We start from the raw sequence: 54,804 nt of genomic DNA, 5'->3' as shown, positions 1-54,804 counted from the left end.
GGAATGACCTTGCCGTGCACGTACGTCGTGAACAGGTGCCGGTAGCGGCGCAGATGACGGTCGAGTTCGAGGTAGGTCGAGGAGCCCTCGGTCTTGATGTCGACGAGCAGCTGGAGAGGCCGACGGTGACCGCGGTACACGGAACCGTGGTTGGCCCTGACGATCCTGGCCAGCGGGTCGAGGTAGAGGGACTCCAGGGTGCGCGTCGGGTCGAGGTCGTCCGGGGTGTGGCCGATGAGGAGCTGGTCGCCGACGAGGAAGATGTCGGCCTCGACGCTGCCGAATCGGTGGTCGAGGGCGTCGAGGAGGGGGCGCGGATGCTCGTAGTCGTTGTGGGCGTGGGCCCGCCACAACGGACGAGGACGGCGCCGGCGGCCGTCGGCCCATGCGTTGGCGACGGGCGGGGCGAGGGTCGCCGCGGCCGCGGCGCCGAGGGTGGTGAGGGCTCTGCGGCGGGTGATGAGGGCCATGTTCTGCCTCCCTGTGGGGCGGGTCGCAACCACAGGGAGTATGGGGCCCTTCGGCCGTCAATGGACCTGTACGTGCCAGGAGTTGGCCGGACTGCCGCCGCCCGTTCATTCCTTCCGCGCAGGCGCACGGAAAAGCCCGCCCCAGGTGGGGCGGGCTTCACCGGCGGTCACCGGGTGACGCTCAGGGCGCCTGGAGGTCGACGAGTTCGGCCAACCGGGCGCGGTGGGTCCCCGCTGTGCCGTAGGCGATCGAGTCGGCCTTGGCCCGCTTGAGGTACAGATGGATCGGGTGCTCCCACGTCATGCCGATCCCCGCGTGCAACTGGAGTGCCTCCTCGGCGGCGTGCACGGCGACGGACGCCGCGTATGCCTGCGCGACGGCGACCGCCACGTCGGTGTCCTCACCGGTGGCCAGCGCGTCGGCGGCGTTGCGGGCGGCGGCGCGGAGGTTGACGACCTCCAGCCACAGCTGGGCGAGCCGGTGCTTGAGCGCCTGGAAGCCGCCGACGGGCCGGTTGAACTGCTTGCGCTCCTTGAGGTAGCGCACCGTCTCGGTCAACGTCCACTCGGCGAGGCCGAGTTGCTCGGAGGCGAGCAGTCCAGCACCGGCCCGCAACGCCCGGTGCACGGCGACTTCGGCATCGCCCAGCAGGCGGCCCTGCGCCCCGTCGAGGGCGACGGTCGCGAGCGGGCGGGTCAGGTCGAAGGTGACCTGCGGGGTGACGGTCGCGGCGGAGGCGTCCACCGCGTAGAGCCCGCCGTCGTCCGCGGGTACGAGCAGCACGTCGGCCGCCCGAGCGTCAGCGATCGCCGTCAACTCCCCGTGCAGCGCCCCGCCTTCATGGCGTACGACCTTGTAGGCGCCGCCCGGAGCGACGTTCAGGGCGACGGCGAGGGCGCCGATCCTGCGCCCCGACGCGAGCTCGGTGAGGAGGTCGTCGGCGTCGCAGGCGAGCAAGGCCTCGGTGGCGACGACCGCACTGGTGAGATAGGGCACGGGAGCGACCGCGCGACCCAACTCCTCCAGAACGACGGCGACTTCGCGGTGCGAGGCACCCTGACCGCCCTTGCCCTCCGGGACCAGGAGTCCTGCGAGGCCCATGCCGTCCGCGAGGGCCTTCCAGGCCGCGAGGTCGTGCGGGGTGTCCGACTCGGTGCGGGCGATCACGCCCGGCGCGTCGCAGTGGTCGGCGAGCAGGTCCCGCACGGCGGCCCGCAGCGCCTCTTCCTCCTCCGAGTACAGCAGGTCCGTCATCGAGCGAGGTCCTTCCAGGCGACGTCCTTGTCGGTGCGCGGCTCGGCCGGCAGGCCCAGGACGCGCTCGGCGACGATGTTCAGCAGGACCTCGCTGGTCCCGCCCTCGATGCTGTTGCCCTTGGAGCGCAGGTAGCGGTAACCGGCGTCGCGGCCGGTGAAGTCCACCAGTTCGGGGCGGCGCAGGGTCCAGTCGTCGTACAACAAGCCCTCCTCACCGCGCAGTTCGACCTCCAGGCCGCTGATCTCCTGGTTGAGGCGGGCGAAGGCGAGCTTCATGCCGGCGCCCTCGGGTCCGGGCTGTCCGGCGACGAGCTGCTGGCGCAGGCGCTCGGCGGTGAGGCGGGCGACCTCGGAGTCCACCCAGAGCTTCAGCAGCCGCTGGTGCAGGTCCTGGGTGCGCAGTTCGGGGCGCTCGCGCCAGGTCTTGGAGACCGGGCCGATCATGCCGCCCTCGCGGGGCAGCCGCATGCCGCCGATGGCGACGCGTTCGTTGTTCAGCGTGGTCTGCGCGACCCGCCAGCCGTCGCCGACCTCGCCGAGGCGGCGGGAATCGGGGATGCGGACGTCGGTGAGGAAGACCTCGTTGAACTCGGCCTCGCCGGTGATCTGCCGCAGCGGGCGGACGTCGACGCCGGGGTCGGTCATGTCGCAGATGAAGTAGGTGATGCCCGCGTGCTTGGGCACGTCCGGGTCGGTGCGTGCGATGAGGATGGCCCAGCGGGAGTTGTGGGCGCCGGACGTCCACACCTTCTGCCCGTTGACCACCCAATCGTCGCCCTCACGGACGGCCCGGGTACCGAGCGCGGCGAGGTCGGATCCGGCGCCGGGCTCGCTGAACAGCTGGCACCAGATCTCCTCCCCCACCCACAGGGGCCGCAGATAGCGCTGCTTCTGCTCCTCGGTGCCGTACTTGAGGATCGTCGGCGCGGCCATGCCGAGGCCGATGCCGTTGCGCCGGGGGTCGTTGTCGGGGGCGCCCGCGGCCTCCAACTCGGCGTCCACGACGGCCTGGAGGGAGCGGGGCGCGCCCAGGCCGCCGAGCCCCTCCGGATAGTGCACCCAGGCGAGCCCCGCGTCGAAGCGGGCCTTGAGGAAGTCGAGCCGGTCCGTGCTCGCAGACGAGGCGGGCGGGCCCGCAGGGCCCTCGGTTGAGGGTGGTGGTGGGAGACGGGTGGGCGGGTGTGCGGCCAGCAGCTCGGCCGTGCGGCGCCCCAGTTCTGCTGCGTCGGTCATGCCTGTGCTCCCGTGGGTACGACGGCGATGCGGCCCGTGGTCACCCCGTCACCGAGGCGCTGCACGGCGTCCGCGGCCCCGGCCAGCGGCACCCGCTCGCTCACCAGCGGCTTGATGGCACCCCGGGCGGCCAGTTCGGTGAGCTGCTCGTGGCAGTGCTGGACCAGCTTGGGGTTCTTGGTGTTGTACAGGCCCCAGTGCAGGCCCAGGATCGCGTAGTTCTTCACCAGCGCGTGGTTGAGCGAGGGGCTGGGGATCGTGCCGCTGGCGAAGCCGACCACGACGATCCGCCCCTCGAAGGCGACGACCTTGGTCGACTGCGTGTAGGCCTCGCCGCCGACCGGGTCGTAGATCACGTCGGCGCCCCGGCCGCCAGTGGCCTCCTTGACGGCGCCGATGACGTCCTCGCTCCGCCGGTCGATCACCACGTCACAGCCCAGCTCCCGGGCCACGGCGGCCTTTTCGGCACCGCCGACGACACCGATGACGGTGGCCCCGGCCGCCTTGCCGAGCTGCACGGCCGCGCTGCCGACCCCTCCGGCGGCAGCGTGGACGAGCAGCGTCTCACCGGCTTCCAGGTGGGCCCGGCGGTGCAGACCGAACCAGCCCGTCTGGTAGCCGATGTGCAGCGCGGCGGCCTCGGCGTCGTCCAGCGAGTCCGGCGCGGACAGCAGGGCGGCGGCGTCCGCGACGGCGTACTCGGCGAAACCGCCGTGCGGCAGCGCGGGGTTGGCGATCACGCGCCGCCCGTCCTCGGTCTCGCCGCAGATCTCCACGCCCGGGGTGAAGGGCAGCGGCGGGCGGACCTGGTAGTGGCCGCGGCACATCAGCACGTCCGGGAAGTTGATGTTCGCGGCGCGCACCTTCAGCAGGACCTGGCCGTCGCCGGGCACGGGCTGCGCCACCTCCGCGAGGCGCATCACCTCGCTCGGCTCACCGTTCTCGTGCACTTGCCAAGCCTGCATGGGGGGCCTCCACGGGACTGCGTCGTCATGCCGGGGTCTGACCGGGGTCCTCCGCATACTAAGCGGTCGCTTGCCGATCAGGGAACAGTCGGCCGGGGAAAGTGTCGGCATCCACACAACGGGCCTGAGTGGCCCCGGCAAGGAGGTCCCCTGGGGCAGGCGCCACCCACCCGCGGCGAACGGCACGCGTGCCGCGGCCACCGCACGGCCGACCGCCGGCTGATCGTGGATCTGAGGGATGTCGAAGGGTTCCGGGTCGGAACTGCTCGGCGACGCCCTGCGTTGCACGATCGCATCCGTCGTCATGCCCACGGTCGGCGTGATCCCGGGCGACCGTCGTCACCGAGGACGGCTGCCCGGCGTACCGCTAACCGGCGCCTCGCTTCCGGGAGGACCTGCTCACCGACGACTCGGTGCACGCGCGCCGTGACGCCGCATCGCCGCATCGCCGCAGTCGAACGCCCCCGACGCGCCACCGGCGTGTCCTGTCGCCGCGACCGTGTTCAGTGCTCCAGTCGGTGCGGATGGGCCGGGTACACGCCCAGGATGCGCACCTCGGTGGAGAAGAACCGCAGTTCGTGCAGGGCGAGGGCGATGCGCTCCTCGTCGGGGTGGCCCTCGATCTCGACGTAGAAGCGGCTGGCGTTCAGGCCCGCGCCGATCTGGTAGCTCTCGATCTTCGTGAGGTTCACCCCGCTGGTGGCGAACCCGCCGAGCGCCTTGAACAGGGCGCTGGGGATGTTGCGCACGGAGAAGAACAGGCTCGTCATCGTCGGCAGCCCCGTGTCCGGGGCCACGGCGGCCTCGCGGGACAGGACGACGAACCGGGTGGTGTTGTCGGGGTCGTCCTCGACCCCGGAGCGCAGCACGTCCAGGCCGTACAGCCCGGCCGCCGCGGGCGGGGCGAGCGCCGCGTGCCGCGGATCCCCCAGCTCGGCCACCTCACGCGCCGCTCCGGCCGTGTCGTCGGTGACCAGGGTGCGCCAGCCGCCTTCCCGCAGCACCTTGCGGCACTGTCCGAGGGCGTGCACATGGCTGCGTACGCACTCCACCTGATCCGCGGTCGCCCCGGGCACGCCCATGAGGTCGAAGCGGATGGCGAGGAAGTGCTCGGCGATGATGAAGAGCCCCGACTCGGGCAGCAGATGGTGTACGTCCGCCACCCGTCCCGCCGCGGAGTTGTCCACCGGGATCACGGCGACGTCGGCCGTGCCGAGCGTCACCGCGTCCAGCGCCTGCTCGAACCCGCTGCAGGGCTGCTCGGCGCACCCGGGGTACAGGGTGTGCGCGGCGGTCGCCGAGTTGGATCCGGGTTCACCTTGGTAAGCGACGGTCGTCACGGGGCTCGGTCTCTTGTCGTCCGGTGGCAGAAGCTCCGTAACGTATCAGGGCGGCTCCGCCCTCAGATCCAGGTGTCCAGCCACATCCGGGAATGCCAGTCGGCGTACGGGATCGTCTCCCCGGTGTAGAGCGGGAAGAAGTACACGAAGTTCCAGGCGATGAGCAGGACGAGGGCGCCCGCGGCCACCGCGCCTCGTGTGCGCCGTCTGCGGTCCGCCCCCGGTGGCCCCAGGATCGCGCCCACCGTCATCGCCACGGCCAGGCACAGGTACGGCACGAAGACGACGGCGTAGAAGGAGTAGACCGTGCGGTCCTGGTAGAGGAACCAGGGCAGATAACCGGCGCCCACCGCGCACAGGACGGCCCCGGCCCGCCAGTCACGGCGCAGCGCCCAGCGGAAGAGCAGATAGAGCAGGGCGCCGCACGCCGACCACCACAGGAGCGGGGTGCCGAGGGCGAGGACCGTCCGGGAGCAGTCGACCGCCGTGGTGCAGCCGTCCTGTCCGGGTTTCGCGGACTGGTAGTCGAACAGCACGGGGCGGCCCTGGACGAGCCAGCTCCAGGGATTGGACTGGTACTTGTGCGGGGTGTGCAGGCCCACGTTGAAGTCGTACACGGCGGACTCGTAGTGCCACAGGCTGCGCAGCGGGGCGGGGATCCAGGACCAGGTGCCGCCGCGGCCGTCGGCCCAGTGGCGGTCGTAGCCGTCGTCGGACAGGAACCAGCCGGTCCAGGTCGCCAGATAGGTCGTCACCGCGACCGGGACCAGGGACAGGAGGGACCAGCTGAGATCCCTGTTCAGCACCGCCAGGTAGGGGCGGGGGGAACCGGCCACGCGGCGGGAGCCGACGTCCCACAGCACTGTCAGGACCACGAAGAAGACCAGGACGTACAGGCCGTTCCACTTGGTGGCGGCCGCCAGCCCCAGGAAGACGCCGGCGGCGAGCCGCCAGGGACGCCATCCGGTCCCGGTGTGGTCGCCGGTGTGCTCGTCCGGGCGCGCGCGGCCGTCCTCGCCGACCGGCAGGGCGGCCGCGAGCCGGGCGCGCGCGTGGTCCCGGTCGGCCAGCAGGCAGCCGAACGCGGCCAGGACGAAGAACATGACGACGAGGTCGAGCAGGGCGGTACGGCTCATCACCACATGCAGGCCGTCCACCGCGAGGAGCGCGCCGGCCAGGCAGCCCAGCCAGGTCGAACGGAACAGCCGGCGTCCGATGCGGCACAGCATGAGCACCGACAGGGTGCCGAGGACCGCCGTCATGAAGCGCCAGCCGAACGGCGTGAGGCCGAACATCCACTCACCGAGGGCGATCACCCACTTACCCGTCGGCGGGTGCGCGACGAACGCCCCCGTGTCGGAGAGGGAGACGACCTGCGGGTGGGCGAGGACCTGCGGGTCGGCGATCTTGCGGTCCGGCCACGTGCCCTCGTAGCCGAGCCGCAGCAGCGACCAGGCGTCCTTGGCATAGTAGGTCTCGTCGAAGATCACGGCCCGCGGCCGGCCGAGGTGCCAAAAACGGATCGCCCCGGCCAGGACGGCGACGAGCACCGGACCCAGCCAATCCCACACCGACGGCTTCGGAAAACGCGGAACGAGACGCTCACGGAGGTCCGGCCCCGGACGGGCCGCGTACCCGAACCGTCGAAGGCGCGCCTCCCAGTCCCGGGGCGCTGTCGTCGGACGGCCGTCCACGACGGGGGAACGGCTCGTCACGTCGCTGCTCGTCACCGGGCGACCTGCCGTGCCGTCAGGTGTGCCCGGGTCGGTATTTCGTCCATCCGGTGAACCTACCTGCCGGCAGGCGGAGTTCCTCACCCCTTCCGGGGACGGGCCCGTACGTGCATCCGCTCGCCCTGCGGCCCGAAGAGACTGAGGAACTCCGCGGGCCCCTCCCCGGTCGACCCGAACCAGTGCGGCACCCGGGTGTCGAACTCGGCCGCCTCCCCCGCGCTCATCACCACGTCGTGGTCCCCCAGCACTACCCGCAGCCGCCCCGCCAGCACGTACAGCCACTCGTAGCCCTCGTGGGTGCGCGGCTCCGGCTCCTCGTCGCGGCGCGGCACCAGCACCTTGAACGCCTGGAGGCCGCCGGGCTGCCGGGTGAGGGGCCAGAAGGTGCGCCCGTGCCGTTCCAGCGGCGCCGACCGCACCCGGGGGTCCCCGACGGGCGGGGCGCCGACCAGTTCGTCCAGCGGCACCTGGTGGGCCTGGGCGATCGGCAGCAGCAGCTCCAGGCTGGGCTTGCGCAGACCGGACTCCAGACGGGAGAGCGTGCTCACGGAAATGCCGGTCGTCTCCGAGAGGGCCGCGAGGGTCACTTCCCGGTCCTTGCGCAGTCGTCTGAGCCTGGGTCCCACTTCGGCGAGAACGTCGTCGGTACTCATACCCGTATTGCAGAATCGGCAAAGTTGTTTGTCAATCCCGCGTCCGCGGAGCGACCGTGGCGGCATGACCGAGACATACGACGAGACCTACGAAGTGATCGTGATCGGTGGCGGCGCGGCGGGCCTGTCCGCGGCCCTGGTCCTGGGCCGGGCCCGGCGCCGCACCCTGGTCGTCGACGCGGGCGAACCACGCAACGCGCCCGCCGCCCACATGCAGGGCTTCCTCACCCGGGACGGCATGCCGCCCGCCGAGTTCCTGGCCATCGGCCGCGAGGAGATCAAGGGGTACGGCGTCGAGCTGGTCCAGGACCTGGTGGTCGAGGTCGCCCCGGGCTTCGCCGTGACCCTGGCGAGCGGACGCGTGATCCGGGCCCGTCGCCTGGTCGTCGCGACCGGCCTCAAGGACGAGCTCCCCGACGTGCCCGGCGTCGCCGAGCGCTTCGGCAAGGACGTCCTGCACTGTCCCTACTGTCACGGCTGGGAGGTCCGAGACCGGGCCTTCGGCGTGCTCGCCACCACCCCGCTGAGCGTGCACCAGGCGCTGATGGTCTCCCAGTGGTCGAAGGACGTGACCCTGTTCCTTCACAAGGTCACCAAGGACGCTCTGACGGACGACGACCTGCGCAGGCTGGCCGCGGCCGGCGTCCGGGTGGTGCCGGGCGAGGTCGCCGAGCTGGTGGTGACCGACGACCGGCTCACCGCCGTGCGCCTCGCCGACGGCACGACGCACGCGCGTGAGGTCGTCTTCACCGCGCCCCGGGCCGTCCCTCGGAACGGCCTGCTGGAGCGGCTCGGAGCCGAGCTCCAGGAGACGCCCTTCGGCAGCTACCCCCTGGTCGACGGGAACTGGCAGACAACCGCGCCCGGCGTGTACGCCGTGGGCAACGCGGCCGGCTTCGCCGAGCAGGTGATCAACGCGGCGAGCGCGGGATACCAGGCGGCGGCCACGATCAACGGGGAGTTGCTGATGAGCGACCTCGACGCGGCCGTCGGGGTGTAGACCCGCCCTCTCCGGTGCACCCTGGATTCATGCTGCTTGCCCGGCTGGCCCATGTGTCCCAGGAGGTCGCCGCCACCTCGGCGCGGTCCCGGAAGATCGCGCTCCTCGCCGAGCTGTTCCGGGACGCCGAGGCGGACGACGTACCGATCGTCATCCCCTACCTGGCGGGACGGCTCCCGCAGGGCCGGCTCGGCGTCGGCTGGAAGGTGCTGAGCCGGCCGGTCTCCCCGGCCGCGGAGCCGACCCTGACCGTGCGCGAGGTGAACGCCCTGCTGAGCGAACTGGGCAAGGTCGCTGGCGCCGGTTCACAGGCCGAACGCGCCCGGCTGGTGGGTGAGTTGCTGGGCGCGGCCACCGAGGACGAGCAGCGGTTCCTGTTCGGGCTGATCAGCGGGGAGGTACGGCAGGGGGCGCTGGACGCGGTCGCCACGGAGGGGCTCGCCCAGGCCACGGGGGCGCCTCCCGCCGACGTCCGCCGTGCCGTGATGCTCGCGGGCTCGCTCCAGACGGTGGCCGAGGCCCTGCTCACCGACGGGCCGTCCGCCCTGGACCGCTTCCGCCTCACCGTCGGCCGCCCGGTCCTGCCGATGCTGGCGCACAGCGCCTCCTCGGTGGCCGAGGCGGTCGAGAAGCTCGGCACCTGCGCGGTCGAGGAGAAGCTGGACGGCATCCGCGTGCAGATCCACCGGGACGGCGACGTCGTACGGCTGTACACGCGCACCCTCGACGACATCACCGACCGGCTGCCCGAACTGACGGCTGCCGCACGGGAGTTGCGGGGTGATCGGTTCATCCTGGACGGTGAGGTGATCGCCTTCGACGAGGACGGGCGGCCGCGTTCCTTCCAGGAGACCGCGGGCCGGGTCGGCTCCCGCGTGGACGTGACGACGGCCGCCGAGGCGGTCCCCGTCTCCCCCGTCTTCTTCGACGCCCTGTCCGTCGACGACCGCGACCTCCTCGACCTGCCCTTCGCCGAACGGCACGCGGAGCTGGCCCGGCTGGTGCCCGAGCCGATGCGGGTGCGGCGCACCCTGGTGTCAGGACCGCAGGACATCCCGGCGGCCGAGGAGTTCCTCGCCGAGACCCTGAAGCGCGGCCACGAGGGCGTCGTCGTGAAGTCCCTGGACGCCCCCTACAGCGCGGGCCGGCGCGGCGCGTCCTGGCTGAAGGTCAAGCCCGTGCACACCCTGGACCTGGTGGTGCTGGCCGCCGAGTGGGGCCACGGCCGCCGTACCGGCAAGCTCTCCAACCTGCACCTCGGCGCCCGCACGGCCGACGGCGGCTTCGCCATGCTCGGCAAGACCTTCAAGGGCATGACCGACGCGATGCTCACCTGGCAGACCGAGCGGCTCCAGGAGCTGGCCGTCGACAGCAGCGGTTACGTGGTGACCGTACGACCCGAGCTCGTCGTCGAGATCGCCTACGACGGCCTTCAGCGGTCGACCCGCTACCCGGCCGGCGTCACCCTCCGCTTCGCCCGTGTGGTCCGCTACCGCGAGGACAAACGGCCCGAGGACGCCGACACGGTGGAGACGCTGCTGGCCGCCCACCCCGAGGTGAGGCCGTGAGGACGAGCGCGGGCCTGCTGTTGTTCCGGCACACCGGCGACGGCCTGGAGGTGTTGCTGGGCCATATGGGCGGCCCGTTCTTCGCCCGGCGGGACTCCGGGGCGTGGACGGTCCCGAAGGGCGAGTACGAGCCGGACTCGGAGTCGGCCTGGGACGCGGCCCGCCGCGAGTTCCAGGAGGAGCTCGGGCTGCCGCCGCCCGACGGGGAGGCCGTACCCCTGGGAGAGGTCCGGCAGACGAACGGGAAGGTCGTCACGGCGTGGGCGATCGAGGCGGACCTCGATCCGGCGACCATGGTGCCGGGGGTGTTCGCCATGGAGTGGCCGCCGAAATCCGGGCGGACACAGGAGTTCCCGGAGCTGGACCGGGTGGAGTGGTTCGGGCTCGACCGGGCCCGGGAGGTGATCGTGAAGGCGCAGGCCGCGTTTCTCGACCGGCTGGCTGAGCACTCGGCCTGACGTCCACGCGTTGCGGTCGCCCCCGCCGCGCGGGAAGGTCGAAGCACAGTCAGCTCTTCAGGAGGTCGGTCATGCCCATCGCGACGGTGAACCCGGCGAACGGCGAGACGCTCAAGACGTACGAGGCCATGGGCGAGGAGGAGATCGAGCGCAGGCTCCAGCTCGCCCAGGCCACGTTCCGCACCTATCGCACCACGTCCTTCGCCGAGCGTGCCGGTCTGCTGAACCGGGCCGCCGAGCTCCTCGACGACGCCACGCAGGACATCGCCCGGGTCATGACCACCGAGATGGGCAAGCCGGTCAAGCAGGCCCGCGCGGAGGCCGCCAAGTGCGCCAAGGCGATGCGCTGGTACGCCGAGCACGCTCAGTCGCTGCTGGCCGACGAGGAGCCCGCCGCGTACGACGTCAAGGACTCCGGCGCCTCCCGCGCCCTGGTCCGCTACCGGCCGCTCGGGCCCGTGCTCGCGGTGATGCCGTGGAACTTCCCGCTGTGGCAGGTGATCCGCTTCGCCGCGCCCGCGCTGATGGCGGGCAACGTCGGCCTGCTCAAGCACGCCTCGAACGTGCCGCAGACCGCCCTGTTCCTGGAGGACCTCTTCCATCAGGCGGGCTTCCCGGAGGGCTGTTTCCAGACACTGCTCGTCGGGTCCGGGGCCATCGACGACATCCTGCGCGACGAACGCGTCAAGGCGGCCACGCTCACCGGGAGCGAGCCCGCGGGCCGGGCGGTCGCCTCCACCGCCGGGGACATGGTGAAGAAGACCGTGCTGGAGCTGGGCGGCAGCGACCCGTACATCGTGATGCCGTCGGCGGACGTCGACCGGGCCGCCGAGATCGCGGTGACCGCGCGTGTGCAGAACAACGGGCAGTCCTGTATCGCCGCCAAGCGGTTCATCGTGCACACGGACGTCTACGACCGGTTCGCCGAGCGGTTCGTCGAGGGCATGAAGGCCCTCAAGGTCGGCGACCCGCTGGAAGAGGACACCGAGGTCGGGCCGCTCTCCAGCGAGCAGGGACGGACCGATCTGGAGGAACTCGTCGACGACGCCAGGCGCAGTGGGGCGAGTGTGCTGTGCGGCGGGGAACGGCCCGAGGGGCCCGGCTGGTACTACCCGCCGACCGTCGTCGCCGACGTGAGCCGCGAGATGCGCATCCACCGCGAGGAGACCTTCGGCCCGGTGGCCACGCTGTACCGGGCGGCCGACCTCGACGAGGCGGTGCTGATCGCCAACGACTCGACGTTCGGGCTGAGTTCCAACGTCTGGACCCGGGACGAGGCCGAGGTCGACCGGTTCGTACGGGACCTGGAGGCCGGCGGCGTCTTCGTCAACGGGATGACCGCCTCGCATCCGGCGTTCCCGTTCGGCGGGGTGAAGCGGTCCGGGTACGGGCGTGAGCTGTCCGGGCACGGAATCAGGGAGTTCTGCAACATCACGACGGTTTGGCACGGAGCGTGACACTTGCGCGGTTACCATCCCCGGTGTGAACCGCGAAGTGACTCTGCCTCTGATCGTCGACGACCGCGGGACCCTGCAGGTGGCCGCGGCCGATGTGAGCAAGCTGCTCCGCAGTCTCGGCGGGCGGTGGCTGCACCTGGTCGAGGCCGGCGCCGACGGGCTCGACGAGGACACGGTCGCCGCCCTGACGATCGAACTCGCGAAGCTCGCCGACCGGATCGACGTGGCCTGCATCGCGCACAGCAGCGGCGGGGCGCCGTAGGAGCTGTCGGCTCGGCTTCGGCCCGCACTGCGGCCGGGGCGCACAGGCCCCGGCCCAGCGCCGTCAGCGGATGGACATGCCGGACAGGGTCCGGGCGATGACCAGGCGCTGGATCTCGCTCGTGCCCTCGAAGATCGTGTAGATAGCGGCGTCGCGGTGCATGCGCTCCACCGGGTACTCCCGGGTGTAGCCGTTGCCGCCGAGGATCTGGACCGCCTGCGCCGTGACCTTCTTCGCCGTCTCGCTGGCGAAGAGCTTCGACATCGAGCCCTCGGCGGCGGTGAACTGCTTGCCGTTGATCGCCATCCAGGAGGCACGCCAGACCAGGAGCCGGGCCGCGTCGATGGAGGTGCGCATGTCGGCGAGCTGGAAGGCCACGCCCTGGTTGTCGATGATCGGCCGACCGAACTGCTCACGCGTCTTGGCGTAGTCGAGGGCGACCTCGTACGCGGCCCGTGCGGTGCCCACGGCCATGGCGCCGACGGCTGGACGGGACGCCTCGAACGTGGCCATCGCCGCGTTCTTCACGCGCTCGCCGCCGCTCTTCGCCCGCTCCCGGGCCCGGGCGAGGCGCTGGTCGAGCTTCTCCTTGCCGCCGAGGAGGCAGGAGCCGGGCACCCGGACGTTGTCCAGCACGACCTCGGCGGTGTGCGAGGCGCGGATGCCGTGCTTCTTGAACTTCTGGCCCTGGGACAGGCCCGGCGTGTTCGGCGGCACGATGAAGGAGGCGTGGCCCTTGGAGCCGAGCTCCGGGTCGACGACCGCGACGACGACGTGGACGTTGGCGATACCGCCGTTGGTCGCCCAGGTCTTCGTGCCGTTGAGCACCCACTCGTCCTTGGCCTCGTCGTACACGGCACGCGTGCGCATGGAGGCCACGTCGGAACCGGCGTCCGGCTCGGACGAGCAGAACGCGGCAACCTTGACGTCGTTCGCGTCGCCGTACATCTGGGGGATCCAGGTGCCGATCTGCTCCTCGGTGCCGTTGGCGAGGACGCCGACCGCGGCGAGACCGGTGCCCACGATCGACAGGGCGATGCCCGCGTCGCCCCAGAACAGCTCCTCCATCGCCATCGGGATACCGAGCCCGGTGGGGTCGAAGTACTGCTGGGCGTAGAAGTCGAGGGAGTAGATGCCCACCTTCGCGGCCTCCTGGATGACCGGCCAGGGAGTCTCCTCACGCTCGTCCCATTCGGCGGCCGCGGGGCGGATGACATCGGCGGCGAAGCCGTGCAGCCAGTCCCGGACCTCCTTCTGTTCGTCGTTGAGCTCCATGGTGAACTCGGCCATGTCCCCTCCAGCGGCGACGCACGTGCATGTTACTTGCGGTAACCCGAGTCTGTTACCCACGGGTAGTAAAAGTCAACTCCCCATGACCAGTCAGCAACCTGTTCGATGCCGAGCACCGGTCGAGTGTTACTTTGCGCAGGCGTTACCGATTCAGTACGGGTGGGGAGAGCTCATGGACACCACACAGCGGACCGATCAGCAGCGGTCCGCCGACCGCCGTCGGCGCGAGCTGCTGGAGGCCGCGGACAGAGTGGTGCTGCGCGACGGCCCGCATGCCTCCATGAACGCCATCGCCGCGGAAGCCGGCATCACCAAGCCGATTCTGTATCGGCACTTCGGCGACAAGGGAGGACTTTACGCTGCGCTTGCCAAGCGGCACACCGACGCCCTGCTGGACTCGCTGCGGGCGGCGCTGGACGCTCCGGCGGAGCGGCGTGAGCGGGTCGAGGCCACGCTGGACACGTACCTGGCCGCGATCGAGGCCCGGCCCCAGGTGTACCGGTTCCTGATGCACCCCGCCGAGGGGGGCCAGACCGGGGACCAGGGGTTCGACGTCGGTCAGCATTCCGCGCCCCTGCTGCGGAGGATGGGTGAAGAGTTGGGGCAGGTCATCGAGGACCGGCTCGATCTCGGGCCCGGGAGTCAGCTGCTGGCCCGGGTGTGGGGGCACGGGATCGTCGGGATGATGTATGCGGCGGGTGACTGGTGGCTGGGTGAACGGCCCTGCCCGCGGGCGGAATTGGTGCGGAGTCTGGCGGATCTGTTGTGGGGGCGGCTGGCTGGGGCGGGGGACAAGGTGGGGGGGCCGGGGTTCTGACGGTCGCATGTTTGGTGCGGCCCGCCGGGGGCTGGTCGCGCCAACGCGGCGGAGCCGCAGATTGATACAGCCCCGCGCCCCTGGGTGGGTCAGCTGGGCCTGTGCCAAGAGGATCTGGTCACTTGTCGCATCAGTCTGCGATGACGCCGGCCCGTCAAGTGGTCCGCATAGACCCGGCCCTCCAAGTGGTCCATCTCGTGCTGTAGGCACCTTGCGAAGAAGCCCGTGCCGTCGATCGTCACGGGCTCGCCCCTCATCGTGAAACCCTCCACGACAGCGTGATCGTGACGCTCTGTTCCCGCCTCCAGGCCAGGCAACGACAGACACCCCTCGGGCCCCCTCAGCACCACACCGTCCGTCTCAACCAGGCGTGGGTTCACCACATGTCCCAGGTGGCGGATCTCCTCGTCGTCCGGGCAGTCGTAGACGAAGACGCGCAACGGCACCCCGATCTGGTTGGCGGCGAGGCCCACGCCCTCGGCCGCGTACATCGTCGCGAACAAGTCCTCCACCAGCGTCGCCAGTTCGGGGCCGAAGTCCGTGACGTCCTCGCAGGGTGTGTGCAACACCGGGGTGCCGAGCAGGGTGACCGCGCGGACGCGTCCCCGCGTGCCCGGAATGGAGCCGTTTCGCATGGCCGCAAGGGTACGGCGATTCGGGAGTGCCTACGGATCTCGAATAGGCTGAGGTCCACACCACGTGGCCGGAGGCTGAGGCGCGGCGCGTACGCAAGGAGGATCGAGATCTGATGACAGGCAACTCGGACCCGCTCTCGCCGCGGGCCAAGCTGGCCGTGACGGCGGGCAAGGCCGTCGCGGCGGCATCCCGGGCCGCGGGTCGCGGCAGCGGTTCGGTCATCGGCGGCAAGGTGGCCCTCAAACTCGACCCCGACCTCCTTGCCCGGCTCGCCCAGCACCTGGACGTCGTCCTCGTCTCGGCGACCAACGGAAAGACGACCACGACTCGTCTGATCGCGGAGGCTCTGGGCGCCGCCGGGCCCGTCGTCTCCAACGCCCTCGGCGCCAACATGCCCGCCGGCATCACCTCGGCGCTCGCCGGCGGCTCGGACGCCCGGTACGGCGTCATCGAGGTCGACGAGAAGTACCTCGCGGGCGTGGCCCGGGACACCGACCCCAAGTGCATCGCCCTGCTGAACCTCTCCCGCGACCAGCTCGACCGCGCCGCCGAGACCCGCATGCTCGCCGAGAACTGGCGCGAGGGCCTCGCGGGTTCGAAGGCCGTCGTCGTCGCCAACGCCGACGACCCGCTCGTCGTATGGGCGGCCTCCTCCTCCCCCAACGTCATCTGGGTCGCCGCCGGGCAGATGTGGAAGGACGACGCCTGGTCCTGCCCGTCCTGCGGTGGCGTGATGCAGCGGCCGGGCGACGACTGGTTCTGCGGCGAGTGCGGGTTCCGGCGGCCGACGCCCAGTTGGGCCCTGTCCGGTGACCATGTGCTCGACCCGCACGGCTCCGCCTGGCCGATCCACCTCCAGCTGCCCGGCCGCGCCAACAAGGCCAACGCCGCCTCCTCCGCGGCCGTCGCCGCCGTCTTCGGTGTGCCGCCGCAGGTCGCCCTGGAACGCATGTACCAGGTGCAGGCGGTGGCCGGCCGCTACGACGTGGTCCAGTTCCAGCAGCGCGACCTGCGGCTGCTGCTCGCGAAGAACCCGGCCGGCTGGCTCGAGACGTTCAGCCTGATCGACCCGCCGCCCACCCCGGTGATCCTCTCCGTCAACGCCCGCGGCGCCGACGGCACCGACACCTCCTGGCTGTGGGACGTCGACTACACCCGGCTCACCGGCCACCCGATCTGCGTGATCGGCGACCGGAAGCTGGATCTCGCGGTGCGCCTGGAGGTCGCGAACCAGAACTTCCAGGTCTGCGACAACCTCGACCAGGCCGTGTCGATGAGCCCGCCGGGCCGCATCGAGGTCATCGCGAACTACACCGCCTTCCAGGACCTGCGCCGCCGCGTCGGCAACTGACTCAGGGGACTTTTGTGAGCGACAACCAACTGCGGATCGTCTGGATCTACCCCGACCTGCTCAGCACGTACGGCGACCAGGGCAACGCCCTCGTCATCGAGCGCCGGGCCCGTCAGCGGGGCCTCGACGTGGCCCGTCTGGACGTGCGCAGCGACCAGCCCATCCCGACCTCCGGCGACATCTACCTGATCGGCGGCGGCGAGGACCGACCCCAGCGGCTGGCGGCCGAGCGGCTGCGCCGGGACGGCGGTCTGCACCGGGCCGTCGGCAACGGGGCGATCGTCTTCTCGGTGTGCGCCGGCTACCAGATCCTCGGCCACGAGTTCATCAACGACCTCGGCCAGCGCGAGCCCGGCCTCGGCCTGCTCGACGTGGTCTCGGTGCGCGGTGAGGGCGAGCGCTGCGTCGGTGACGTGCTCGCCGACATCGACCCGCGCCTCGGCCTGCCCCCGTTGACCGGCTTCGAGAACCACCAGGGCGTCACCCACCTCGGCCCCACCGCCCGTCCGTTCGCCAACGTCAAGCTGGGCAAGGGCAACGGCACCGGGGACGGTACGGAGGGGGCGTACAACGACACGGTCTTCGGTACGTACATGCACGGACCCGTCCTCGCGCGCAACCCGCTCATCGCCGACCTGCTGCTGAAGCTGGCCCTCGACGTGAACGCGCTGCCGCCGACCGACGACCGCTGGTACGAGGCCCTGCGCAACGAACGCATCACGGCCGCTCAACAGCCCGCCTGAGAGGAAGTTCACCTGGGTTCCAGGCGTTTGTCACCAGCCCGTCTGACGACGAGTCCGCACAGGTGAGCGGGGCCGTCCAGCAGGCGGACGCGTTCTTCGGCCCCGCCCCCTCCTGCCGCTAGGGTGGCGGGGTTCGAGCCGGACAGCGTGGTCCGGACCCGTGCCACGTCCCCTCGCTGAGAAGGTTCCTGCGGCTATGCGCATTGGTGTCCTCACGTCCGGCGGCGACTGCCCCGGCCTGAACGCCGTCATCCGGTCCGTCGTGCACCGTGCCGTCGCCGACCACGGCGACGAGGTCATCGGCTTCCGGGACGGCTGGAAGGGCCTCCTGGAGTGCGACTACCTCAAGCTCGACCTCGACGCGGTGGGCGGCATCCTGGCCCGCGGCGGCACGATCCTCGGCTCCTCCCGCGTCCAGCCCTCGCATCTGCGGGACGGCGTGGAGCGGGCCAGGGGGCATGTCGAGGAGCTCGGGCTCGACGCGATCATTCCCATCGGCGGTGAGGGCACGCTCAAGGCGGCCCGGCTGATGTCGGACGCCGGGCTGCCGATCGTGGGCGTGCCCAAGACGATCGACAACGACATCGCGGTCACGGACGTCACCTTCGGGTTCGACACGGCCGTCGGTGTCGCGACCGAGGCGCTCGACCGGCTGAAGACCACCGCCGAGTCCCACCAGCGGGTGCTCGTCGTCGAGGTCATGGGGCGGCACACCGGCTGGATAGCGCTGCACTCCGGGATGGCGGCCGGCGCGCACGCCATCGTCGTACCGGAGCGTCCCTTCGACATCGAGGAGCTGGCCCGGCGGGTCGGCGAGCGGTTCGAGGCCGGGAAGCGGTTCGCGATCGTCGTCGCCGCGGAGGGCGCCAAGCCGGCGCCCGGCTCCATGGCCTTCGACGAGGGCGCCAAGGACATCTACGGGCACGAGCGCTTCGCCGGGATCGCCCGCCAGCTGTCGATCGAGCTGGAGGAGCGGCTGGGGAAGGAAGCCCGGCCGGTCATCCTCGGGCATGTGCAGCGCGGCGGCACGCCGACCGCGTACGACAGGGTGCTGGCCACCCGGTTCGGCTGGCACGCGGTGGAGGCCGTGCACCGCGGGGAGTTCGGTCACATGACCGCTCTACGGGGGACCGACATCGTGATGGTGTCGCTCGCGGAGGCGGTCGAGACGTTGAAGACGGTGCCGGAGGACCGGTACGCCGAGGCGGAGTGCGTGCTGTAGGCCGCAGCACGGTGGTGGGCCCCGGTCCCGGAGGCGACCGGGGCCAGTCTTAGTCTGGGTGCGGACAGACTTGCACAACCCCCACGAATCAGGAGCCGCCGCGATGGACCACAGCGGGCACGGCATGACGCACGACCTGCCGCCGTTCACGCTGGGACGAGGGCTTCAGTGGTCGGCCGACCCCTTCTTCCTCGTCGCCTGCCTCCTCGCGCTCGGCCTGTACGCGTGGGGAGTCGTGCGGCTGCGCCGGCGGGGCGACGCGTGGTCCGTGGGGCGGACCGTTTCCTATGTGGTCGGTGTGCTCACCATCGGGGTGATGATGTGCACCGAGCTGAACGACTACGGGATGGTCATGTTCAGCGTGCACATGGTGCAGCACATGGTGATCAGCATGCTGTCGCCGATCCTCATCCTGCTCGGCGCCCCGGTCACCCTGGCCCTGCGGGCACTGCCCGTCGCGGGCAGGGGGCACAAGGGGCCCCGTGAGCTGCTGCTCGCGCTGCTGCACAGCCGGTACATGCGGATCATCACGCACCCGGCGTTCACCATCCCGCTGTTCATCGCGAGTCTGTACGGCCTCTATTTCACGCCGATCTTCGACTTCCTGATGGGGTCGAAGACCGGGCACGTCGCGATGATGGTGCACTTCCTCGCCGTCGGTGTCGTCTTCTTCTGGCCGATCATCGGCGTGGACCCGGGGCCGCAGCGGCCGGGGTATCTGATGCGGATGCTGGAGCTGTTCGCGGGGATGCCGTTCCACGCGTTCTTCGGCATCGCGCTGATGATGGCGTCCGAGCCCATGGTGGAGACGTTCAAGAACCCGCCCGCCTCGCTCGGCATCGACGCGCTCTCCGACCAGAACTACGCCGGCGGTATCGCCTGGGCGTTCAGTGAGATTCCCTCCGTACTCGTACTGATCGCCCTGCTGTTCCAGTGGTACGGCTCCGAACAGCGGCAGGCCAAACGGTCGGACCGGGCCGCCGACCGGGACGGCGACAAGGAACTCGAGGCATACAACGCGTATTTGGCCTCATTGAGCACCCGCGAGCACTGAAGGGCTTCGCCTTTCCGGAGCATTCAGTAGCATGAAGCGCGTTGGGGGGAACCGCCGGGGGGAGCGGTCATGACACTTCGCGCATTTATGCACAGGATCGCCTTGCCGGCGATTTCCTTGCTGCTGCTGAGCGGCTGCGACAAGGGAAATCCACTGACAGTGGTCAAGGCGGCCGCCGTAGGTGTGCCCTCTCTCGCGCCGTTCTTCGAGGGGAACAGCGGACTGGGCAAGGACGCTGCGACCGTACGGTCGCAGCCCGTCCAGGGAAGTCTCCAGCAGGGGGACACGCCCGGCCTGTACGGCGGCAGCAAACAACCGACCATCTGTGACGTCGACATCGGCACGGACGGGATACCGGAATATCTGGATCGGCTCACACCGGTTCTGTTGCGTCACGACACTCTCGTCAAGAACCACGACTACAAGAAGGAAAAGGCCGTCCCGTACAACTCCTTGCTCCAGGCGGGAATCGCGATTCTCGTCGATGAACACGGGCTTCCGGCTGTGAAGTGCTCGTGTGGAAATCCACTGCGGCCCTTCGAGAGTGACACCGGCCGGATTTCCGTCCAGTTCGAGGACGGCAACAAGAAGTGGGCGGGATACGAGCGCGATTCGGTGGTGGCCGTGAAGCCCGCGCCGCGGAAACTGGCACGGGTCGCTCTCGTGGACGTCCAGGAACCCGCCCGCGGCATCGACCGTCCGGTCGGCACCACCGGTGAGAGGGACACCGCCTTCAACGCCGAGAAGCGGCGCACGGTGCCGCACCTCGCCGGGAGGAACTTCGCCCAGGCCCGTCTGGAGCTGATCCGCGTCGGGCTGGCGGCCGGGTACGCCGGGCAGGGGGCGCCGCCCGAGGGAGCGAAGGTCACGGCGACCGATCCGCCCGCGGGGACGGAGCTGCCGTTCGGGCGGTACGTGATGCTGTCCGTGGCCGGGGGCGGCACGAGTGGGTTCGACGGGACGAGCGGACCCACGACACCCACGACCACTCCCCCGCCGACGTCCTCCGGGCCGAGGACTCCGCCCACGAGCACACCACCGTCGTCGGGTTCGTCCAGCGGCCGGCCCGGGGCGTCCTCCTCCTCACCACCGCGGTCGTCACCGCCGTCGTCGAGTACGGCTCCCGGCTCGCCGTCGCCCGAGAAGTCGAGCAGGCGGCCGAGCCCACCGCCCTTGACCGGCTCGCCCTCGACCGGCGCCCCGGTCACCAGCAGCGCGCCCCCTCCGCCGCCACCGCCGCCTCCGTCGACGACCAGTGCGCCCGCGACATCGGGGCCGGCCACCAGTCAGTCGGCACCGAGCGGGCCCGCCTCCAGTGAGCCCGCCGATGACGGACCCAGCACCGCCGTCGCCACGTAGCGTCCCGCAGAACCGGGGAGTCACCGGATGCCTTCAGGATCACCGACGTCGGGAGTGGGCCGGGTCATCGCCGGCCGGTATCTGCTGCTGAACCCGCTCGGCAGCGGTGGCATGGGCCATGTGTGGCTCGCCCACGACCAGAGGCTCGCCTGCGAGGTCGCGCTCAAGGAGATCGTGTTCCGGGACCCGCTGGAGGCGGGCGAGCGGGAGGCCCGGGTGGCGCGGGCCCGCGCGGAGGCCCGGCACGCGGCGGGGCTGCGCGGCCACCCGCACGTGGTGACCGTGCACGACGTGCTGGAGCACGAGGGGCTGCCCTGGATCGTCATGGAGTACGTGGCGGACGCGGTGGACCTGCGTGACCTGGTCGACTCCGGGGGACCGCTCGCCCCGGCGGAGTGCGCCCGCGTCGGCCTCGCCGTGCTGGACGCGCTGACCGCGGGGCACCAACGGGGCGTGCTGCACCGGGACGTGAAGCCGGCGAACATCCTGCTGGCGCCGGACCGCGCGGGATCGCCGTACGGACGCGTCCTGCTCACGGACTACGGCATCTCCCTGCAGCCGGACGCCGGGGAGACCCGGTACACGCTGGCGTCGGTGCTGGTGGGCACGGCGGGCTATCTGGCGCCGGAGCGGGCCACGGGCGGCACGCCCACCCCGGCCGCCGACCTGTTCTCACTGGGCTGCACGCTCTACCACGCGGTGGAGGGCGTGGGTCCCTTCGAGCGGGACTCGCATCTGGCCGAGGTGACCGCGGTGGTCATGGAGGAGCCGCGGCCCGCGGTGCGCGCCGGTGCGCTGGGTCCCGTACTGCAGGCGCTGCTCGCGAAGGACCCCGGGCGGCGGCTGTCGGCGGCGCAGGCGGAGGCCGCGCTGTCGCGGATCGTGACACCGCAGCCCGAGCCGTACGTCCGGACGCAGACCGACCTCGGTGCCCAGCCACCCTGGGCGGAGGCGCGGGTGCCGCCGCCCGGGCCGCCTCCGAACGGACACCGGCCGCCTCCGGGCGGCCGCAGGCGACGGGAGCGCTCGCACGCCCTGCGGGCTGTCCTCGCCGGTGGTCTCGGGCTGCTGCTGGCCCTGGGCGGTGTGTGGTACGCCATGGCCGACCGGTCCCCGGACGGCGAGGGCGGTCACCAGGGCTCGCGGCAGCCGTACGGCGAGACGGTCGGGCTGGCGAAGCCGCTGCGGGACAGCGACTGTGTGATCGCCGACTGGCCGGGGTCGAAGCGGTTCCGGGGGGGCACCCCGGCTGCGGCTGGACCCCACCTGCGGCACGGCCCCGGACGGCCAGGTGGTGGCGTTCGCCGCGGCCGACTCGGCCGACGAGGCGCGGCGGACGGGGCCGGCGAAGTGCGAGGAGCGGACGCGGGAGGTGCGGGAGCGGCTCGCGGACGTCCGCAGCCAGGCCGTCGTACCGGCCGACGGGGGGTTCGAGGCCGCGGGACGGCGTACCGCGTGTCTGGTGCTGGGCGGGAACGGGCCGGTGTACGGGCCGATCGGCACCCGTCGCAGGCCGGGCTCGGGGTTCACGGACACGGCGACCATGCAACGGCGGGACTGCCTGGACGTACGCACCAACCGGGACGCCCGGCTGGTCTCCTGCGGGGGCTCCCACGACGAGGAAGTGCTCGGATTCACCCGACTGGCCGTCGACGTCACGCTGTCCGAGGCGCGGACCGAGTCGGACACGGCGTGCGCGCGTGACGTGCCGCCGGCCGACTACGGCTTCGATCCGTCCGTGTACACGGCGGGCTCCTGGACCAGCGAGGGCCCTTGGAAGAACGGCACACATTTCGTCGTCTGCACTGTGCGCAGGCAGAACGGGGGCACCATGGAGGGGGACGAATCCTGAGGAGGGTGTCGCGATGCCCGGTAGCGGTTCCACGGATGGCTCGACCCGGACGATGGGGGTGCTCACCGTCGGCGGTCTCGTGGCGGTGACCGCCTACACGGTGGCGCTCGGCAGCAACGGCTGGCTGTGGTTCGGCTGGGTCGTGCTGGGCCTGATCACCCTCGGCATGGTGGCCACCAGCAGCCCCTGACCTTCAGCCGTCGGTGAGACGGCCCGCCGAGTGCACGCCCGGCTGGTACTTGGGCAGCCGGGCGGTGATCTTCATGCCCGCGCCGACGGCCGTCTCGATGACGAGGCCGTAGGAGTCGCCGTACACCTGGCGGAGCCGGTCGTCGACGTTGGACAGGCCGATGCCGCCCGAGGGGCTGACCTCGCCGGCGAGGATACGGCGGAGCAGGGCCGGGTCCATTCCGGCGCCGTCGTCCTCGATGACGACCAGGGCCTCGGCGCCGGTGTCCTGCGCGGTGATCTGGAGCCGGCACTTGTCGGTCTTGCCCTCCAGGCCGTGCTTGATGGCGTTCTCGACGAGCGGCTGCAGGCACAGGAACGGCAGAGTGACCGGCAGTACCTCCGGGGCGATCTGCAGGGTGACGGAGAGGCGGTCGCCGAAGCGTGCCCTGACGAGCGCCAAGTAGTGGTCGATGGCGTGGAGTTCGTCGGCGAGGGTGGTGAAGTCGCCGTGCCTGCGGAACGAGTAGCGGGTGAAGTCGGCGAATTCGAGGAGCAGTTCGCGGGCGCGCTCGGGGTCGGTGCGGACGAACGAGGCGATCACCGCCAGCGAGTTGAAGATGAAGTGCGGGGAGATCTGGGCCCGAAGTGCCTTGATCTCGGCCTCGATCAGCCGGGTGCGGGACTGGTCCAGGTCCGCCAACTCCAGTTGGACGCTCACCCACCGGGCGACCTCTCCGGCCGCGCGGACCAGGACGGCCGACTCACGGGGCGCGCAGGCGACCAGGGTGCCGTGGACGCGGTCGTCGACGGTGAGCGGGGCGACGACCGCCCAGCGGACCGGGCAGTCGGGTGTGTCGCAGGTGAGCGGGAAGGCCTCACCGCGGCCGGTCTCCAGCGGGCCGGCGAGGCGTTCCATGATCTCGGTGCGGTGGTGGCCGCCCACGCCGTCCCAGACCAGGACCTGTTTCTGGTCGGTGAGGCACAGCGCGTCCGTACCGAGCAGTGAGCGCAGTCTGCGGGCCGACTTGCGGGCGGTCTCCTCCGTGAGGCCCGCCCGGAGCGGGGGCGCGGCCAGGGAGGCGGTGTGCAGGGTCTCGAAGGTGGCGTGTTCGACGGGGGTGCCGAGGCCGCCCAGGTTCTGCGGGCGGGCCGTGCGCCGGCCGAGCCAGAAGCCGGCGGCCAGCAGCGGGAGGATCGCCACGCACAGCCCGGCCAGGAATCCGCTCATGTCTTCACCAGCCTCATGCCTTTGCCTCCGCCCGCAGTTCCTCCGGCAGGTGGAAGCGGGCCAGGATCGCCGCCGTGCCGGCCGGTACCCGGCCCGCGGTTGCCAGGGACACCAGCACCATGGTGAGGAAGCCGAGCGGCACCGACCAGAGCGCGGGCCAGGCGAGCAGGGCGTGCAGCGGGCCGCCGGCCGGGAAGCCGGCCATGGTCGCGGCCACGGCGAGGAAGGCGGAGCCGCCGCCGACCAGCATGCCCGCGGCGGCGCCGGGCGGGGTCAGCCGCCGCCACCAGATGCCGAGCACGAGCAGCGGGCAGAAGGAGGACGCGGAGACGGCGAAGGCGAGCCCGACCGCGTCGGCGACGGGCAGCCCGCCGACCAGGACGCTCGCCGCGAGCGGCACGCACATCGCGAGGACGGTGCCGAGCCGGAAGTGCCGTACGCCGCGTGAGGGCAGGACGTCCTGGGTGAGCACGCCGGCCACCGCCATGGTGAGTCCGGAGGCCGTCGACAGGAACGCGGCGAAGGCGCCGCCCGCCACCAGGGCGCCCAGCAGGTCGCCGCCGAGGCCGCCGATCATCCGCTCGGGAAGCAGCAGGACGGCCGCGTCGGCGTCGCCGGTGAGGGTGAGTTCGGGGGCGTACAGGCGGCCCAGGGCGCCGTAGACCGGGGGCAGAAGGTAGAAGCAGCCGATCAGTCCGAGGACGGCGACCGTGGTGCGGCGGGCGGCGACGCCGTGCGGGCTGGTGTAGAAGCGGACGACGACGTGCGGCAGGCCCATGGTGCCGAGGAAGGTGGCGAGGATCAGTCCGTACGTGGCGTACAGGGGCCGGTCCTCGCGGCCCGCGGCGAGGGAGGTCGACATGCCGTCGCTGGTGCCGCGGTCGGCGGTGGGGACCGTGGTGCCCTTGGCGAAGGTGAGGCGGGTGCCCCGCTCGACGTGGTGGGTGCCGGTGGGGAGTCGGAGCCTCTGGTCGTCATGCGGGCGGCCGTCGACCGTGCCGGTGACCATGACGGTCAGGGGGCTGTCCAGTGTGAGGTCGAGGGTGGAGTCGACGCGGACGACCCGTTGTTCGCGGAAGGCCGCCGGTTCCTCGAAGGCGTGGCTGGGGGCGCCGTCGCCCTGCCAGGCGAGGATGAGGAAGAGGGCGGGGACGAGCAGGGCGGTGAGTTTGAGCCAGTACTGGAAGGCCTGGACGAAGGTGATGCTGCGCATGCCGCCCGCGGCGACGGTGGCGACCACGACGGCCGCGACGATCACTCCGCCGAGCCACTGGGGTGCCCCGGTGAGCACGGTCAACGTCAGCCCGGCGCCCTGGAGTTGGGGTAGCAGGTAGAGCCAGCCGACGCCGACGACGAAGGCGCCCGCGAGCCGTCGTACGGCCTGCGAGGCGAGCCGGGCCTCGGCGAAGTCGGGCAGCGTGTAGGCGCCGGAGCGGCGCAGCGGGGCGGCGACGAACAGGAGCAGGACGAGATAGCCGGCCGTGTAGCCGACCGGGTACCAGAGCATGTCGGGGCCCTGGACGAGGACCAGGCCGGCGATGCCGAGGAAGGACGCGGCGGAGAGGTACTCGCCGCTGATGGCGGCCGCGTTGAGGCGGGGGCCGACGGTGCGGGAGGCGACGTAGAAGTCGGAGGTGGTGCGGGAGATGCGCAGGCCGAAGGCGCCGACGAGGACGGTCGCCACCACCACCAGGGCGACGGCCGGTACCGAGTAGCTGGAGTTCATCGGTCCTCGACCAGGCGCACGAAGTCCCGTTCGTTGCGCTCCGCGCGGCGCACGTACCAGCGGGCCAGCAGGACCATCGGGACGTAGAGGCCGAAGCCGAGGACGGCCCATTCGAGGCGGTGGGCGTCCGGCATCGCCGCGAAGAGCAGCGGGAGCGGGCCGATGAGCAGTCCGAGGAAGGCGAACACCGCGAGGGCGGCGCGCAGTTGGGTGCGCATCAGGGAGCGGACGTAGGTGTGGCCGAGGGTGGTCTGTTCGTCGATCTCGGTGCGCGGCCGGTAGTAGCCGGAGGCCGGGCGGCCGCGGCGTGGCGGCCCGGTGACGACGACCCGGCGCTCCACGGGGTCCTGGGGCATCGCTACGGCCTCCTCATCAGCAGGTCCCGCAGTTCGCGCGTGTGCCGGCGGCTGACCTGGAGTTCCTCGCCGCCGACGAGGACGCTCACCGTGCCCGCGTCCAGGCGGAGTTCGCCGACGTGGCGCAGGGCGACGAGATGGCGGCGGTGGATGCGGACGAAGCCGCGGGAGCGCCAGCGTTCCTCCAGCGTGGACAGCGGGATCCGCACGAGGTGGCTGCCCTTGTCGGTGTGCAGGCGGGCGTAGTCGCCCTGGGCCTCGACGTGGGTGATGTCGTCGACGGCGACGAAGCGGGTCACGCCGCCCAGTTCGACGGGTATGTGGTCGGGGTCGGGTTCGTGCACGGGGATGCGGGGCGCGGCGTCGAGGCGTTCGGCGGCGCGGCGGACGGCTTCGGCGAGGCGTTCCTTGCGGACCGGTTTGAGGACGTAGTCGACGGCCTTGAGGTCGAAGGCCTGGACGGCGAAGTCCTCGTGGGCGGTGACGAAGACGACCAGCGGCGGCTCGGCGAAGCCGGTCAGCAGCCGGGCGAGGTCGAGGCCGTCGAGGCCCGGCATGTTGATGTCGAGGAAGACGACGTCGATCGCCTCGGGCCCGTCCGGCCCGGACTCCAGCGCGCGGTTGATGCGGCGCAGCGCCTCGGTGGCGTCACCGGCCCCTTCCACACTGCCGATCCGGGGGTCGGCGCTCAGCAGGTAGAGCAGTTCCTCCAGCGAGGGGCGTTCGTCGTCGACAGCCAGGGCGCGCAGCATGAACCCGGAGTGTAGGAGTAATTCGTACGACTGGACACGTGCACAGGTGTGGGCGCCGCCGCTGGATACAGTGCCGACATGAACAGCAGGACCGTCGCCTTCGACGAGCTGGACCGGAAGATCATCACCGCGCTGATGGCGAACGCGCGGACGTCCTTCGCGGAGATCGGTTCGGCGATCGGGCTGTCCTCCACGGCGGTGAAGCGGCGCGTGGACCGGCTGCGGGAGACCGGGGTGATCACCGGGTTCACGGCCACGGTGGAGCCGTCGGCGCTGGGCTGGCGTACGGAGGCGTACGTCGAGGTGTACTGCGAGGGCGCGGCCCCGCCGCGGCGGCTCGCGGAGGTGGTGCGCAACCATCCGGAGATCACCGCGGCGATGACGGTGACCGGGGGCGCGGACGCGCTGCTGCACGTGCGGGCGCGGGACGTGGAGCACTTCGAGGAGGTGCTGGAGCGCATCCGGGTGGAGCCGTTCATCCGGAAGACGATCAGTGTGATGGTGTTGTCCCACCTCATCCCGGAAAGCCCCGAGGCGGGGGCGAGCCAGCCTGCGCCGGAGGCGTAGCCGCTAAACGCACCAACCATGCGTTTCACCGGAAGAACACGCAGCGTTCCTGCACAGACACGCAATTCTTGTTGCTTGTCGGGCCTGCCGCCCGTTTTCTACCGTGGTGTCAACCCTCAGTCGACACCGCAGGAAGCGGAGGAACCCCTCTGTGTCCGACCCCCGTGTGCCGCGCCGGCGGCGATTCCTCGTCTGTGAACCCAGACACTTCGCCGTGCAGTACGCGATCAATCCCTGGATGCATCCCGACACCCATGTCGACGTGGACCTCGCGCAGGAGCAGTGGCGGACGTTGATCCGCAGCTACGAGGACCACGGGCACAGCGTCGACGCCGTGGAGCCGGTTGCCGGTCTCCCGGACATGGTCTTCGCGGCGAACTCGGCGGTCGTCGTCGGCGGCCGCGTCTTCGGCTCCCTCTTCCACGCGCCGCAGCGGCGCCCCGAGTCCACGCACTACGACCTGTGGTTCAAGAAGGCGGGCTACGAGGTCCGGCGCCCCGGGTCGGTCTGCGAGGGCGAGGGCGATCTCGTCTGGACGGGCCGGTACGTGCTGGCCGGCACCGGGTTCCGCACGACCCGGGAGGCGCACCGCGAGGTCCAGGAGTTCTTCGGGCACCCGGTGATCAGCCTGACGCTGGTGGACCCGCACTTCTACCACCTGGACACCGCGCTGTTCGTCCTCGACGACTCCGAGGGCGGCAACAACATCGTCTATTACCCGGAGGCCTTTTCGCCGGGCAGTCGCGCGGTACTCGCCCAGCTGTACCCGGACGCGGTGCTCGCGACCCGCGACGACGCGATGGCGTTCGGCCTGAACTCCGTGTCCGACGGCCGGCACGTCTTCATCGCCCCGCAGGCCGAGGCTCTCGCCCTGCGCCTCGACGACCACGGCTATGTCCCCGTCCCCGTCGACCTCTCCGAGCTCCACAAGGCCGGCGGCGGCATCAAGTGCTGCACCCAGGAGATCCGCTCATGACCGCACCCGTAGGCACGCGTTCCTCCGCCGATCTCATCAGCGCCGAGGAACCGGTCCTCGCGCACAACTACCACCCGCTGCCCGTGGTCGTCGCCCGGGCCGAGGGCAGCTGGGTCGAGGACGTGGAGGGCCGCCGCTACCTCGACATGCTGGCCGGGTACTCCGCCCTCAACTTCGGCCACCGCCACCCGGCGCTGATCGAGGCCGCGCACCGGCAGCTGGACCGCCTGACGCTGACCTCCCGGGCTTTCCACAACGACCGCCTCGCCGAGTTCGCGGAGTGCCTGGCCGAGCTGACGGGCCTGGACATGGTGCTGCCGATGAACACCGGCGCGGAGGCGGTGGAGAGCGGCATCAAGGTGGCCCGCAAGTGGGCGTACGAGGTGAAGGGCGTCCCGGCCGACCGGGCGACGATCGTGGTGGCGGCGGAGAACTTCCACGGCCGGACGACGACGATCGTGTCGTTCTCCACCGACGAGACGGCGAGGGCGGGCTTCGGCCCCTTCACCCCGGGCTTCCGGATCGTGCCGTACAACGACCTCGCGGCACTGGAGGAGGCGGTCGACGAGACGACGGCCGCGGTGCTCCTGGAACCCATCCAGGGCGAGGCGGGCGTGGTCATCCCGGACGACGGCTATCTGACCGGCGTCCGCGAGCTCACCCGCCGCAAGGGGTGCCTGTTCATCGCGGACGAGATCCAGTCGGGCCTCGGCCGCACGGGCCGCACCCTCGCCGTCGAGCACGAGGGGGTCGTCCCGGACGTCCTGCTCCTGGGCAAGGCGCTGGGCGGCGGCATCGTCCCGGTCTCCGCGGTGGTCGCCCGCCGGGATGTCCTCGGCGTCCTGCGCCCCGGCGAACACGGCTCGACCTTCGGCGGCAACCCGCTGGCGGCGGCGGTGGGCACGGCGGTGGTCGAGCTCCTGGAGACGGGCGAGTTCCAGCGCCGGGCGGCCGAGCTGGGGGCGGTCCTGCGGGACGGTCTGGCGGACCTGGCCGGCAGGGGGGTCGTCGGCTTCCGCGCCCGGGGTCTGTGGGCCGGCGTGGACATCGACCCGTCCCTCGGCACGGGCCGCGAGGTGAGCAAGCTGCTGATGCACGAGGGCGTCCTGGTCAAGGACACCCACGGCTCGACGATCCGCCTGGCACCCCCGCTGACGATCACGGCGGAGGAACTGCAATCGGCACTGGGAGTGCTGGAAGGGGTACTGAAGCGGTAGGTTCACCCGTTTCTCCCCGGCCGCGCACTCCACCACACCGGGTGAAGATGTGACGAAGAGGTGATAGACCACTCTCAGCGACAGAGAGGTCGGCCGTGGGCGCTCAGGAGGAGCACGACACCGCGCGGCATCGGTTCGACGTGGCCGATGCCGCGCCCCTGCTGCTCGACGCCCACGGCACGGTGACCGGCTGGACCAGGGACGCCGAGCGCCTGCTGGACTACCCCGCCGCCGAGGCCGTGGGACGGAGCGTCGCGGCCCTTCTCGCCCCCGAGGACGCCCGCCGACTGCCGGAGATCACTGAGCGCTGCCGGGCCGACGGCAGCTGGGCGGGGCTGCTGACCGCCCTGCACAAACACGGCCGGCCGGTCCCGGTGATGGTCCGGATCACGGTGGCCGAGAACACCGACAACTCAGACCACTCGGAACGCTGGCTGGTCCTGCTCTCCGAGATGGCACAGGCACCCGGCTGGGACATGAGCCGCCGCGTCCTGGAACAGATGGTCACCCGGTCACCCATCGGCATCGCGGTCGTGGACACGGACCTGCGCTGTGTGTGGTCCAACCCGGCACTGGAGCAGTTCGGCAGCGCCCCGGCCCAGCGGCGCCTCGGGCTGCGGTTCGCGGAGATCCAGCCGGGTCTGGACGCCGAGGCGATAGAGGCGCAGATGCGGCGCGTGCTGGAGACCGGTGAGCCGATCGTGGAGTACGAGCACGTCGGCCGGGTGCGCTCCGCCCCGCACCGCGAGACCGCGCACACGATGTCGTTCACCCGGATCGACGACGACCGGGGTCACCCGATGGGCGTCTACTACACGGTCGTCGACATCACCGAGCGGCACCGGGCCCGGCAGCGCCTCGCCCTGCTCGACCGGGCCGGCGAGTACATCGGCCGCAGCCTGGACATCCGGCGCACCGCGCAGGAGCTGGCCGACGTGGCCGTACCGGCGCTCGCCGACTACCTCACCGTGGACCTGCTGGAGTCGGTGCTGCGGGGAGCGGAACCCACCGCGGACGTGACACTGCTGCGGGCCGGGCAGCAGTCGGTGAACGAGGGCGTCCCCGAGGCCGTCGTCGAGATCGGCGAGGTGGCCGCCTACCGGCCCGGGTCGCCCCCGCTGCGGTGTCTGGTCGAGGGCACGCCCTGGCGGGAGGAGCGACTGGACCCGCTGGCCGCGGAGTGGGCGACCGACATACCGGGCGACCGCCGGGCGACCTTCCTGGAGCTGGGCCTGCACAGCGTGCTGGTCGTGCCGATCCGCGCGCGGGGCGTCACCCTGGGCGTCGCCACCTTCTTCCGCAGGCGCCGCCAGGAACCCTTCGACGAGGACGATCTGAACCTCGCCGAGGACCTCGTCTCCAGGGCCGCCGTCTGCGTGGACAACGCCTGGCGCTACACACGGGAACGCGAGGCGGCGCTCGTCCTGCAGCGCAGTCTGCTCCCCCACCGGCTGCCCGAGCAGGACGCCGTGGAGGTGACCGCCTGCTACCGGCCCGCCGACGAGCTGACCGGCCTCGGCGGGGACTGGTACGACCTCATCCCGCTCTCCGGCGCCCGGGTCGCCCTGGTGGTCGGCGAGGCGCCCGGGCACGGCATCGGCGCCGCCGCGGCCATGGGCCGGCTGCGGACCGCCGTACGGACGCTGGCGGCGCTGGATCTGCCGCCCGAGGAGGTGCTGGGCCATCTGGACGACCTGGTCGCCCGGGCGGCGCGCGAGGAGGGGGCGGGGCCGGAGACGGAGGACACCGACAGCGCCCGGGGCTCCGGGTGCGTGTACGTCATCTACGACCCGGTCGACGGGCAGTGCACGATGGCCGCAGCCGGCCATCCCGGGCCCGCCGTGATCCTGCCCGACGGCACGGTCGCCTTCGTGGACCTGCCGCAGGGGCCCTCGCTCGGCGTCGGCGGTCCGCCCTTCGAGTCGGTCGAGGTGGCCCTGGCCGAGGGCAGCACCCTGGCGCTGCACACCGACGGGCTGCTCGCCCGCGGCGAGGAGTGGGCCGTGGACGCGGGCCGCAACCGGCTGCGCCAGGCCCTGGAGAGGCCCGCGCCCTCGCTCGACCTGCGCTGCCGCTCCGTCGTCGACGCCCTGGCCCCGGACCGGCCGCACGACGACGTGGCCCTGCTCATGGCCCGCACCCGGCTGCTGGGCCCCGACCAGGTCGCGGACTGGGACGTGCCCGTCGACCCGGCCCGGGTCGCCGAGGCCCGCAAGACGGCGTCCCGGCAGCTGACGGAGTGGGGCCTGGAGGAGTTGGCCTTCACCACGGAGCTGGTCGTCAGCGAACTCGTCACCAACGCCATTCGGTACGCCGTCGGCCCGATCCGGCTCCGGCTGATCCGTGAGCGGTCCCTGATCTGCGAGGTGTTCGACAGCGGGGACACTGCGCCCCATCTGCGCCATCCGCGCACCACCGACGAGGGCGGCCGGGGACTGCTGCTGGTCTCCCAGTTCGCCCGGCGCTGGGGCACCCGGTTCGTACCCGACGGAAAGATCATCTGGGCCGAGCAGTCCCTCGCGGATCCGCCGGACTGACCGCCGGACCACCCATACCGTGGGAAAATAGGGCAGTCCCGGCAGGGAGGCGGCAGCCATGAGCGACATACCCAGCGACACCGACTCCATCGACTACCCAGCCGTGTTCCAGGCCCTGCCCGGCATGGTCGCGCTGCTCACGCCCGACCTGGTGTACGCGGACGTCAACGAGGAGTTCCTGCGCATGACCGGGCGTCGGCGCGAACAGGTCGTGGGCCACTATCTCTTCGACGTCTTCCCGGACAACCCGAACGAACCCGCGTCGACCGGCATGCACAATCTGGCCACCTCCCTGCGCCGGGTGCTGGAGACCGGGGAGCGCGACTCCATGGCCCTGCAGCGCTACGACGTCGAGGCGCCGGGCCGGCCGGGGGCGTGGGAGGAGCGCTACTGGAGCCCCTGCAACGCGCCGCTGCTCGACACGGACGGCAAGGTCCGGCTGCTCGTGCACCGGGTCGAGGAGGTCACCGAGCTGATCCGGGCCCGCGGCGGCCCGAGCACCAGCCAGGACAGCGTCCTGGAGGCCGAGCTCTACACCCGCGCCCGTGAGCTCCAGGAGGTCAACGACCGCTTGCGGCAGGCCCACGCCCGTGACCGCGAGGTCGCCCTCGCCCTCCAGGACGCCATGCTGCCCACGGGCAGGCAGACCCTGCACCACCGGGCCGCCGTGCGCTACCGGCCGGCGGTCGGCGCGCTGCACGTGTGCGGGGACTGGTACGACCTGGTCGACCTGGTGGGCGGGCACCGCGTCGGTGTCTCGGTCGGTGACGTGGTGGGCCACGGTCTCGCGGCCGCCGGGGTGATGGGCCAGTTGCGCAGCGCCCTGAGCGCCGCCTCCCGGGTCGCCGCGGGGCCCGGTCAGGCCCTGGACGTGCTGGGCCGGTACGCCCATGTCGTCGACGGTGCCGAGTCGGCCACGGCGGTCACCACCTTCATCGACCTCGACCACCGCACCATCACCTACAGCAGCGCGGGGCACCCGCCGCCGATGCTGGTGCACCCCGACGGCCGGGTGGAGTACCTGGACAGGGCGACCGACCCGCCGCTCGACGCCCGCCCCGACCCGATGCCCCGGCCGCAGGCCGCGACCACCTTCACCAGCGGCGCCACCCTCGCGCTGTACACCGACGGCCTGGTGGAGCGGCGCCGCGAGGACATCGACACGGGGCTCGCCCGGCTCGCCGACTCCCTCGCCCGGCACCGCGAGGACGACCCCGAGACCCTCGCCGACGCGGTCCTGCTGGAGCTGCTCCCGCCCGGCGGCGCCACGGACGACACGGCGTTGGTGATCGTACGGCTGTGAACAGGCCAAGGTCCGGTGAGACCTCTCCTCGTGCTGTTCCGGGCGTCGCCGCCTGCGCCTACACTGACAGCCCCGCCTCACGCCGGTTGACCAGCCAGAACGCGGAGTTGAGCCGTCCGCCCGACCGAGGAGCGCCCCCTCTTGTTCTACTACCTGCTCAAATACGTGCTGTTGGGGCCGTTGCTGAGACTGGTCTTCCGGCCCCGAATAGAGGGCCTGGAGCACATCCCGGAGTCGGGTGCGGCCATCGTCGCCGGGAACCACCTGTCCTTCTCCGACCACTTCCTGATGCCCGCGGTGCTCAAGCGGCGCATCACCTTCCTGGCGAAGGCCGAGTACTTCACCGGCCCCGGCATCAAGGGCCGGCTGACCGCCTTCTTCTTCCGCAGCGCCGGGCAGATCCCTGTCGACCGCTCCGGCAAGGAAGCGGGTCAGGCCGCCATCCGCGAGGGGCTCGGCGTGCTGAGCAAGGACGAACTGCTCGGCATCTACCCGGAGGGCACCCGCTCCCACGACGGCCGTCTCTACAAGGGCAAGGTCGGCGTCGCGGTGATGGCGCTCAGGGCGCAGGTTCCGGTCATCCCCTGCGCGATGATCGGCACCTTCGAGGCCCAGCCGCCCGGCAAGGTCATCCCCAACATCCATCCCGTGGTGATCCGCTTCGGCAAGCCGCTGGACTTCTCCCGCTACGCCGGGATGGAGAACGAGAAGGCGATCCTGCGGGCCATCACCGACGAGATCATGTACGCCATCCTGAAACTGTCCGGCCAGGAGTACGTCGACCAGTACGCGGCCGTGGTGAAGGCCGAGGAGACCGCCGCGGCCAAGGAGCGCAAGTTCCCGCGGTTGCCGTTGGGTTGAGGTCTGCCGTCGGCAGAATCCCCTGGATGACGCGGGGGTGGGCGCCGTACGGTCGCCGCATGACACGACGTGCTGTGGTGGTCGGAGCGACGGGACAGATCGGGCGGGCGGCCGTGGGCGCGCTGGCCCGGGGCGGCTGGGAGGTGACGGCCGTCTCCCGGGGCGGCGGACGGGACGAGAGCTGGCCCGCCGAGGTGCGTACCGCGCGGGCCGACCGGGCCGACGAGGCCGCGCTGGCCGCCGCGGTGGGCGAGGGCTGCGAGGTCCTGGTGGACATGGTCGCCTACGGCCCCGCGCACGCACGGCAGTTGGTGTCGCTGGCCGGCCGTGTGGGCTCGGCCGTGGTGATCTCCAGCGTGTCGGTGTACGAGGACGACAAGGGCCGGGGCTTCGACACCCAGGAGGAGCCGGACGGCTTCCCGGAGTATCCGGTGCCCCTGACCGAGGACCAGCGGACCGTCACGCCGGGCGACACCTCGTACAGCACCCGCAAGGCGGGGCTCGAGCGTGAACTCCTCGCGGCCGGGGAGCGGTTGCCCACCACGCTGCTGCGGGCCGGCGCGATCCACGGACCGCACTGCCGGACACCGCGCGAGCTCTACTTCGTCAAACGCAACCTGGACGGCCGGACCCGGCGCGTCCTGCCCTTCGGCGGGAAGAGCCGCTTCCATACCGCGAGCGTCCACAACATCGCGGAGCTGATCCGGCTCGCGGCCGAGAAGCCGGGCACCCGGGCCCTGAACGCCGTCGATCCGGAAGCCCCCACGGTCGCGGAGATCGCCGCCGCGATCGACACCGTCATGGGCGTGGAGACCCGGACGGTCCCGCTGGACGGGCCGCCGCCGTCGTCGGCCGTGGGCGAGACCCCGTGGTCGGTGCCGGTCCCGGTCGTCTGCGACATGTCCGCCGCGGAACGGGAGTTGGGCTACCGGGCCGTGGTGCGGTACGCGGACCGGCTGCCGGAGACCGTCGCCTGGATCGAGGCGCACCTGGCCGGGCGGGACTGGCGGGAGGCGTACCCGAAGATGTTCCAGACCTACGGCGACCTGTTCGACTACGCGGCGGAGGACGCGTATCTCGACTCGCTCGGCGCATGAGAAAAGGCGCATGAGAAAAGGCGCATGAGACAAGGCGGCCGGTGGCTTCCGGCCGCCTTGTCCCGTGGTGCGTATGTGCTACGGCTTGGGCGTGGCGTGCGGCGCGCACGTCACGTCGGCCTTGTCCAGCTTGCCGGTGAGCAGGTAGGCGTCCACCCGCGGGTTGATGCACGGGTTGACCAGGCCGGTCACACCGTGCGAGCCCGCGTCCTTCTCGGTGATCAGGCGGGAACCCTTGAAGCGCTTGTGCAGTTCGACGCCACCGTCGTACGGGGTGGCCGCGTCACGCTCGGACTGCACGATCAGTACGCCGGGCAGACCCTTGCCGGTCCTGACGTTCACCGGGGTCTGCTGCTTGACCGGCCAGGTGGCGCAGGGCAGGTTCAGCCAGGCGTTGGCCCAGGTCATGAACGGGTACTTCTTGTGGAGCGCGGTGTTGTCGCGGTCCCACTTCTTCCAGCTCGTCGGCCACTTGGCGTCGGTGCACTCGACGGCCGTGTAGACGGCGGTGCCGTTCTCCGAGGAGATGTTGCCCGCGGTGTCGGTGAGGTCCGGGGCGGCCGCGTCGACGAGCGCCTGGGTGTCACCGGCGACGTACTTGCTGAACACCGTCGCGACCGGCACCCACGAGGAGTCGTAGTACGGGGCGCTCTGGAAGAAGCCGATCAGCTCGGCCGGGCCGACGACCCCGCCGATGGGGTTCTTCTTGGCGGTGGCGCGCAGTTCGAGCCACTTCGCCTCGACCGCGGCCCGGGTAGTGCCGAGGTGGAAGGCGGCGTCGTTGGCGGCGACCCAGTCCTCCCAGTCCTTCCAGCGGCCCTCGAAGGCGATGTCCTGGTCGAGGTTGGCCTCGTACCAGACCTTCTCCTTCGACGGGTTGACGACGCTGTCGACGACCATGCGGCGGACGTGGCCCGGGAACATCGTGCCGTAGACGGCGCCGATGTAGGTGCCGTAGGAGACGCCCAGGTAGTTGAGCTTCTTCTCGCCCAGCGCGGCACGGATGACGTCCAGGTCGCGCACGGTGTTGGGCGTGGTCATCTGCTGGAGCATCGCCTTGCCGGTGCGCTCGGCGCAGCCCTCGGCGTACTCACGGGCCAGCTTGCGCTGGGCGCGCTTGTCGGCCTCGGAGTCCGGCACCGGGTCGGCCTTGGGCGCCTTCACGAACTCCTGCGGGTCCATGCAGGAGATGGGCGCGGAGTGGCCGACGCCGCGCGGGTCGAAGCCCACGAAGTCGTACGCCTTGGCCGCGTTGGCCCAGATCGGGTTCTTGTTGGTGACACGGAGCGGGAAGCGCATGCCCGAGCCACCGGGTCCGCCCGGGTTGTAGACGAGGGCGCCCTGGCGCTCCGCCGCGGTGCCGGTGTTGCCGATGTGGTCGACGGCGAGCTTGATCTGCTTGCCGTTCGGCTTGGCGTAGTCCAGCGGCACGCTGACCCAGCCGCACTGGACCGGCTTGGCGATCCCCCAGTCGGTGGGGCAGTCCGCCCAGTCGATACCGGCCTTCGCGGCGCGGGCGGCGGCGATCGCGGCGCCGACGGCCTCCCGGTCCTGTGCGTGCCGGGCCGTCGTGTCGGACGTGTTGGCGCCGGACGCGGGTGCCGCGACGGCACCGGATATCAGTGTGGCCGTGATGAGCACGCCGGCCGAACCGAGTGCCGTCGTGCGCCACTTCGGTCTCGTCTCCCTCAAGAGGGATCCCTCCCCGTACGTCGTTTCGAATTCGTACGGGGATCCTCGTCGTTGTGAAGTCTCTGTGAACAGGGTTTGCCGTGCTTCTTTGCCAATCCGATAAACGGAAGAAGCTGTTCGCTCGGCGGACTAGGGGGCGAGCGTCACCAGCGCCGCGTCCAGCACCCTGCGCAGCAGCAGGGCGTCCGGGGCCACGGCGGTGACGAGCGCGGCGGGTCCGGCGAGCGGCACGACGGCGGCGCCCTCGCCGAGCACCTGCGCCGGGACCGGCTCGTCGGCGAACTCCGGCCGTACGACGAGGAGCTGACCGACCGCCCGGTGCCCCGCGAGCACGGCCGGGCCGTCCCAGCCGCCGGGCGCCCCCGGGCCGCAGGACAGCTCCTGGTCGAGCACGGTCCGGCCCGCGACGCGCAGCACGAGCCGGCTGCTGAGCCGCCCGGGCTCCTCCCCCACCCGCCCGAGGACCTGTTCCTCCCGCAGCACGAGCCGGCCTGTCGCCGCGAGGTCGATCCGCGTGGTGACGTACAGGTCACTGCCGCCCGCGGAGATCAACTGCTCGGGCAGCCAGCGCAGTTCGCCGCCGTCGGCGACGGTGAGCCGTACGTCGTAGCGGGCCTCGCCCTTGGTCTGGCCCGGCAGGGCGATGGTGGCGGCGGCCGATCCGACACACAGCCGGGCGCCTTGCTGGATGTCGGCCGTCACGGTGAAGTGGTCGCCGCCGAGAGGCCCGCTCATCGCGCCGACGAGCATGACCCGCGGCTCGGTGCCGCTTCCCCGGGTCCGCCGCAGCGCCAGCGGCCCGTCGCTCTCCAGTACGGGCAGGGCCGTGCCGCCGCGGCCGTCGTCCCGCGCGACCATCCGCGCGGTGGCCCGCACCCCGGTCATGGCGGTCATGCCGTCCACGCGGCGAGCTGCGCCCGCACCCAGTCGGCGACGGCCGTGACGCCCGCCTCGCTGCGCAGGGACTGGAAGACGACGGGCAGTTCGGCGCGCTGGGCCTTGGCGTCGGCGGCCATCCGCGCGAGGTCGGAGCCGACGTACGGGGCCAGGTCGGTCTTGTTGACGATGAGCAGGTCGGCGGTGGTGACGCCGGGGCCGCCCTTCCTGGGGATGTCGTCTCCTCCGGCCACGTCGATGACGAAGATCTGGGCGTCCACCAGGCCCTTGGAGAAGGTGGCGGTGAGGTTGTCGCCGCCGCTCTCCACGAGGATGAGGTCCAGGGGGCCGACCTCGTCCTCCAGGTCCTCGACGGCCTCCAGGTTGGCGGAGATGTCGTCCCTGATCGCGGTGTGCGGACAGGCGCCGGTCTCCACCGCGGTGATCCGCTCCGGCGGCAGCACGGCTTCCCTGAGCAGGAACTCGGCGTCCTCGCGGGTGTAGATGTCGTTGGTGACGACGGCGAGGGACAACTCGTCGCGCAGGGCCCGGCAGAGGGCGGCGACGGTGGCGGTCTTGCCGGAGCCGACGGGGCCGCCCAAGCCGATACGCAGGGCTCGGTGGGAGCCGTCGGGACGGTGGGCGTCGGCGCTTACGGCGGCGGGGCCGTCGTGGTGGTGGTCCAAGTGCATGTACGGCTCCTGGGGTTCGTTGTCGGGTGCGGGTTCGTAGGGGCTGGTCGCGCCCGCGCGGCGGAGCCGCATATCGATGCAGCCCGCGCCCCTGAGTGGGTCACCTGAGCGCCCCTATGACGCGAACAGGCGTACTGGCCATGCCGCATGTGCCTCCGCGGCGATTTCCAGCAACGGCGCCGAGGCGGCGGGCAAGGAGTCGGGCCCATCGTCGACAGCCCTCCGCGCCGCGTCGACCGCCTGGTCCGCGACGCGGTCCAGCTCCGGTGCCAGCCGCGCCAGTACGCCCGTCGCATCGAAGGGGTCCAGGCTCAGCAACCGCACCGTCGCCGACGCGGGCCCGCTCACGCTCTCGTACACCGCGCAGTAGGCCGCGTCCAGGGGCTCCAGGCCCGCCGCCCGTGCCGCCAGCCCCAAGACAACGGGCTGGTGGGCGCCCTTGGGGAACTCCCGTGCCACCGCGTCGAGTTCGTCCGACGGCCAGGTCGCCCGGGCTGCCCGCATCAGCTGCCGCCCCAGTTTCCGCGCGGAGGCCCGCAGAGCGGGCGACGGCGTGCGGGCGTCCGCCGCCGCGTCCAACTCCCGCGGGTCCACACCGAGTACGGCCGCCGCGGTCAGCGCCGCCGACACCAGCCCCGTCGTGTGCAGCCGGCCCCGACAGAAGGACTCCAGGCTCTCCGCCCCGGTGATCCGCCCCGCCTTGACGGCCGCCTCGGCCCCGCCGGAGTGCGCGTGGCCCCCGGCGGGGAAGCGGCCGTCGGCCAGGACGAGCAGCGCAGCCCTGGACATCAGAAGAGGAAGTAACGCTGGGCCATGGGCAGTTCGGCAGCCGGTGTGGCCTCCACCAGCTCCCCGTCGATGTGCACGGCGAAGCTGTCGGGGTCCACCCGTACGTCGGGCCGCGCGTCGTTCTCCCGCATGTCGGCCTTGGTGACCCCGCGCGTCGACTCGATGGCCACGAACCTCTTCCCGAGCTGGAGCCGCTCCGGAAGCCCGTCGTCTATGGCGAGCGGCGCCACGAAGTTGAAGGAGTTCGAGGCGGGGGCCCGTCCGATCGCCCCGTACATCGGTCGGGGAAGGATCGGCTGCGGGGTCGGGATGGAGGCGTTCGCGTCGCCCATCTGCGCGTAGGCGATCTGCCCGCCCTTGATCACGAGATGCGGCTTGACCCCGAAGAACGCGGGCTCCCACAGCACCAGGTCGGCCAGCTTGCCCGTCTCCACCGACCCCACCTCGTGCGCGAGGCCCTGAGCGACGGCGGGGTTGATCGTGTACTTGGCGACATAGCGCCGTACGCGGTGGTTGTCCGCCCGGCCGTCGCCCGGCAGGGCGCCCCGGCGCCGCTTCATGACGTGGGCGGTCTGCCAGGTCCGCATGATGACCTCGCCCACGCGCCCCATGGCCTGGGAGTCGGAGGAGATGATCGAGATGGCGCCCAGGTCGTGCAGGATGTCCTCGGCGCCGATGGTCGTGGGGCGGATGCGGGACTCGGCGAAGGCGAGGTCCTCCGGCACCGCCGCGTTGAGGTGGTGGCACACCATCAGCATGTCGAGGTGTTCCTCGGCGGTGTTGACGGTGAAGGGCCGGGTCGGGTTGGTCGAGCTCGGCAGCACGTGCGGCTGGGAGACCACGGTCATGATGTCCGGCGCGTGCCCGCCGCCCGCACCCTCGGTGTGGTAGGCGTGGATGCCCCGGCCGGCGATCGCGGCAAGTGTGTCGCCGACGAAACCGGCCTCGTTGAGGGTGTCCGTGTGGATGGCGACCTGGATGCCGGTCCGCTCGGCGACGGTCAGCGAGGCGTCGATGACGGCCGGGGTCGAGCCCCAGTCCTCGTGCAGTTTCAGCCCGAGGGCGCCCCCGCGGATCTGCGACAGCATCGCCTCGTGGGAGACGGTGTTGCCCTTGCCGAGGAAGCCGATGTTGAGCGGGTACTGCTCCATCGCCTCCAGCATCCGGGCGAGGTGCCAGGGGCCGGGGGTGACGGTGGTGGCCTTGGAGCCCTCGGCGGGGCCGGTGCCGCCGCCGACCAGGGTGGTCACGCCGGACGCCAGTGCCTCGTCGGCGATCTGCGGGCAGATGAAGTGGACGTGCGCGTCGATGGCGCCCGCGGTCAGGATCCGGCCGTTGCCCGCGATGATCTCGGTCTCGGGGCCGATCACCAGGTCCGGGTGGACGCCGTCCATGGTGTCGGGGTTGCCCGCCTTGCCGATCCCGGTGATCCGGCCGTCGCGGACGCCCACGTCGGCCTTGACGACACCCCAGTGGTCGACGACGACCACGCCCGTGATGACCGTGTCGGGGGTGCCTTCTGCGCGCGTAGCACGCGACTGGCCCATCGACTCGCGGATGACCTTGCCGCCGCCGAACACGGCCTCGTCACCGGCGAGCCCGGGCCCGCCGGAACGGTCCTCCTCGACCTCGATCAGCAGATCGGTGTCGGCGAGCCGGATGCGGTCGCCGGTGGTGGGGCCGAACAGGTCGGCGTAGGCGGCACGAGAGATCTCAGGCATCGAGGGCACCTCCGGTCTCCCCGCGCAGACCCGGCACCACGCGGGCGCCGCTGAGCGGGACGAGTTCCACGTCGACCGGGATGCCGGGCTCGAAGCGCACGGCGGTGCCGGCGGCGATGTTCAGCCGCTTGCCGCGGGCCGCGGCCCGGTCGAACTCCAGGCCGGGGTTGGCCTCGGCGAAGTGGTAGTGGGAGCCGACCTGGACGGGCCGGTCGGCGGCGTTGAGGACGGTCAGCCGGGTGACCTCGCGGCCCTCGTTGTAGGCGATCGGCCCGTCGGCGAAGAGGATCTCTCCGGGAATCATCGGTGCCCCTAGACGATCGGGTCGTGGACGGTGACGAGCTTGGTGCCGTCCGGGAAGGTCGCCTCGACCTGGACGTCGTGGATCATCTCGGGAATGCCCTCCATGACGTCGTCACGGGACAGCAACGTCCGCCCGGAGGCCATGAGTTCGGCGACGGTACGGCCGTCACGCGCGCCTTCGAGGATGTGCGACGTGATGAGGGCGACCGCCTCGGGGTGGTTGAGCCTGAGCCCGCGGGCCCGGCGCTTCTCGGCCACGTCGGCCGCCACGTGGATGAGCAGCCTCTCTTGCTCGTGCGGGGTCAGTTGCACGTCCCACCTCACAGTCCTCGCTCCGGACCGTGCGGGGCCCGGTTGCCTCAGCCCCGGGGCAAAGTCCCTGGTGGCGTGGATCCGCAGGCTAATTGGATCCGGTTTCAGGCACGTTAACCGAGCTGTGATCCATCAGCGCGTGTCGGCTTCGTCCCGCATGCTCATCAGCGCCCGCAGACCGTCGCTCAGTACCTCGGCGGGCGTCGGTCCGAACAGGGCCTGCTGGGCCAGGAAGCCCATCGCTGCCGCCATCATCGTGCGCGCCACGTCCTCCGGAGGCACGTCCGGCCGCATGATTCCGGCCTCCTGGTACGCCCGGACGATCCGCGTCCAGGTCTCGCGCACGACGCCGTAGCCCTCACGCAGGAGGGCCGCGAGCTCCTCGTTGCGGAGGGTCTCGGTCCACACCTGGACGACCAGCCGCGGGAACGCCGGCCGCCCGTCCACGGTCAGGGACTCCTTGGCGGCGAGGACACGGCCGAGCACGGACGCCACCAGGACGTCCGGAGGCGGGGGCGGGCTACTGCGGGCCGCCTCCTCGAAACCCTCGCGGACCTGGCCCAGCACTTCCTCGACGATCGCGCCGATCAGCTCCTCCTTGCCGCTGAAGTAGCGGTACACGGCCCCGGCCGAGAGAGCGGCCTCCTTCAGGACGTCCTGCATCGACGTGGCATGAAAGCCGTTGCGGGCGAAGCAGACCGCCGCACCGTCGAGGATCTGCCGGCGCCGGGCGTCGAGGTGGGCCTGGGATACGCGAGCCATGCCGTCCAATGTAGAACGAACATTCCTTCTTGACAAGGCGCGGGGACGGCGGCACGGTGGGAGCAATCCCAAAACGAACGATCCTTCTTTTTGGAGACTCTCATGTCCACCCGCCGTCTGCTCGGGGTCGTCGTCCTCGTGCCGCTGCTCGCCGCCCTGGCCCTGTGGGCGTTCGCCTGGCCCGCCGCCCGTACCGCCCCTCGCGACCTGCCGCTCGGCGTGGCCGGCCCGGCCACCGCGACCGCGCAGATGGAGAAACAACTCCGGCAGCACGCGGGCGCCTTCGAGATCCACCACTACGCCGACGAGCGGGCCGCACGGGCGGCGATCGAGGACCGGACCGTATACGGCGCCGTCGTCGCCACCGCACGGGGGCCCGAGCTCCTCACCGCGTCGGCCGCGAGCCCGGTCGTGGCCCAGCTTCTCCAGCAGGCCGTGACCCGGCAGCCCGCGGCGAGCGGCGCTGAGGTGACGACCGTGGACGTCGTCCCGACCCCGGCGTCCGATCCGAGGGGCGCGGCCCTGAGCTCGTCCGTGCTGCCGTTGGCCCTGAGCGGGATCGTCGCGGGCACGGTCGTCACTCTGCTCGGACTGCGCGGCGTGCGCGCCGTGACCGCGCTGGTCCTCAGCGCCGCTCTGGTGGGCGTCGTCGCGGCCGCCCTGGCCCACAGCTGGCTCGGCGCGCTCACCGGGAACTGGTGGGCGGAGGCGGGGGCCCTGGGCCTGGCGACGCTGGCCGTGAGCGCGGCCGTCGCGGGACTCGCCGCCCTGGTCGGCCCCGCGGGGATCGGCGCCGTCGGGTTCCTGGTGATGTTCCTCGGCAACCCGTTCTCCGGTGCCGCCTCGGCCCCCCACCTGCTGCCCGAGCCGGTGGGCACGATCGGCCAGTGGCTGCCGCCGGGGGCGAGCGCGACCCTGCTGCGCTCGGTGTCGTTCTTCGACGGCGCGGGGGCGACCGGTCAGGTCCTGACGCTCACGTGGTGGGCCATGCTGGGCCTGGGCGCCGTAGTACTGGGCAACACGTTGAAGGCACGCATGAAGAACACCACACCCGCCACCGACGAGCCTGAACTCGCCACCGTCGGCTGACCGGAGCCGCCGGCCAGCTGATGTACCGCGAGCGGGCGGCCTGGCACCTACCGGCGAGCGTCAAACTTGCCCGCTTCGACCGACAGGACCCGCCACCCCGTGCCCCGGTGGCGCGCCGCGAGGGCAACGCGCTGACGGCACGGACGAAGGACGCCACTCCCGTCACGGGCGAACCTGAACTCGCCCGCGCCGACCAACCGGGCTCGCCGTCCAGTGCCACCGGTGGTGTGCCGCGCGAGAAACGCGCTCGGCTGGCCGAACCCGCTCCCCGCCCCCGGCCTCCACGGCCGGGGGCATCCGTGTTTCTAGGAGGCGCCGGGTCCCCGGTGGTGTGCCGCGATGCCGAAGCGTTGCTGTTCGCGAGGAGCGGACGCGACCTCCCGCACGGTGGAGACCGCGCTGATCACCGGCGCCTCGACGGGCTCCTGCGACTGCTCCAGCCGTTCGAGGTCGGCGGCCGAGACCAGGGCGACCAGCGGCTTTCCGTGCCGTGTGACGACGACGCGCTCACCGCCGTACACCACCCGGTTGATCAGGTCGGCGAGTTCAGCCCTGGCTTGCGTCACCGGAATCTCATACGCCATACCCCCATCATAACGTCACGTACGTCCTGTACATTTTTTACAGACAGCCTGCCGCGAGGAGGGGTACGCGATGACCCGACCCACAGCACGTCACGTCCTGCCGGAGTTCCATGAGCGCACGAGCTACGGGCACACGACGACGGATCCGTACTCGAAGCTGCTGGAGGAGCGGATCGTCTTCCTCGGGACGCCGATCGACGACACCTCGGCGAACGATCTGATGGCGCAGTTCATGTACCTCGAGTACCAGGCCCCCGACCGGGACATCTCGCTGTACATCAACTCCCCCGGCGGCTCGTTCAGCGCGATGTCGGCGATCTACGACACGATGCAGTACGTCAGTTGTGACGTGGAGACGACGTGCCTCGGGCAGGCCGGCTCCTCCGCGGCGGTGCTGTTGGCGGCGGGCACGCCGGGCAAGCGGTCCGTCCTGCCGGGCGCCCGGGTGGTGATCCACCAGCCCGCGCTGAGCGAGCCGGTGCAGGGACAGGCCGGCGATCTGGCCATCCAGGCCGACGAGTTGGCCCGGGTGCGGGCCCGCCTGGAGGAGATGCTGGTCCGGCACACCGGCCGCAGCCCCGAGCAGGTGAGCGCGGACATCGAGCGCGACAAGGTCCTGGACGCGCGGGGCGCCGTGGATTACGGCCTGGCGGACGCGATCGTCCCGAGCCGCAGGCCCTCCCGTACCGCGCCGGGCGCGAGGTGAGCCGTCGATGGTGCCGGACCTTCCACCGCTGCCCGCGCTCACGCGCGCCGAGGGCGAGCTGATCGACCGTTATCTCGACGTGGTCGACCTGCTGGGCCGGATCAACCCGGCCCGGCGCGAGGACACCTACGGCGGACTGCGCGCGGCGCAGGCGCTGGTGAGCAGGGCGACCGAGCTGCGCGACGCGCTCGTGCTGATGCACAGCAGGGGTGAGCGCGAACTGCACGCCGCGACGCTGGCGCGGGCGCTGCGGGTCCTGGACGGCGAGCGGCGTACGGCCCGGGTCACCGTGCCTCCGGAGCCCGACAGTTGACGAGGCGTCCGGAGCTGAGTCGAAACGGACCAAACGACGTACCCCCTATTGGAGGAGGCGCGGCTCCTTTTTTGCGAGCGTCGGAGTTGCACAACGCGCCTTGTTCGGGACCGGAATGAGACCTTTCCGTGCTGGTCCGGGGGTCTGTGACCCCCTCGACACCCCTTCCTTCGAAGGGGTGTCCACCCAAACGGGTGAGTGGTGAGTAACACCACAAATCAACGGTTCCGTTGGGCTTTTCGCACTTCCGTGCGCCAAGATCCCTGTCTGACGACAAGCCCCCGCCACAGTGGCGGGGCGATCCGGGCGGACGCCGAGTCCTGCCGCCGCCCGGATGACCGGTCGACAGAAGTGGATCGGCAGGAGTGGAGGACCCAAGCACGACGGGTCGCCGGAACGGTCACGCCATGACCGCGCCGAGTGTCCCTTGGGGTGAAGCCGCGTCAGCGGCCGGGCAACTTCGCCAGCCCGAATCCGACAGGTCATCCTTCACAGGCGGCTGACGAAGGGTTGCGCATGACTGCGCTCAATCGTGTCCCGTCGCTGATGGTCCGGGCCGGTACGGCCTCGGCCTTCGCCATCGCCGCCGTGGGCGGCTCCGTCGTGGTCCCGGGCCTCGCGCCCGACGCCGCGGCCGCGACGCCTGCGACGAAGGCACTCAAGGTAGCGGCCTCCAAGAAGGGCTCGCCGTACAAGTACGGCGCCACAGGGCCCCGCCGCTTCGACTGCTCAGGGCTCACGCTGTACTCGTTCAAGAAGGCGGGCAAGAAGCTCCCGCGCACGGCGGCCCAGCAGTACAACAAGACCCGTCACATCGGCGTGGGCAGCCGCAAGGCCGGCGACCTGGTGTTCTTCCACTCGGGTTCGAACGTGTACCACGTCGGCATCTACGCCGGGAAGGGAAAGATCTGGCACGCCCCGAAGACCGGGGACGTGGTGCGACTGCAGAAGATCTGGACGAAGAGCGTCTGGTACGGCCGGGTCAAGTGACCCCGAGGGGGCGGCGGCGACCTGACCTCCCGCCGCCCCCTCGGGCTTCCGAAGCGCAGGACGGCACAGCCGCCCCGATGCCTCCGTCGGCGCACCGCGAGGTGGTCAGACCGCGAGCAGCGGCTCGGCCAGGAGCATCATGCCGAGAACCGTCAACGCGCCTCCGGTGACCCCGGCGACGGCCCGGGCCGCCCGCGGCCGGCGCAGCCACCGCCCCAGCCGGTCCACGAGCACGGCCACCGCCGGGAACCACACCAGCGCGAGAGCGACCACGATCAGCGCGAGCAGCAGCGTCCTGGGCAGCGTGGAGCTCCCCTGGGGCACGAACTGCGGCAGCAGGCTGAGGAAGGTGATGGGGACCTTGGGGTTGAGCGCGTTGGTGACGAACCCCTGCCGCAGGGGGCGTACCCCCGCGCCGGTCTCGACGACCGTCTGGGTGCGGGTCCGCCGCAGCTCCAGCAGGGTCCGTACACCCAGGTACAGCACATAACCCCCGCCCAGCAGTTGAAGCGCCCGGAACAGCTCGGGCACGGCCGTGAGCACCGCGGCGACCCCGGCCACCGCGAGCGCCGTGTGGATCAGTAGCCCGCCCACGACGCCGAGCGCACAGGCGACCCCGGCCCGGCGGGAGACCAGGGCGTTACGTACGACGACGGTGAAGTCCGCGCCCGGCATGGCGACCATGCCGGCGGCGATCCCGGTGAAGGCGACGATCTGTCCGTTCATGCGGACCAGCCTGCCGCGCCGGAGCCTTCAGCAGGTATGTCGAATAACCTGGGTTTCCCTTAAGCACTCCTTTAGGCAGGCCTCGCCATGTACGACCCGGTCCGCCTCGCCGCCCTGGTCGCCGTCGCGGAGGCGGGCTCGATCACCCGGGCCGCCGAGCGCCTCGGCTACACCCCGCCCGCTCTCTCCCAGCAGCTGGCCAAGCTGGAGCGGGAGGCGGGTACCGCTCTTCTCGTACGGCATCACCGCGGCGCACGGCTCACCGGTGCGGGCGAGTTGCTGGTGGCGCGGGCCAGGCGGGTGCTGGACGAGCTGGACCGGGCCCGGCACGAACTCGCCCGGCTGACCGGCCTGTCGGGCGGCACGCTGAGGCTGGGCACCTTCCAGACGGCGGGCATTCAGCTGCTGCCGCCGGTGCTGAGCACGTTCCGCCGGGCGTACCCGGACGTGGAGCTGTCGGTCGCCTTCCACGAACCCACGGCCGGGATCACCGCGGTGGCGGCCGGTGAGATCGACCTGGCGCTGACACACGCCTATGAGCCGGGCGAGCCCCCCGCCCTCCCGGCCACCCTGAGCGCGGAGCCGCTGCTGACCGAGGAGCTGGTCCTCGTGACGGCCCCCGGGCATGCCCTGGCGGGCGGCTCGACGCGGCTGCCGCTGGCGGAGCTCGCCGGTGAGCCGCTGATCAGCATGGCGCCGGATCATCCGGCCCGGCGGGAGGTGGAGGCGGTGCTGGCCCGGATCGGGACCACACCGTCGGTGCTGGTGGCGACCCCGGGATACGCCCTGGTGTGCGCGCTGGCCAGCGCGGGGCTGGGGGTCGGGGTGGTGCCGGAGATGCTGGCTCGGACGGCGGCCACTCCGGTGGGCACGCGGCAGCTGGAGGCCGGCGCGTTGCGCCGTACGATCTCGGTCGTCCACCGGACCGGCGAGGCGGCACCCGCGGCGGACGCCTTCCGGGCGCTGCTGCGGGGAGCGTTCGGCCGCGCGCGGCCGGTATGAGCTCTCCTACGGCTCCTGTTGCCCCGCCGCCGTGACCGGCTGCACCGGAACCGTCCACGGAAGTTCGATGGAGACGGTCTTGCCGCCTTCCCGGGTGGGCCTGACCCTCAGCTTGCCGCCGTACTCGGCGGCGAGCCAGCGGATGATCACCATCCCCCGCCCGTTGTCCTGCTGGACCGCGGCCGGCAGCCGCTTGGGGAAACGGGGATGGCTGTCGGTGACCCCGATGCGCAGTTGTTCGTCACGGTCCAGCTCGATGTCCACCGTGAAGGTGGGTGACTGCCCGAAGGTGTGCTGTACGGCGTTGGTGGTGAGTTCGGAGACGATGAGCCGGACGGTCTCGGCGGTGTCCGTGGTGGACGGCAGCCCCCACTCCGCCAGTGTGCTCAGGACATAGGTGCGGGCCGCGGAGACCGAGGCGGGTTCGCTCGGCAGAGTGACGGATGCTTCCAGGTGGTCTGCCATGGCGACGTCGTCCCTTTCCCACGGGACCGGAGTCCGACACGGTGCGGATGGTTCGAGTACGGTCCCGGACTGGTGGTTCATCGTCAGAGTGCCATCACCGCGGCTGTGACGGGTGCCGATCCACCAAGATGTGCATATATCTGTCGCTCGAAGCGGTGAACTCTGCGACGCGAGACCGTATTCGGGCGGCTCGTAGGGAGTAAGGAGTAGCTCCATGCAGCACGGCCCCGCGGTGCGCCGGCGGAAACTGGGCGCCGAACTGCGTGCGCTGCGCGCGAGTGCGGGGCTCACCAGCGGTGAGGCCGCCCGGCTCGTGGGCTGGCACCAGTCGAAGGTGAGCCGCATCGAGACCGGTGCCAGCGGGGTGAAACCGGCCGATGTGCGGTTACTTCTCGACGCCTACCGCGTGGGGGACGCGAATCTGCGGGAGCTGCTGATGGTATTGGCGGGCTCCGAGGAGAGCGGCGGCCGGCACCACTGGTGGCACGCGTACCGGGGTGTCCTGCCGCCGACGTACCGGGACTTCATCAGTCTGGAGGCCCAGGCGAGCGCGATGCGCACGCTGGAGACCTCGGTCGTGCCCGGACTGCTCCAGACGCCCGAGTACGCCCGGGCGGTGACCCGGGCGGCGGTCGACGGCCTCGACGACGAACGTCTCGACGCCCTGGTCAAGGTGCGGCTGGCCCGGCAGGACATCCTTCGCGCCCAGCCGCCTCTGGAGTTGAGCGCCGTCCTGGACGAGGCGGTGCTGCGGCGGGAGGTAGGCGGCCCCGAGGTGATGGCCCGGCAGCTGAACAGACTTCTGGAGGCGGCGCGGCTGCCCCAAGTGCGGCTGCAGGTACTGCCGTTCACTGCCGGGGCGCATGTGGGTATCACCGGGCCTTTCGTAATCTTCTCATTTTCGCGCACTTCTGATCTGGACGTGGTTGTTCTCGACCACTTGACGAGTAGCCTCTACCTCGAACGGAAAGAAGACCTCCAGGCCTACACCGAGGCCTTCAACACCCTTCAGTCCCACGCCCTTTCGCCCGAGGAGTCGTTGGATTACCTCGCCGGGATGGGTGACGGCGCGTAAGGAGGCACCATGTCCGCACTGCCTCGGAACGTAACCACCGCTACGGAACTGCCCGAAGTGCGCTGGCTGCGCAGCAGCTACAGCACCGGGGCGAACAACTGCGTCGAGACGGCGAGGCCGTCAGCCGGGCCCTGTGCCGGGCTGCTCGCCGTCCGCGACTCCAAGAATCCGGACGGACCCGCGCTGCTCTTCTCCCCCGAGAGCTGGGCGGGCTTCACAGCCGCGTTCTGACCGTCAGGCCACCGGGAGCACGGCCGTGTCACGCCGACTCATGGTCGTGTTTCGCCGATCACCCGCACAGCGCGTTCGATCTGCTCCTCGGAGAGGTCCGCGCGGGCGGTGAGCCTGAGCCGTGAGATGCCGTCGGGCACGGAAGGGGGCCGGAAGCAGCCCACGAAGAGCCCGGCGGCACGGCAGTCGGCCGCCCACTGAACGGCCTCCTCCGGGGAGGGCGCGCGCACCGAGACCACCGCGGCGTCCGGACGTACCGCTTCCAGACCTGCGGCGGTCAGGCGTGCGTGCAGTCCGGTCGCCACCTCGCGCGCGCGTGCGGCCCGCTCGGGCTCACGGCCGAGCAGCCGCAGGGCCGCGAGGGCGGCTCCCGCCGACGCGGGGGCCAGACCGGTGTCGAAGATGAACGTCCGTGCGGCGTTGACCAGATGTTCGACGACCCGTGCGGGGCCGAGGACGGCACCGCCCTGGCTGCCGAGCGACTTGGACAGCGTGACCGTGACGACCACGTCGTCGGCGCCCGCGAGTCCCGCCGCCTGCGGGGCGCCGCGGCCGCCGGCACCGAGCACACCCAGGCCGTGGGCGTCGTCGACGACCAGGCCCGCGCCGTGCTCCCGGCATGCCTCGGCGAGGCCGGCCAGGGGCGCCGCGTCGCCGTCCACCGAGAAGACCGTGTCGGACACGGCGATGGCCGGGCCGTCGTGCGTGCCGAGCGCCTTGCGCACCGCGTCCGGGTCGGCGTGCCCGACGACCTGGGCCGTGCCCCGGGCCAGCCGGCAACCGTCGATGAGCGAGGCGTGGTTGCCCGCGTCGGAGACGATCAGCGAGCCGTGCGGCGCGAGCGCGGTGACGGCGGCCAGGTTCGCGGCGTATCCGGAGGAGAGGACGAGCGCGGCCTCGAAGCCGCAGAAGTCGGCCAGTTCGCGCTCGAGTTCGGTGTGCAGCTCGGTGGTTCCGGTGACGAGCCGGGATCCGGTGGCGCCACCACCCCAGGTCCGCGCGGCCGCCGCGGCCCCTTCCACGACCTCGGGATGGCGGGCCAGCCCCAGGTAGTCGTTGCTCGCGAGATCGAGCAGCGGCGAGTCGGCCGGACGCGGCCGCAGGGTCCGTACGAGTCCGGCCCGACGGCGCGCCGCCGCCTGCTCGTCGATCCAGCCGAACGCCATGGGTCCTCCGGGGCTTTTGTAGACAACGGACAGACCCTAGCGGCAGCAAACGCTACCTACGGTGTGGCAATACCCACACGTCACAGCGGGTGTGTTGTGCGATCCCTACCTTGGCCCGGAGCGGGTTCGTAGGACAGGATCGGCTCTCATGGACCTGCTGAACACGCTGGTGGACAAGGGGCTTCGGCGCGAGCTGCCGACCCGCGAGGAGGCGCTGGCCGTGCTGGCCACCTCCGACGACGACCTGCTCGACGTGGTGGCCGCGGCCGGAAAGGTGCGCCGGCACTGGTTCGGGCGCCGGGTGAAACTCAACTATCTCGTCAACCTGAAGTCCGGGCTGTGCCCCGAGGACTGCTCGTACTGCTCGCAGCGGCTCGGCTCCGAGGCCGGCATCCTGAAGTACACCTGGCTGAAGCCGGAGCAGGCCTCCCAGGCCGCGGCGGCCGGACTGGCGGGCGGCGCCAAGCGGGTCTGTCTGGTGGCCTCCGGGCGCGGTCCGACCGACCGTGACGTGGACCGGGTCGCGGGCACCATCAAGGCCATCAAGGACCAGAACGAGGGCGTCGAGGTGTGCGCCTGCCTGGGGCTGCTCTCCGACGGCCAGGCCGAGCGGCTGCGCGAGGCGGGCGCGGACGCCTACAACCACAACCTCAACACCTCCGAGTCGACCTACGGCGACATCACGACCACGCACACCTACGCCGACCGGGTCGACACCGTGAACAAGGCGCACGCGGCCGGGCTCTCCGCCTGCTCGGGCCTGATCGCCGGCATGGGCGAGAGCGACGAGGACCTGGTCGACGTCGTCTACTCGCTGCGCGAGCTGGACCCCGACTCCGTTCCGGTGAACTTCCTGATCCCGGTCGAGGGCACCCCGCTGGCCAAGGAGTGGAACCTCACCCCGCAGCGCTGCCTGCGCATCCTGGCGATGGTCCGTTTCGTCTGCCCGGACGTCGAGGTCCGCATCGCCGGCGGCCGCGAGGTCCATCTGCGCACGATGCAGCCCCTCGCCCTCAACCTCGCCAACTCGATCTTCCTCGGCGACTACCTCACCACCGAGGGCCAGGCCGGCAAGGCCGACCTGGAGATGATCGCCGACGCCGGGTTCGAGGTGGAGGGCGCGGACGAGGTGACCCTGCCGGAGCACCGGGTGAACGGCGGTTGTCAGGAGAGCGCGGACTGCGGGTCGCACGAGAGCGCCGGCTGCGGATCGCACGCGGGTGGCGGTGTCTGTGGTACGGCCGCCTCGGCCGCGCCGACGGTGAGCGAACCCCGTACGGATCTGGTCGCCGTACGCCGCCGAGGCGCCGGAACGGATCTCGCGCCCAATGCCTGATCTGCCCGGTCTGCCGGTACCGGAGCTGCTGGCGCTGGACCGGCGGCACGTGTGGCATCCGTACGGTCCGATGCCCGGCCGGGTCGACCCGCTCGTCGTGGAGTCGGCGAGTGGGGTGCGGCTGAAGCTCGCCGAGGGCCCGGAGCTGGTCGACGGGATGTCGTCCTGGTGGTCGGCGATCCACGGCTACAACCACCCGGTGCTGAACGAGGCCGCGCGCGAGCAGTTGGGGCGGATGAGCCATGTGATGTTCGGCGGGCTCACCCACGAGCCCGCCGTCCGGCTCGCGAAGCTCCTTGTCGACATGTCTCCCGACGGCCTGGAGCACGTCTTCCTCGCCGACTCGGGGTCGGTGTCGGTCGAGGTCGCGGTGAAGATGTGCCTGCAGTACTGGCGCTCGCTGGGCCGCCCGGGCAAGCGGCGCCTGCTGACCTGGCGCGGCGGCTACCACGGCGACACCTGGCAGCCGATGTCGGTGTGCGACCCCGAGGGCGGGATGCACGAGCTGTGGTCGGGGGTGCTGCCCCGCCAGGTGTTCGTGGACGCGCCTCCGGCCGAGTACGAGGAGTCGTACGCCGACGAGCTGCGCGCGGCGATCGAGCGGCACGCAGATGAGCTGGCCGCGGTGATCGTGGAGCCGGTGGTGCAGGGTGCGGGCGGGATGCGGTTCCACTCCCCCGCGTATCTGCGGGTGCTGCGCGAGGCGTGCGACGCACACGGTGTGCTGCTGGTGTTCGACGAGATCGCGACCGGGTTCGGCCGTACGGGCGCCCTGTTCGCGGCGGAGCACGCCGCGGTCACGCCGGATGTGATGTGCGTGGGCAAGGCGCTGACCGGCGGTTACCTCACGATGGCGGCGACCCTGTGCACGCCGGGGGTGGCCGACGGCATTTCGCGCGGCGAGGTCCCGGTCCTCGCGCACGGCCCCACCTTCATGGGCAACCCGCTGGCCGCGTCGGTGGCCTGCGCCTCGATCGGGCTGCTGCTCGGGCAGGACTGGCTCGCCGAGGTCAAGCGGATCGAGGCGGGGCTGCGGGAAGGGCTGGCGCCGGCTCGTGAGCTGCCGGGGGTGAAGGACGTACGGGTTCTCGGCGCCATCGGGGTCGTCCAGCTGGACCATGAGGTCGACATGAAGGCCGCGACGGAGGCCGTTGTGCGCGAGGGCGTGTGGCTGCGGCCGTTCCGCGACCTCGTCTACACGATGCCGCCGTACGTCACGGGGGACGAGGACGTGACACGGATCGCGCGTGCGGTGTGTGCCGCCGCGCTGGAGGGATGACATGCCGGTACTGGTGATCACGGGGGACGAGGACGTGGCACGGATCGCGCGTGCGGTGTGTGCCGCCGCGCTGGAGGGATGACATGCCGGTACTGGTGATCACGGGCACGGGCACGGAGGTCGGCAAGACCGTCACCACGGCCGCGGTGGCCTCCGCCGCGCTCGCCGCCGGACGGACGGTCGCCGTCCTGAAGGCCGCGCAGACGGGCGTACGGCCGGACGAGCCCGGGGACGCCGAGGAGGTGGCGCGGCTCGCGGGTGCCGTGACGAAGGCCGAAGTCGCCCGCTATCCCGAGCCGTTGGCGCCGGCGACGGCCGCACGGCGCGCCGCTCTCGAGCCGGTGCGCCCGCATCAGGTCGCCGAGGCCGCCGCCAAGCTGGCCGTCGAGCACGATCTGGTCCTGGTGGAGGGGGCGGGCGGGCTGCTCGTCCGCTTCGACGACGAGGGCGGGACGCTGGCCGACGCGGCGGAGCTGCTGCGGGCGCCGGTACTGGTCGTGGCGTCGGCGGGCCTGGGCACGCTCAACACCACGGAGTTGACGGCCCGTGAGCTTGAGCGCCGTCGGCTGGAGTTGGCGGGCGTGGTGATCGGCAGCTGGCCCGACTCCCCCGATCTCGCCTCGCGCTGCAACCTCGCGGATCTGCCGGAGGTGTCCGGGGCTCCGCTGCTCGGGGCGCTGCCGGCCGGGGCAGGTGGGCTGGCGCCCGCCGACTTCCGTGCCGCGGCGCCGGGTTGGCTGGCCCCGCGGCTGGACGGGACGTGGGACGCGGCGGCGTTCGGGGGGCGCGACTTCGCCCGGTGAGCCTCAGCAGGGGTGCGACGGGGTTCCGCGGGGGACAATGGCGGTGAGGTCAGTCCTGTCCTGCGAGGGAGGCTGCCATGGCGCCGCGGCTCGCCGGTTCCGGCAAGGTGTCCCGGGACCCCGTCCACCATCCGCTGTTCGCCCGGTACTACGCCCGGGTCAGTGTCACCGCCGAGAGCAGATGGGGCATGGCCGGGGTGCGTGAGCGGCTGCTCGCCGGGCTGTCCGGGCGGGTGATCGAGATCGGCGCGGGCAACGGTCTGAACTTCTCGCACTATCCCGGCGCGGTCTCCGAGGTGGTGGCGATCGAACCGGAGCGCCGGCTGCGGCGGTTGGCGGTGGAGGCCGCCCTGCGTGCGGAGGTGCCGGTCGATGTGGTGC

The 54,804-nt window shown here is 71.5% G+C and carries 55 protein-coding genes, 1 pseudogene and 1 riboswitch (2 of these 57 only partly in view); of the genes and pseudogenes, 31 read left to right on the top strand and 25 right to left on the bottom strand.

Translation table 11 applies throughout. The features are described from left to right. From ACZ39I_RS17510 to ACZ39I_RS17480, 7 genes are all read right to left on the bottom strand, one after another. On the bottom strand, positions 1–470 hold the 5' portion of the coding sequence (locus ACZ39I_RS17510) for a phosphatidylinositol-specific phospholipase C/glycerophosphodiester phosphodiesterase family protein (RefSeq protein ID WP_467245250.1). Its footprint begins 388 nt before the window's first position; the window shows 470 of its 858 coding nt (coding positions 1–470); the start codon lies at positions 468–470; the stop codon falls past the left edge of the window. 181 nt (positions 471–651) lie between these two features. Then, entirely contained in the window at positions 652–1,725 is a 1,074-nt protein-coding gene (locus ACZ39I_RS17505; RefSeq protein WP_467245249.1) for an acyl-CoA dehydrogenase family protein, read from the bottom strand. Next, positions 1,722–2,960 (bottom strand): acyl-CoA dehydrogenase family protein, encoded by a 1,239-nt coding sequence (locus ACZ39I_RS17500; RefSeq protein ID WP_467245248.1) that lies wholly within the window; start codon positions 2,958–2,960, stop codon positions 1,722–1,724. Before ACZ39I_RS17500 ends, ACZ39I_RS17505 begins: the two co-directional genes overlap by 4 nt. Beyond that, on the bottom strand, positions 2,957–3,925 hold the full coding sequence (locus ACZ39I_RS17495) for an NADPH:quinone oxidoreductase family protein (RefSeq protein WP_467245247.1): 969 nt from the start codon (positions 3,923–3,925) through the stop codon (positions 2,957–2,959). The genes ACZ39I_RS17500 and ACZ39I_RS17495 overlap by 4 nt, the downstream gene beginning before the upstream one ends. Before the next feature lie 503 nt (positions 3,926–4,428). After that, the gene (locus tag ACZ39I_RS17490; protein WP_467245246.1) at positions 4,429–5,265 is read right to left on the bottom strand and encodes a prephenate dehydratase; all 837 of its coding nucleotides are present in this window, start codon (positions 5,263–5,265) and stop codon (positions 4,429–4,431) included. Positions 5,266–5,327: 62 nt separating this feature from the next. Continuing rightward, positions 5,328–6,995 carry a dolichyl-phosphate-mannose--protein mannosyltransferase gene (locus ACZ39I_RS17485; RefSeq protein ID WP_467245245.1) on the bottom strand — a complete coding sequence of 556 codons (1,668 nt, stop codon included), beginning with the start codon at positions 6,993–6,995 and terminating at the stop codon, positions 5,328–5,330. An 83-nt stretch (positions 6,996–7,078) separates the two neighbouring features. Beyond that, positions 7,079–7,651 carry a helix-turn-helix domain-containing protein gene (locus tag ACZ39I_RS17480; protein WP_467245244.1) on the bottom strand — a complete coding sequence of 191 codons (573 nt, stop codon included), beginning with the start codon at positions 7,649–7,651 and terminating at the stop codon, positions 7,079–7,081. 64 nt (positions 7,652–7,715) lie between these two features. On the opposite strand from ACZ39I_RS17480, the gene ACZ39I_RS17475 reads away from it, so the two are divergent. The 5 genes from ACZ39I_RS17475 to ACZ39I_RS17455 all read left to right on the top strand — a co-directional run bounded on the left by ACZ39I_RS17475 (position 7,716) and on the right by ACZ39I_RS17455 (position 12,396). Beyond that, positions 7,716–8,651, top strand: a complete 936-nt coding sequence (locus ACZ39I_RS17475; protein ID WP_467245243.1) for an NAD(P)/FAD-dependent oxidoreductase — start codon at positions 7,716–7,718, stop codon at positions 8,649–8,651. Between the two features lie 29 nt (positions 8,652–8,680). Continuing rightward, positions 8,681–10,219, top strand: a complete 1,539-nt coding sequence (locus ACZ39I_RS17470; RefSeq protein WP_467245242.1) for an ATP-dependent DNA ligase — start codon at positions 8,681–8,683, stop codon at positions 10,217–10,219. Next, positions 10,216–10,677 carry an NUDIX hydrolase gene (locus ACZ39I_RS17465; RefSeq protein WP_467245241.1) on the top strand — a complete coding sequence of 154 codons (462 nt, stop codon included), beginning with the start codon at positions 10,216–10,218 and terminating at the stop codon, positions 10,675–10,677. The genes ACZ39I_RS17470 and ACZ39I_RS17465 overlap by 4 nt, the downstream gene beginning before the upstream one ends. A gap of 71 nt (positions 10,678–10,748) precedes the next feature. After that, on the top strand, positions 10,749–12,134 hold the full coding sequence (locus ACZ39I_RS17460; protein WP_467245240.1) for an NADP-dependent succinic semialdehyde dehydrogenase: 1,386 nt from the start codon (positions 10,749–10,751) through the stop codon (positions 12,132–12,134). Between the two features lie 25 nt (positions 12,135–12,159). Beyond that, entirely contained in the window at positions 12,160–12,396 is a 237-nt protein-coding gene (locus ACZ39I_RS17455; protein WP_007380390.1) for a DUF6213 family protein, read from the top strand. 63 nt (positions 12,397–12,459) lie between these two features. On the opposite strand, the gene ACZ39I_RS17450 is transcribed toward ACZ39I_RS17455, so the two are convergent. Further along, the gene (locus ACZ39I_RS17450) at positions 12,460–13,686 is read right to left on the bottom strand and encodes an acyl-CoA dehydrogenase family protein (protein WP_352386923.1); all 1,227 of its coding nucleotides are present in this window, start codon (positions 13,684–13,686) and stop codon (positions 12,460–12,462) included. A gap of 172 nt (positions 13,687–13,858) precedes the next feature. Between ACZ39I_RS17450 and ACZ39I_RS17445 the strand changes: the two genes are divergently transcribed. Further along, positions 13,859–14,503: a TetR/AcrR family transcriptional regulator gene (locus ACZ39I_RS17445; RefSeq protein WP_467245239.1), complete on the top strand. Its 645-nt coding sequence runs from the start codon at positions 13,859–13,861 to the stop codon at positions 14,501–14,503. 89 nt (positions 14,504–14,592) lie between these two features. On the opposite strand, the gene def is transcribed toward ACZ39I_RS17445, so the two are convergent. After that, positions 14,593–15,138 (bottom strand): peptide deformylase, encoded by a 546-nt coding sequence (def, locus tag ACZ39I_RS17440; protein WP_467245238.1) that lies wholly within the window; start codon positions 15,136–15,138, stop codon positions 14,593–14,595. Positions 15,139–15,251: 113 nt separating this feature from the next. Here def and ACZ39I_RS17435 point away from each other — a divergent pair, with 113 nt between their 5' ends. The 7 genes and pseudogenes from ACZ39I_RS17435 (at position 15,252) to ACZ39I_RS17405 (ending at position 22,910) form a co-directional block, all read left to right on the top strand. Next, entirely contained in the window at positions 15,252–16,490 is a 1,239-nt protein-coding gene (locus tag ACZ39I_RS17435) for a MurT ligase domain-containing protein (protein WP_352386929.1), read from the top strand. Between the two features lie 14 nt (positions 16,491–16,504). After that, positions 16,505–17,233, top strand: coding sequence for a type 1 glutamine amidotransferase (locus ACZ39I_RS17430; RefSeq protein WP_007380395.1), 729 nt, complete (start codon positions 16,505–16,507; stop codon positions 17,231–17,233). Positions 17,234–17,429: 196 nt separating this feature from the next. Further along, complete coding sequence (locus ACZ39I_RS17425; protein WP_467245237.1) at positions 17,430–18,455, top strand: 6-phosphofructokinase; 1,026 nt, start codon at positions 17,430–17,432, stop codon at positions 18,453–18,455. A gap of 103 nt (positions 18,456–18,558) precedes the next feature. Next, entirely contained in the window at positions 18,559–19,509 is a 951-nt protein-coding gene (locus ACZ39I_RS17420; RefSeq protein ID WP_467245236.1) for a cytochrome c oxidase assembly protein, read from the top strand. Between the two features lie 102 nt (positions 19,510–19,611). After that, entirely contained in the window at positions 19,612–20,868 is a 1,257-nt protein-coding gene (locus tag ACZ39I_RS17415) for a DUF6777 domain-containing protein (protein WP_467245235.1), read from the top strand. Between the two features lie 27 nt (positions 20,869–20,895). After that, positions 20,896–22,720, top strand: a pseudogene (locus ACZ39I_RS17410) (serine/threonine-protein kinase). 13 nt (positions 22,721–22,733) lie between these two features. Further along, complete coding sequence (locus tag ACZ39I_RS17405; protein WP_467245234.1) at positions 22,734–22,910, top strand: hypothetical protein; 177 nt, start codon at positions 22,734–22,736, stop codon at positions 22,908–22,910. A gap of 3 nt (positions 22,911–22,913) precedes the next feature. On the opposite strand, the gene ACZ39I_RS17400 is transcribed toward ACZ39I_RS17405, so the two are convergent. Genes ACZ39I_RS17400 through ACZ39I_RS17385 form a run of 4 tightly spaced genes read right to left on the bottom strand, consistent with a single transcriptional unit; the run spans position 22,914 to position 26,953 of the window. Further along, positions 22,914–24,119, bottom strand: a complete 1,206-nt coding sequence (locus tag ACZ39I_RS17400; RefSeq protein WP_467245233.1) for a sensor histidine kinase — start codon at positions 24,117–24,119, stop codon at positions 22,914–22,916. A gap of 13 nt (positions 24,120–24,132) precedes the next feature. Beyond that, entirely contained in the window at positions 24,133–25,845 is a 1,713-nt protein-coding gene (locus ACZ39I_RS17395) for a sodium/solute symporter (RefSeq protein WP_467245232.1), read from the bottom strand. Further along, the gene (locus ACZ39I_RS17390; RefSeq protein ID WP_352386947.1) at positions 25,842–26,201 is read right to left on the bottom strand and encodes a hypothetical protein; all 360 of its coding nucleotides are present in this window, start codon (positions 26,199–26,201) and stop codon (positions 25,842–25,844) included. The genes ACZ39I_RS17395 and ACZ39I_RS17390 overlap by 4 nt, the downstream gene beginning before the upstream one ends. A 2-nt stretch (positions 26,202–26,203) precedes the next feature. Further along, a complete protein-coding gene (locus ACZ39I_RS17385) occupies positions 26,204–26,953 on the bottom strand; it encodes a LytR/AlgR family response regulator transcription factor (RefSeq protein WP_467245231.1) in 750 nt (249 codons plus the stop codon). A 78-nt stretch (positions 26,954–27,031) separates the two neighbouring features. Here ACZ39I_RS17385 and ACZ39I_RS17380 point away from each other — a divergent pair, with 78 nt between their 5' ends. The 7 genes from ACZ39I_RS17380 (at position 27,032) to ACZ39I_RS17350 (ending at position 35,511) form a co-directional block, all read left to right on the top strand. Further along, complete coding sequence (locus ACZ39I_RS17380; RefSeq protein WP_393600924.1) at positions 27,032–27,520, top strand: Lrp/AsnC family transcriptional regulator; 489 nt, start codon at positions 27,032–27,034, stop codon at positions 27,518–27,520. 151 nt (positions 27,521–27,671) lie between these two features. Continuing rightward, complete coding sequence (ddaH, locus tag ACZ39I_RS17375; protein WP_467245230.1) at positions 27,672–28,496, top strand: dimethylargininase; 825 nt, start codon at positions 27,672–27,674, stop codon at positions 28,494–28,496. Continuing rightward, positions 28,493–29,713 carry an ornithine--oxo-acid transaminase gene (gene rocD / locus ACZ39I_RS17370; protein WP_467245229.1) on the top strand — a complete coding sequence of 407 codons (1,221 nt, stop codon included), beginning with the start codon at positions 28,493–28,495 and terminating at the stop codon, positions 29,711–29,713. Before ddaH ends, rocD begins: the two co-directional genes overlap by 4 nt. Before the next feature lie 95 nt (positions 29,714–29,808). Continuing rightward, complete coding sequence (locus ACZ39I_RS17365; protein ID WP_467245228.1) at positions 29,809–32,250, top strand: SpoIIE family protein phosphatase; 2,442 nt, start codon at positions 29,809–29,811, stop codon at positions 32,248–32,250. Positions 32,251–32,308: 58 nt separating this feature from the next. Next, positions 32,309–33,553 (top strand): PP2C family protein-serine/threonine phosphatase, encoded by a 1,245-nt coding sequence (locus ACZ39I_RS17360; protein WP_467245227.1) that lies wholly within the window; start codon positions 32,309–32,311, stop codon positions 33,551–33,553. A 141-nt stretch (positions 33,554–33,694) separates the two neighbouring features. Then, positions 33,695–34,414: a lysophospholipid acyltransferase family protein gene (locus tag ACZ39I_RS17355; protein WP_467245226.1), complete on the top strand. Its 720-nt coding sequence runs from the start codon at positions 33,695–33,697 to the stop codon at positions 34,412–34,414. Between the two features lie 74 nt (positions 34,415–34,488). Continuing rightward, positions 34,489–35,511, top strand: coding sequence for an NAD-dependent epimerase/dehydratase family protein (locus ACZ39I_RS17350; RefSeq protein ID WP_467245689.1), 1,023 nt, complete (start codon positions 34,489–34,491; stop codon positions 35,509–35,511). 78 nt (positions 35,512–35,589) lie between these two features. Here ACZ39I_RS17350 and ACZ39I_RS17345 read toward each other — a convergent pair whose 3' ends face one another. From ACZ39I_RS17345 to ACZ39I_RS17310, 8 genes are all read right to left on the bottom strand, one after another. Continuing rightward, positions 35,590–37,203, bottom strand: a complete 1,614-nt coding sequence (locus tag ACZ39I_RS17345; RefSeq protein ID WP_467245225.1) for an alpha/beta hydrolase — start codon at positions 37,201–37,203, stop codon at positions 35,590–35,592. Positions 37,204–37,332: 129 nt separating this feature from the next. After that, positions 37,333–38,088, bottom strand: coding sequence for an urease accessory protein UreD (locus tag ACZ39I_RS17340; RefSeq protein WP_467245688.1), 756 nt, complete (start codon positions 38,086–38,088; stop codon positions 37,333–37,335). Positions 38,089–38,093: 5 nt separating this feature from the next. Continuing rightward, positions 38,094–38,771, bottom strand: a complete 678-nt coding sequence (ureG, locus tag ACZ39I_RS17335) for an urease accessory protein UreG (protein ID WP_467245224.1) — start codon at positions 38,769–38,771, stop codon at positions 38,094–38,096. A 114-nt stretch (positions 38,772–38,885) separates the two neighbouring features. Next, a complete protein-coding gene (locus ACZ39I_RS17330; RefSeq protein ID WP_467245223.1) occupies positions 38,886–39,560 on the bottom strand; it encodes an urease accessory protein UreF in 675 nt (224 codons plus the stop codon). Then, positions 39,560–41,281 (bottom strand): urease subunit alpha, encoded by a 1,722-nt coding sequence (locus ACZ39I_RS17325; RefSeq protein WP_467245222.1) that lies wholly within the window; start codon positions 41,279–41,281, stop codon positions 39,560–39,562. The genes ACZ39I_RS17330 and ACZ39I_RS17325 overlap by 1 nt, the downstream gene beginning before the upstream one ends. After that, complete coding sequence (locus ACZ39I_RS17320; RefSeq protein WP_393600907.1) at positions 41,274–41,585, bottom strand: urease subunit beta; 312 nt, start codon at positions 41,583–41,585, stop codon at positions 41,274–41,276. Before ACZ39I_RS17320 ends, ACZ39I_RS17325 begins: the two co-directional genes overlap by 8 nt. An 8-nt stretch (positions 41,586–41,593) precedes the next feature. Further along, positions 41,594–41,896 (bottom strand): urease subunit gamma, encoded by a 303-nt coding sequence (locus ACZ39I_RS17315; RefSeq protein WP_037710300.1) that lies wholly within the window; start codon positions 41,894–41,896, stop codon positions 41,594–41,596. 132 nt (positions 41,897–42,028) lie between these two features. Beyond that, on the bottom strand, positions 42,029–42,658 hold the full coding sequence (locus tag ACZ39I_RS17310) for a TetR/AcrR family transcriptional regulator (protein WP_467245221.1): 630 nt from the start codon (positions 42,656–42,658) through the stop codon (positions 42,029–42,031). A gap of 102 nt (positions 42,659–42,760) precedes the next feature. Between ACZ39I_RS17310 and ACZ39I_RS17305 the strand changes: the two genes are divergently transcribed. Continuing rightward, entirely contained in the window at positions 42,761–43,747 is a 987-nt protein-coding gene (locus tag ACZ39I_RS17305; RefSeq protein WP_467245220.1) for an ABC transporter permease, read from the top strand. A 305-nt stretch (positions 43,748–44,052) separates the two neighbouring features. Here the strand turns inward: ACZ39I_RS17305 and ACZ39I_RS17300 are convergent, their stop codons facing one another. Next, on the bottom strand, positions 44,053–44,331 hold the full coding sequence (locus ACZ39I_RS17300; protein WP_467245219.1) for a type II toxin-antitoxin system Phd/YefM family antitoxin: 279 nt from the start codon (positions 44,329–44,331) through the stop codon (positions 44,053–44,055). A 70-nt stretch (positions 44,332–44,401) separates the two neighbouring features. Here ACZ39I_RS17300 and ACZ39I_RS17295 point away from each other — a divergent pair, with 70 nt between their 5' ends. The 3 genes from ACZ39I_RS17295 (at position 44,402) to ACZ39I_RS17285 (ending at position 46,340) form a co-directional block, all read left to right on the top strand. Continuing rightward, entirely contained in the window at positions 44,402–45,037 is a 636-nt protein-coding gene (locus ACZ39I_RS17295) for an ATP-dependent Clp protease proteolytic subunit (protein ID WP_467245218.1), read from the top strand. A gap of 7 nt (positions 45,038–45,044) precedes the next feature. After that, entirely contained in the window at positions 45,045–45,350 is a 306-nt protein-coding gene (locus ACZ39I_RS17290; RefSeq protein ID WP_403670779.1) for a hypothetical protein, read from the top strand. A 333-nt stretch (positions 45,351–45,683) separates the two neighbouring features. Next, positions 45,684–45,863, top strand: a riboswitch (cyclic di-AMP (ydaO/yuaA leader). 3 nt (positions 45,864–45,866) lie between these two features. Next, the gene (locus ACZ39I_RS17285; RefSeq protein WP_352386985.1) at positions 45,867–46,340 is read left to right on the top strand and encodes a C40 family peptidase; all 474 of its coding nucleotides are present in this window, start codon (positions 45,867–45,869) and stop codon (positions 46,338–46,340) included. 105 nt (positions 46,341–46,445) lie between these two features. On the opposite strand, the gene ACZ39I_RS17280 is transcribed toward ACZ39I_RS17285, so the two are convergent. Further along, positions 46,446–47,066, bottom strand: a complete 621-nt coding sequence (locus ACZ39I_RS17280) for a LysE family translocator (protein WP_467245217.1) — start codon at positions 47,064–47,066, stop codon at positions 46,446–46,448. Between the two features lie 87 nt (positions 47,067–47,153). Here ACZ39I_RS17280 and ACZ39I_RS17275 point away from each other — a divergent pair, with 87 nt between their 5' ends. After that, the gene (locus tag ACZ39I_RS17275) at positions 47,154–48,068 is read left to right on the top strand and encodes a LysR family transcriptional regulator (protein WP_467245216.1); all 915 of its coding nucleotides are present in this window, start codon (positions 47,154–47,156) and stop codon (positions 48,066–48,068) included. Positions 48,069–48,074: 6 nt separating this feature from the next. Here the strand turns inward: ACZ39I_RS17275 and ACZ39I_RS17270 are convergent, their stop codons facing one another. Further along, on the bottom strand, positions 48,075–48,533 hold the full coding sequence (locus ACZ39I_RS17270; protein ID WP_467245215.1) for an ATP-binding protein: 459 nt from the start codon (positions 48,531–48,533) through the stop codon (positions 48,075–48,077). Between the two features lie 214 nt (positions 48,534–48,747). On the opposite strand from ACZ39I_RS17270, the gene ACZ39I_RS17265 reads away from it, so the two are divergent. Together ACZ39I_RS17265 and ACZ39I_RS17260 are read left to right on the top strand one after the other, a co-directional pair. After that, positions 48,748–49,608 carry a helix-turn-helix domain-containing protein gene (locus ACZ39I_RS17265; RefSeq protein ID WP_467245214.1) on the top strand — a complete coding sequence of 287 codons (861 nt, stop codon included), beginning with the start codon at positions 48,748–48,750 and terminating at the stop codon, positions 49,606–49,608. A 9-nt stretch (positions 49,609–49,617) separates the two neighbouring features. Then, positions 49,618–49,839, top strand: a complete 222-nt coding sequence (locus ACZ39I_RS17260; RefSeq protein ID WP_451471920.1) for a DUF397 domain-containing protein — start codon at positions 49,618–49,620, stop codon at positions 49,837–49,839. 38 nt (positions 49,840–49,877) lie between these two features. Here the strand turns inward: ACZ39I_RS17260 and ACZ39I_RS17255 are convergent, their stop codons facing one another. Next, positions 49,878–51,005, bottom strand: a complete 1,128-nt coding sequence (locus ACZ39I_RS17255; RefSeq protein ID WP_467245213.1) for an 8-amino-7-oxononanoate synthase — start codon at positions 51,003–51,005, stop codon at positions 49,878–49,880. A 148-nt stretch (positions 51,006–51,153) separates the two neighbouring features. Between ACZ39I_RS17255 and bioB the strand changes: the two genes are divergently transcribed. From bioB to ACZ39I_RS17235, 4 genes are all read left to right on the top strand, one after another. Continuing rightward, on the top strand, positions 51,154–52,341 hold the full coding sequence (bioB, locus tag ACZ39I_RS17250; RefSeq protein ID WP_467245212.1) for a biotin synthase BioB: 1,188 nt from the start codon (positions 51,154–51,156) through the stop codon (positions 52,339–52,341). Then, complete coding sequence (locus ACZ39I_RS17245; RefSeq protein WP_467245211.1) at positions 52,334–53,620, top strand: adenosylmethionine--8-amino-7-oxononanoate transaminase; 1,287 nt, start codon at positions 52,334–52,336, stop codon at positions 53,618–53,620. Before bioB ends, ACZ39I_RS17245 begins: the two co-directional genes overlap by 8 nt. An 83-nt stretch (positions 53,621–53,703) precedes the next feature. Further along, complete coding sequence (gene bioD / locus ACZ39I_RS17240) at positions 53,704–54,423, top strand: dethiobiotin synthase (protein WP_467245210.1); 720 nt, start codon at positions 53,704–53,706, stop codon at positions 54,421–54,423. Positions 54,424–54,500: 77 nt separating this feature from the next. Beyond that, positions 54,501–54,804, top strand: the 5' portion of a protein-coding gene (locus ACZ39I_RS17235) for a class I SAM-dependent methyltransferase (protein WP_467245209.1). Its footprint extends 386 nt past the window's final position; 304 of the gene's 690 nt are visible here — the first part of the coding sequence; it begins with the start codon at positions 54,501–54,503; its stop codon lies off the right edge, out of view.

The organism is Streptomyces sp. NPDC024687 (assembly GCF_055559055.1).
Note: the sequence above shows the minus strand (reverse complement) of the source record. Positions and strands in the feature narration are given on the sequence as shown.

Bases quoted from the DNA above. Each gene is read 5' to 3' on its own strand.
- ACZ39I_RS17255 (WP_467245213.1), bottom strand. From the start codon at position 51,005: ATGGCGTTCGGCTGGATCGACGAGCAGGCGGCGGCGCGCCGTCGGGCC.
- ACZ39I_RS17470 (WP_467245242.1), top strand. From the start codon at position 8,681: ATGCTGCTTGCCCGGCTGGCCCATGTGTCCCAGGAGGTCGCCGCCACC.
- ACZ39I_RS17500 (WP_467245248.1), bottom strand. From the start codon at position 2,960: ATGACCGACGCAGCAGAACTGGGGCGCCGCACGGCCGAGCTGCTGGCC.
- ACZ39I_RS17260 (WP_451471920.1), top strand. From the start codon at position 49,618: ATGTCCGCACTGCCTCGGAACGTAACCACCGCTACGGAACTGCCCGAA.
- ACZ39I_RS17390 (WP_352386947.1), bottom strand. From the start codon at position 26,201: ATGCCCCAGGACCCCGTGGAGCGCCGGGTCGTCGTCACCGGGCCGCCA.
- ACZ39I_RS17285 (WP_352386985.1), top strand. From the start codon at position 45,867: ATGACTGCGCTCAATCGTGTCCCGTCGCTGATGGTCCGGGCCGGTACG.
- def (WP_467245238.1), bottom strand. From the start codon at position 15,138: ATGCGAAACGGCTCCATTCCGGGCACGCGGGGACGCGTCCGCGCGGTC.
- ACZ39I_RS17425 (WP_467245237.1), top strand. From the start codon at position 17,430: ATGCGCATTGGTGTCCTCACGTCCGGCGGCGACTGCCCCGGCCTGAAC.
- ACZ39I_RS17265 (WP_467245214.1), top strand. From the start codon at position 48,748: ATGCAGCACGGCCCCGCGGTGCGCCGGCGGAAACTGGGCGCCGAACTG.
- ACZ39I_RS17245 (WP_467245211.1), top strand. From the start codon at position 52,334: ATGCCTGATCTGCCCGGTCTGCCGGTACCGGAGCTGCTGGCGCTGGAC.
- ureG (WP_467245224.1), bottom strand. From the start codon at position 38,771: ATGCACTTGGACCACCACCACGACGGCCCCGCCGCCGTAAGCGCCGAC.
- ACZ39I_RS17475 (WP_467245243.1), top strand. From the start codon at position 7,716: ATGACCGAGACATACGACGAGACCTACGAAGTGATCGTGATCGGTGGC.
- ACZ39I_RS17395 (WP_467245232.1), bottom strand. From the start codon at position 25,845: ATGAACTCCAGCTACTCGGTACCGGCCGTCGCCCTGGTGGTGGTGGCG.
- ACZ39I_RS17310 (WP_467245221.1), bottom strand. From the start codon at position 42,658: ATGGCTCGCGTATCCCAGGCCCACCTCGACGCCCGGCGCCGGCAGATC.
- ACZ39I_RS17300 (WP_467245219.1), bottom strand. From the start codon at position 44,331: ATGGCGTATGAGATTCCGGTGACGCAAGCCAGGGCTGAACTCGCCGAC.
- ACZ39I_RS17420 (WP_467245236.1), top strand. From the start codon at position 18,559: ATGGACCACAGCGGGCACGGCATGACGCACGACCTGCCGCCGTTCACG.
- ACZ39I_RS17290 (WP_403670779.1), top strand. From the start codon at position 45,045: ATGGTGCCGGACCTTCCACCGCTGCCCGCGCTCACGCGCGCCGAGGGC.
- bioB (WP_467245212.1), top strand. From the start codon at position 51,154: ATGGACCTGCTGAACACGCTGGTGGACAAGGGGCTTCGGCGCGAGCTG.
- ACZ39I_RS17450 (WP_352386923.1), bottom strand. From the start codon at position 13,686: ATGGCCGAGTTCACCATGGAGCTCAACGACGAACAGAAGGAGGTCCGG.
- ACZ39I_RS17325 (WP_467245222.1), bottom strand. From the start codon at position 41,281: ATGCCTGAGATCTCTCGTGCCGCCTACGCCGACCTGTTCGGCCCCACC.
- ACZ39I_RS17405 (WP_467245234.1), top strand. From the start codon at position 22,734: ATGCCCGGTAGCGGTTCCACGGATGGCTCGACCCGGACGATGGGGGTG.
- ACZ39I_RS17320 (WP_393600907.1), bottom strand. From the start codon at position 41,585: ATGATTCCCGGAGAGATCCTCTTCGCCGACGGGCCGATCGCCTACAAC.
- ACZ39I_RS17400 (WP_467245233.1), bottom strand. From the start codon at position 24,119: ATGAGCGGATTCCTGGCCGGGCTGTGCGTGGCGATCCTCCCGCTGCTG.
- ACZ39I_RS17305 (WP_467245220.1), top strand. From the start codon at position 42,761: ATGTCCACCCGCCGTCTGCTCGGGGTCGTCGTCCTCGTGCCGCTGCTC.
- ACZ39I_RS17360 (WP_467245227.1), top strand. From the start codon at position 32,309: ATGAGCGACATACCCAGCGACACCGACTCCATCGACTACCCAGCCGTG.
- ACZ39I_RS17460 (WP_467245240.1), top strand. From the start codon at position 10,749: ATGCCCATCGCGACGGTGAACCCGGCGAACGGCGAGACGCTCAAGACG.
- ACZ39I_RS17445 (WP_467245239.1), top strand. From the start codon at position 13,859: ATGGACACCACACAGCGGACCGATCAGCAGCGGTCCGCCGACCGCCGT.
- ACZ39I_RS17295 (WP_467245218.1), top strand. From the start codon at position 44,402: ATGACCCGACCCACAGCACGTCACGTCCTGCCGGAGTTCCATGAGCGC.
- ACZ39I_RS17280 (WP_467245217.1), bottom strand. From the start codon at position 47,066: ATGAACGGACAGATCGTCGCCTTCACCGGGATCGCCGCCGGCATGGTC.
- ACZ39I_RS17270 (WP_467245215.1), bottom strand. From the start codon at position 48,533: ATGGCAGACCACCTGGAAGCATCCGTCACTCTGCCGAGCGAACCCGCC.
- ACZ39I_RS17505 (WP_467245249.1), bottom strand. From the start codon at position 1,725: ATGACGGACCTGCTGTACTCGGAGGAGGAAGAGGCGCTGCGGGCCGCC.
- ACZ39I_RS17435 (WP_352386929.1), top strand. From the start codon at position 15,252: ATGACAGGCAACTCGGACCCGCTCTCGCCGCGGGCCAAGCTGGCCGTG.
- ACZ39I_RS17380 (WP_393600924.1), top strand. From the start codon at position 27,032: ATGAACAGCAGGACCGTCGCCTTCGACGAGCTGGACCGGAAGATCATC.
- ACZ39I_RS17495 (WP_467245247.1), bottom strand. From the start codon at position 3,925: ATGCAGGCTTGGCAAGTGCACGAGAACGGTGAGCCGAGCGAGGTGATG.
- ACZ39I_RS17385 (WP_467245231.1), bottom strand. From the start codon at position 26,953: ATGCTGCGCGCCCTGGCTGTCGACGACGAACGCCCCTCGCTGGAGGAA.
- ACZ39I_RS17275 (WP_467245216.1), top strand. From the start codon at position 47,154: ATGTACGACCCGGTCCGCCTCGCCGCCCTGGTCGCCGTCGCGGAGGCG.
- rocD (WP_467245229.1), top strand. From the start codon at position 28,493: ATGACCGCACCCGTAGGCACGCGTTCCTCCGCCGATCTCATCAGCGCC.
- ACZ39I_RS17480 (WP_467245244.1), bottom strand. From the start codon at position 7,651: ATGAGTACCGACGACGTTCTCGCCGAAGTGGGACCCAGGCTCAGACGA.
- ACZ39I_RS17340 (WP_467245688.1), bottom strand. From the start codon at position 38,088: ATGACCGGGGTGCGGGCCACCGCGCGGATGGTCGCGCGGGACGACGGC.
- bioD (WP_467245210.1), top strand. From the start codon at position 53,704: ATGCCGGTACTGGTGATCACGGGCACGGGCACGGAGGTCGGCAAGACC.
- ACZ39I_RS17330 (WP_467245223.1), bottom strand. From the start codon at position 39,560: ATGTCCAGGGCTGCGCTGCTCGTCCTGGCCGACGGCCGCTTCCCCGCC.